This window comes from Rhizobium vallis (genome assembly GCF_003985155.1).
Classification (GTDB): Bacteria; Pseudomonadota; Alphaproteobacteria; order Rhizobiales; family Rhizobiaceae; genus Rhizobium; species Rhizobium vallis.
On the sequence record NZ_ML133690.1, the window covers coordinates 339,949 to 393,653 of the forward strand.

Below are 53,705 nucleotides of genomic sequence, written 5' to 3' on the forward strand. Positions count from 1 at the left end.
ATCAGCGCCGGCGTTGCGATCGCGTTGCTCGTCTATACCTACATTCGCTGGCTGCAAGGCGAGACGGTCACCGGCTGGTCGTCGATCATGGTCGCCGTGAGCGTCTTCAGCGCCATCCAGCTGATCTGCATCGGCATCATCGGCGAATATCTCGGCCGTCTTGTACAGGAGAGCAAGAAGCGGCCGATGTTCATGATCGAGACGATCCTGCGCGGCAGCCAAAGGGCCGAGCTGCCGACCGCCTTTTCGGAGATGAGCGCCGGCGACAAGCGCGCCGCGCTGGATGCGGTCCTGACATCCGGTGAGCCGCCGCAAAAGAACAGCCGGATCGGATAATGGACCGGATCGCCACACCTGATGTGGTCGCAGCCGCGCCCGATGCATCGACCGCGAGGCAGGATTCAACGATTGCGATCGCCGTTTTCGTTGCGTTTGCCGCGGCCTTGGTCGTGCTGTTTCGCTTCCCGCCTGTTCTGGACTATGCCAATCACTACGCTCGTATCTGGCTGCTTTCGGGCGGCATCGGCGAGCAGCCGTTTCCTGAGATCTATGCGATCGATTGGAACCGCACCTTCACCAATGTCGGGATCGACCTGCTAGCCACCTGGCTCGGGCCGTTCATCGGCGCCGACAGGCTGGCGCGGGCTCTGCTTTTCCTGGCGATCGTGCTGCCGCCGCTCGGCGCGATTGCCCTGCACCGCGCACTGTTCGGCGGCCGGCACTACTGGCAGATCGCAATTCTGTCGCTTGGCTGGTGCGCCACCATGACCGGCGGCTTCATCAATTTTCAGATCGGTCTCGGCATGGCCTTGTTCTTCGCCTGCGCCGATCTGCGGCTGCAGCGCGGCAACCGCACCATGCTTTTTGCCTGGCGGCTTGCTGCTGGCCTGCTGCTGACGGTCATGCACATCTTCTCGCTCGGTTTCTACATGGCGATCGTCTGCGGCCTCGAATTTTCCTGGCGCTTCGACATATTGCGGTCGAGGGCTGGGATCACGAGCCTCGCCGGCCGGTTGGCGCTGGCGATCGGGGCCTGCGTCCTGCCGCCGCTCGCACTCTATCTTCGCACGGCCGCGTTGCCGAGCGACGGCGGGAGCGGCCTTGGCCTCGTCTGGAACGACGGCGTCGTCCTGATCGTCTTGAACTTGCTCTCGGCCGTCAGCACCTATGTCCCGGCGGTGGATGTCGTGCTGGTTTTGCCGCTGATCCTCATCAGCACCCGGGCTGCGCGGGCGGGCGACATCCGCATTCATGCCGGGCTTGCCGTCGCCGCTTGCGGGTTGCTGCTGCTCTCCTGTGTTTCGCCGCGCCACATGCTCGGCACTGGATGGATCAGCTGGCGCTTTCCGATCATGACGGCGCTCGTCGCCATGGCGATGGTGTGCCCCTTTGCCAACCTGACACGCCGGCAGGCGCTGTTGCTGGCGCTCGTCGTCAATCTCGCGGTCTTCGGCCGAACCGGCTGGATCGGCTGGAACTGGTGGCTGGCGCAGAAGGACGTCGCTGCCGTCGAGACCGTGCTGAAAAAAGTGCCGGCCGGCGCAGCCGTCCTGCCTCTCGGGCACGAACCCGTGGCGATCAGCGACCTCGCACATTCCAGCCGGCATTTTGCCTGGGGACTGGATACATTCCGGCATCTGCCGACGCTTGCCGTGCCCTTGTCGCATGCTTTCGTGCCGACGCTCTTCACGGCCAAAGGCAAGCAGCCACTCTCCGTCCTGCCGCCATGGTCCGAGATCGCGGTTCCCGAAGGCAACCTGCCGCCGATCGGCGTGCTTTCATGCCCTTCGATGATGCGGGAGTACAGAAACTACGCGCCTTATCTGTCGGATTGGCGCAGGCGGTTCGATTTTGTCCTGGTCGCGAATGCCGATGTTCCCGATTACTATGTCGGCAACATCATGCCAGCGGGCCTGACGCTCATCGAGGATGCCGGTTTCGCGAAGCTATACGCGATCGACAAGACGATGCAGGAAGATCCTCCGCCGATCGGCGCCGGCTGTGCTCCGGCGTCGTAAGCTGTCCGCCCTCTGTCTTTCGATTCATGCTCCGGTCAGCCGGGAAATTTCAGCGCCTTGTCGGCACGGCATTTGGTGAGCTTCAGCTGGCGGAAGGAGAGGATTTTCGTGATGCGGTCCTTGCCGTCGGTTTCGACGCTCATGCAGGCGCAGGCATAGCCGTAATTGCCGTTGGTGCTGACGTAGTCGTGCTCGGAGATGTCAGGGATCAGGTCCATGCCTTCCACAGCATCGGCATCTTCGCCCTGGGTCATGATCGTCCAGGTGTTCTCCGCATCCTCCAGCCACCAGTTGGCCGGCGTCGGGTTCTCGATCCAGCCGCAACGCGTCTCGGCGGCCTGCGCGTTCGCGGCGATGGTGAGGGCCGCGGTGAGGATTGCGGCGGCGATCCGGTATTTCATTGGCTGTTCCCCGTCGCCTGAAGTCAATTGTTGATCGAGATGATCGCCCAATGGCTGTCTTGGCAGGCGTTGTCCTCGCAGACGGCGCCCATCCAGACGGCGCCGTTGGCAAGCATGACGCCGTCGCTGTTGACGAAGAGATCCTGGTATTGCTGGCGCCCGACGGCGCGGCGGGTCTCCGGCGTCACCAGATCGTCGAAATTTTCGACGAAATCCTCGGCGTTCTCGACCTCGTAGGTCTCGCCGTTTGCCTTGACGGTCAGCGGGTATTCGGCAAGGCCGGCGATGGCCTCTGCGTCGCCCGAGCGCATTGCCCGGACGAGCTGGCGCAGCGGTCGGTCAAAGCCCGCGGCATCGCCGTGCAGTTCCTCGATCCTGTTGTAGACTTCGTTTTCCGACTGCGCGAATGCACCAGAGGCGAGCGGTGTCGTTGCCAGGAGCAGCGTTCCGGCGAGGAGAAGGGCGGCAGGCAGGCGCGGCATGGAAGGCTCCCGGCAAATGGCGTGGCGCGACATTATGCGATTCCCCGGCCGGCGCGCCTACGCAATTCTGGCATTTCCCGGCGATATCGGTCATAAAAAATCCGCCGGGGCTTCTTGACGGCCCGATCGGTTTGCATCATAAAGCTCACGAACCGTACCGTACGGTACTTATCTGGGAGCCAAGACCGTGTCCGTCGATACCGCAGAGCCGAGCGAATTTTCGCCGCGCCAGAACGCCGTTCTGGAGCAGGCGCTGCGGTTGCTCGTCGATGGCGGCGAGAAGGCGCTGACGACCTCGGGCGTCGCGCGCGCCGCCAATTGCTCCAAGGAAAGCCTCTACAAGTGGTTCGGCGACCGCGATGGTCTGCTGTCTGCGATGATCGCCTATCAGGCGAGCAAGGTGCGCACGTTCGAGCGTAACGGCGAGCGGCTGACGGCGGCAAGCCTGCACGACCATGTCGTCATCTTCGCGCGCGACCTCTTGGAGGTTCTGGCCGGCGACGTCTCGCTGGCGCTGAACCGGCTGGCCATCGGCCAGTCCAACCGCGACGGCTCCAAGCTCGGCAAGCTTCTGCTCGAACGCGGCCGCCGCCAGATCGACCGGCGCGCCATGGCGCTGATCGATGCCGGAAAGAGGGCAGGGCTCCTGCGCTTTTCCGATGCCGACGAAGCCTATCACACGCTTTACGGCCTCGTCGTTTCCGATCTGCATGTGCGCATGCTGCTCGGTGAACCCGGCCTCAAGGATACCGCGCGCCAGGCGGAGAGGGCGGTAACCGCCTTCCTCCGGCTCTACGGCACGGAAAAGGTTCTGGCGGAGATGCCGGCTCTCGGCTGATTTCGCTTTTATTGACAGTCAACAAGACAAGCACAAGGGAAGGAACTTCAAATGCGCGTCTATTACGATCGTGATGCCGATCTCAACCTCATCAAGGCCAAGAAGGTCGCTATCATCGGTTACGGCTCGCAGGGCCGTGCCCATGCTCTGAACCTCAAGGACAGCGGCGCCCAGAACGTCGTCATCGCGCTTAAGGCCGGTTCGCCCACGGTCAAGAAGGCCGAGGCCGACGGCTTCAAGGTCATGACGGTTGCAGAAGCTGCCGGCTGGGCCGACCTGATGATGATGGCAACGCCGGACGAACTGCAGGCTGACATCTACAAGGCCGACATCGCTGGCAACATCCGTGACGGCGCTGCGATCGCCTTCGCTCACGGCCTCAACGTGCATTTCGGCCTGATCGAGCCGAAGGCTTCCGTCGACGTCGTCATGATCGCGCCGAAGGGCCCGGGCCACACGGTTCGCGGCGAATACCAGAAGGGCGGCGGCGTTCCCTGCCTCGTTGCCGTTCACCAGAACGCTTCCGGCAATGCGCTTGAACTCGCTCTCTCCTACGCCTGCGGCGTCGGCGGCGGCCGTTCCGGCATCATCGAAACCAACTTCCGCGAAGAGTGCGAAACCGACCTCTTCGGCGAACAGGTCGTTCTCTGCGGCGGTCTCGTCGAGCTGATCCGCGCCGGTTTCGAAACGCTCACCGAAGCCGGTTATGCTCCCGAAATGGCCTATTTCGAGTGCCTGCACGAAGTGAAGCTGATCGTCGACCTGATCTATGAAGGCGGCATCGCCAACATGAACTACTCGATCTCCAACACGGCCGAGTGGGGCGAATATGTCTCCGGTCCGCGCATCATCACCGCCGAAACCAAGGCCGAGATGAAGCGTGTTCTCAAGGACATCCAGACCGGCAAGTTCACCTCCGACTGGATGCAGGAATACCGCGCCGGCGGCGCCCGCTTCAAGGGCATCCGCCGTCTGAACGACAGCCACCAGATCGAGGAAGTCGGCACGAAGCTCCGCGCCATGATGCCTTGGATCGGCAAGAACAAGCTGGTCGACAAGAGCGTGAACTAAGCGATTTCCGAAGCGCGCCGCATCGAACCTGGTTCATGCGGCGCGCTTTGGTTTTATCCTGATATTTGTGGTTAGGCCGTCCTGATCCTGCGGATGCGCGTCGAGCACCACCGCCATGCAGGCGCCACGGCAAAGCTGACGGCCGGGATCGCCGCCAAGCCGATGACGATGCCGATGAGGCCGGAGCCTGCGGCCTGAACCAGCCAGGAAACCAATCCGCCAAAGGCGGGGATCGCATGGGCAGCACTCTCTCCGGCATCATGGAGAAGGTGGCTCGGCCAGCCGAACCCGAACTGCTCGGCGCCGTGCACGATGATGCCGCCGCCGACCCATATCATCGCCGCCGTCCCGACCGCACCCAGCACTTTCAACAGATAAGGCATGCCCTGCACGAGGCCTCGTCCGAACATGCGCGGAAGCGCGCCCGCATGGGACGAAGGCGAGCGCTGGGCGAGCCAGAGCCCGACATCATCCGCCTTGACGATCAAGGCGACGACGCCGTAAACGCCGGCGGTGATCGCAATGCCGACGATGGCAAGCACCAGTGCCTGCATTGCCAGGCTCGCTTCGGGAACGGAACCTAGCGTGATCGCCATGATCTCCGCCGACAGGATGAAGTCGGTCCGGACGGCGCCCGCCACTTTTTCATCCTCGAAGGCCTTCGGATCGACGCTGCCCGCACCGTGCTCGGCCTCTTCGGCGTGCGCGGCATGGGGAAAGACAAGCTCGTAGACTTTTTCGGCGCCCTCGTAGCAGAGGTAAAGCCCGCCGAGCATCAGCAGCGGCGTGATGGCCTGAGGCAGGACAAGGCTCAGGATCAGTGCTGCCGGCAGGAGAAACAGGATCTTGTTCTTGAGCGAGCCGATCGTAATTTTTGCAATGATCGGCAGTTCGCGCGCCGGCGAAAAGCCGGTGACATAACGCGGCGTGACGGCGGTGTCGTCGATCACGACGCCTGCGGCCTTTGCGCCGGCCCTGCCGGCCTGGGCGACCACATCATCGAGAGAAGCGGCCGCCGCTTTGGCAATCGCTGCGACATCATCAAGAAGGGCAATCAGGCCGACACTCACAGGAAACCTCTCGTTTGGGCGTTAGCGACGTGAAACTATACAGCCAGGCGGCGACCGGGAAGGGGCGATAGCGCAATGATTGCGGCTAGATCGCCTATTCTGCAGCGGGCACTGCCGCCTTCACTGGCCGCTATCAGGCATTGCCGCTGGAGACGGCTTCCTCTACCGCAAGCTCGGCCATGGCGAGTGCGGCCTCGCGGGTCCTGGCGGCGGCGATGAAGCGGCCGTTGTGGCAGAAGCTTGCACCGCTCACGCCGCAGGCAGCCTCGAGCTCGCCATTGGTGAGGCCCGCCCAGGCGGCAGGCAGGTCAGCCCTCAGCTCGAAACCGTCGTCGGCACGACGGATGCCGGTCACGCACCAATCCTTTTCGCGCGGGTGGACGACGAAGAGCAGGTGGTCGGCACCGGCCTTCACGATCGCAGGGCGGAAGGGCATTCCCATCGGCAGTTCAAGAACGCGCCGCTCGCCGGTATCGAGGATTGCCTGATGCACGAGCGCTTCGGCCCGCAATTTCGCGGCACTCTGGGCGATCTTTGCCTCGACAAAGCTGCGGGCGACGGCCAGCGCCGCATGGAACGCGCGATCGTCGGCCTCGGGACCGCGATCGTCGAAAACCGGCTTCAGCGTTTCCAGCAGCGCGGGCAGGGTGAGGCCCGCCAGCGGTCCGGAGGGGCTGAGCGCGCCATTGTCCGTCAGGTCGATCGGCAGCACAAAGCTCCGATCGAAGGAGGCATGCACCGCCTCGATATGCTCTTCCGGAAGACCTGCGGCTGCCAGATAATCACGGCCATAATGCTTCCAGATCAGCCCGAACGAGCTGTAGGGCTGGCCGTCGTCCCGCAGCGGCGCGCCGCGCTGATGGTGATCGAAAATCCCGGCTTCGGCGTCATAAGCGCCGCCGACATCGTAGATAACACGGTCTGCCCCCGGCGTGATCCATTCCGGCGCCCGGCTGCGGACGATGCGCGCCTGCGGGAAAAGCCGGGTCAGGATGACGCTCGACAGCAATTCGTCGGCATGGAAGCCACCGGAATGGGTGACGAGGAAATCTGGGATCATAAAGCTATGGCCTTGTCTTTTGCGGAGGACCCGCTTGAGGTTTGCCTGAGATAGCCGTTGCCGGACGCTATCTCAACCCGTCATTCCAGTATTGAACCTTCGCGGGATGTCGGTCCCGTGAAACAAACCCCGTGAGCTGGAGTGCAGGCCCCGGTCTCTTTTGCTATTGGTGTGTCCCGTTGTCGAAGCTGCCATATTGGATTTGATGTGTTTGAAGCGATCATGCGGTTGGCAAGGCAAGATCTGGAAGACAGCCTTCTAACTCTCTATCCCGCGTTTTCTGAATATCCATTCCCATCTTCGCTGGACGGTTCGCCGTTGCGCGACACCGAGAAAATCCTGGCCGCGCTCAAATCGGCGCCTTTGCGGGAGATACATGCCACGGAGCTTGGCCAGTACGCCGCAAGCGCCATTACGACAGTCGGCTCGGTTGACGATTTCCGGCACTTCTTGCCCCGTATTCTCCATTGCGCCGTCCTTAGCGCTTCGGCGTACGGTTTCGAACCACCGATCATCGCTTCCAAGCTTTTATTGGGAGATTGGCAGCGATGGCCGATCGGTGAACAGACTGCGGTCGCCAATTTTTTCTATTCGGCCTGGGCTTATAAGAGGCTGCTGGATTCCGATGTCGATGCATCGGCCTGGGACTGGATCCTTGCCATGGCAAAGCTCGGCCTTCAGTTTGAGTCGTGCCTTGATTTATGGCTGAAGCAGCCGACGCCGAATGCCTTCATCCAGCTTGCCAGCGCCGACATTAAAAGCCTCCGTCGGGGCACTGGCTTTTGGCAGGACATCCTGCCGGAGAAGCGCCGCTTCGTCCTGGAATGGTTCAGCAGCGATATCATCGAGAATGCATTCATTGGGCTGATCGATGCGATACCGCCTCAACGGCAGTGGATTGTCGATAGCTTCCTCGACGAAATCGGAGAATTACGACGGCAACCTTCTACCGCCGGATTGCCGGAATAAGATGATGTGACAAGTCGCGCTGTCTCGGCAAGAGAGGTGCGCGCCTTACGAAATTGTATAGTTCGGGCGAAGTCCCCGTGAGTTTTCGGGTGCAGGTTTGGGTGCAATCGTAACTACCCAAGTCGAGGCCAGTTCTCATGAATATGCGTGCCACAGCTGCCGATGTCGTTTCGGCCGTTCATCCGGTCAGCCTGCGGATCAACACCTACCTTATCAATCTCGACAGGGCGGAGCTTCGCCGGTTTCGCATGGAGCGCCTGCTCACCGAGATGGGTATGGAATTCGAGCGCGTGGCGGCTGTCGATGGCGTCGGCATCGCCCTGCCGTGCCGCGATTTCGATGCACGATCCTATCAGCGTCGGCACGGCCGCAGGCCGAATCATTTCGAGATCGGCTGCTATCTCAGCCATGTCGAGTGCGCGAAGAAGTTCCTTGCCAGCAACGGCGAACTGGCTCTCATTCTCGAAGACGACCTCGACTTCGATGAGGATTTCATCGACGTACTCGTTGCGGCCCTCGATCGCCGGGATTCCTGGGATATCCTGCGTCTTTCCACCGTGAACAGGGGGCGAAAGCATAGAGTGGAGCCGCTCACGGCATCCCGCTCGCTGGCGATCGCGCTCACCCGCGAGAAGGGATCGGGCGCCTATCTCATCAATCGCAAGGCTGCCGGCTGGATTGCGGAAATATTGCTTCCCATGCGGCTGCCCTATGATCTCGCGTTGGATATGGAGTTCGACGAGGGGCTGAGGGCCTGCTTCGTCGATCCGGTTCCGGTCAGCCAGCGGGCGGATGCGCATTCCCAGATCCAGGCGGGCCTCTCGACCTACCGGCTTGGCCGCCGTCGGCCGTGGAGCGTTCTGCCGTATCGCACGGCAGCTGAAGTGCGTCGGTTTGCGGCCCGCTTCGTCAGGCTCGCGGCGTGGAAGATCCGAGGCCGGCAAGATCGGCCGGCAGCAGCGGGAAGCCTATCGAAGCGATGAGGCCGGGATGGTTTTCCCCCATGGCGATCTCGGCCGAGTGCAGGTCGGCAATCGCCTTGACGAGGCTGAGCCCAAGACCGCTTCCTGTCGTCGTCCTGCTCTTGTCGAGGCGATAAAGGCGCCGGAAGACCTTGTCTCGTTCTCCAGCGGGAATGCCCGGGCCGTTATCGGCGACCGCCAAGATGGCGCGATTGTCCTGGTGTCGAAGGGAAAGCGTAATGATCGTTCCGGCCGGGCAGTGATTGATGGCGTTCTCCACCAGATTGGCGAGCATCTGGGTCAGCAGATCGCGGTCGCCCCAGACGACCGCCTGATGGTGCTCGGAGATTACAAGGGACTGGCCGGCGTCTTCCGCGACGTCGGCATAGACTTCCGATATGACGGCAAGCACGTCGTCGATATCGGTCGCCTGGAAGCGCTCCCGGCGGGCGCCAGCCTCGATCTGCGAGATGCGCAGAAGCGCCTCGAAAGTCGCATTGATCCGGTCGCTCTCGTTTCTCGCTTCGTCGAGAAGCGTTGAAACGTCGAGCTGCCGGTCGTTTTGCGCCACCGCGGCATCCAGCGTCAGACGCAGTCTGTTGAGTGGTGTCTTGAGATCGTGGGCGATATCGGCGCTCACCTGTCGCATGCTCTCGACCAAGGTCTGGAGCCGCTCCAGCGCCGCGTTGATCTGGATTGCCACCGTGTCGAGATCGTCGCCGTTTCCGCTGACCGGAATGCGGGCCTGAAGCTCGCCGTGTGAGACGTCGTTCATGGTGCGGGCGACCCTGTCCAGTCTCGCCTGGGCGCGAATGGCGAGAAAGACGCCGCCGCCGATGGCGGTCGCCACGACGATCGCGGCGGCCCATTCGAAGCTCACCAGCACGATCCTCAGCATTTCGTCGACGTCGTTGAAGTTTTCGGCGACGACAAGCGTATAGGGGCCAATCCTGGAGACCTGCATCCGATAGCGTTCGTGCCCCTTCAGTCCAACGTCCCTCGATGTGACGGTATAGACGCCGTTCGGGATGGTGGGGGCGGCGAAATTGCCGGCAAGTTTGTGGCCGCCGGCATCCGTCAGCGAGTAAAGCCCGTCGGAGGTCGACTGGAAGCTCGCATAGTTGTTCAGCGTGTTGACGAGGTCCTCGGTGTCGTGTGCCTCGTAGGCCGAGGTGATCAGCGAGTTCATCTCGTGCAGCGATTGTTCCAGGTCGCGCTCGAGGCCGGCGCGCAGCATATGGTACATGATCGCGCCGCTGAAGATGAAGGTGACGACGAAGAGGACGCCGAAGGTGACGGCAAGCCGGAACGGCGTGCTCCTGCGCAGCTTAGCGAGGCGCATGCAGGCTGTATCCGGTATTGCGCACCGTATGGAGAAGCTGCGTCTGGAACGGCTTGTCGACCTTGGCCCTCAGCCGGCTGATATGGGTCTCGACGACGCTGGTCTTCGGGTCGAAGTGGAAATCCCAGACCCGCTCCAGCAGCATGGTCTTGGTGATGACCCGGCCTTCGCCGCGCATCAGCACTTCGAGCAGCGTAAACTCGCGCGGCTGCAGCTCGATGACCTGCCCGGCGCGGCGGGCTTCCCGCCGGATGAGGTCAAGCTCGAGATCGGCAACCTTCAGGACGGTCTTCTGCTCCTGCACCGGCGGCCGGCGGCCGAGCGCGTTCACACGGGCGAGAAGCTCGGAGAAGGCAAAGGGTTTGACGAGATAATCGTCACCGCCTGCTTCCAGCCCCTCGACGCGGTCGTCCACGCCGCCGATCGACGTCAGAAACAGCGCCGGCGTGCCGATCCTGGCGGCGCGAAGAGAACGGACGACGGCAAGCCCATCGAGGCCCGGAAGCATGCGATCGACGACGATCACGTCATAGGCTTCCCGCTGCGCCTGAAAAAGACTGTCGCGACCATCGGCAAAGACGTCACAGACATGCCCTGCCTCGGAAAAGCCCTTGGCGACATAATCCGACGTCTTCGTATCGTCCTCGATAAGCAGGATTTTCATCGGCCGAGTCGTTCATGCGGTCAGTGGAAGGGGAATCTAGCGGATTGAGGGCACTGGCTGCAACATACGGATTGGTAAGGTACAGGGCGGATGAGAACGCGATCGCGGGCCGGTGATCAGGAAAGGAGCCGCGAACAACGGCGTCGTGGACAACGCGCATGATAATGACTGGCGCGCCGTGTGGCCCCCTCATCCGACCCTACGGGCCACCTTCTCCCCGCCGGGGAGAAGAGGGAGCAAGGCGTTCGTGCAATGCCCAGCGATCCGTCTGTTTAAAGGCACGCCATCAAATGGGATCGTGGCGAAGCGGCATTCTCCCTCTTCTCCCCAGCGGGGAGAAGGTGGCCCGTAGGGTCGGATGAGGGGGCCGCACGGCAGGGCGTCAACGGCCGCTTGCTGCCACGCCTCACTTCGCCGGCGTCGCCGCACTCGCCTGCTGGGCTCGGATCGCCTGGGCGGCCGCGGCTGCGCCGCCGTCCTTGTCGTCGCCTCCGACCTGCACGGTCGGCTGGGCGAAGGCGATGCCGTTTGACAGGAAGACTTCGCGGATCTTGGCGTAGGCCTTGCGGCGGACATAGGTCTGCATGCCGGGAACCGTGGTCATGGCAAAACTCAGCACGATCCCGTAGTCGGCGAATTCCTCGACGCCTTTCATCTTCAAAGGCTCGATGAAGAGCTTGCCGAGTTCGGCATCCTCCTGAAGTTCGGCGCCGACTTTCTTGGTCAGCTTGCGCGCCTTCTCGATATCGGTGTTGAAGCCGACCGTGATCCTGAACTTGTCGATGACCCAGTCGCGGCTCATGTTCTCGACGGCGCCGAGTTCGCCGAAGGGCACGGTGAAGACGGGGCCGCGATGGTGGCGCAGCCGGACCGAGCGGAGGCTGAAGCCTTCCACGGTTCCCTTGTAGTCCTTGGCCTGGATGTATTCGCCGACGCGGAAGGCGTCATCCAGCATGTAGAACACACCGCTGATCACATCCTTGACGAGGGTTTGCGAGCCGAAGCCGATGGCGACGCCGAAGATGCCGGCGCCGGCGATCAGCGGTCCGATCTGCACGCCGAGCTGCGCCAGCACGATCAGTCCCGCCATAACAGCGACGAGGACGGCGAGCGCATTGCGGAAGATCGGAAGAAGCGTGCGGAACCGCGCTCGCCTCGCGGCGTCCGCCGGCGCGAGAGAGGTCGTGTCGGTCGCCACGCGCAGCGTTCGATCGATCCAGCCTTTTACCAGCTGCCAGAGAAGATCGGCGCAGACGAGGATCAGGACGCTCTTCAGCCCGCCGTAGAACAATGCGACGACGAAGGGATCGCGCTGGCCGAGCGTATCCGGATTGAGCTGCCAGACGAGCGCGAGCCACCCCACGGCGAGCGCGATGACCGCAGCGCGTGCGCCTCTGACGATCAGGATGCCGCGAAGGCTGGCAGGGTCGCTGATGAAAGAGCCTGCGATGCGCCCCGTCGTATTGAGGATCGACGGCAGGACAAGCGCATAGATGCCGATCCAGAAAAGGCCTCTCATGTTGACGCACCAGATCAGCCACAGCACGACGAGGAATGCGGCCACGGCGGCTTTCCACGCCCGGGATCGCTGCGAGGTCGCCCACACGGCCTCGATTGCGAGGATGAGCCCGATGACGGAGAAACAGTAGCTGATTGCACCGGTGACAACAGGCGGAACGCCAAGGGGGTTGCCGACGGCCGCCGTCGCAGCGGCCAGAGAGACGACAGCGAAGATGATCGTGAGCCTCACGCGCAAGGGTGCGGCGATATCGGCTGCCGACAAACATACGATTGCCAGGCGAAACAGAATGAAGGCGGAGAGATAGGCGAGCAGCGTGACGCGGGCGAGAGGCGGCCATTCCACCGCGAAGAAGACGATCGCCATGGCACCTGCGAAGATGCCGACCGGGGCCAGGCGTCCAAGGAGCGTCTCGCGGCGCGCGACCAGCCGGCCGTAGAGTGCCTCGGCGAGAAGACCGAGAGCGACCAGTCCGCCGAAAATGACGAAGACCGGTGCGTAGCCCCGGCTCGTGGCATCCTGCCGCGCCCTGAGGGCGGCAGCCGTTACTTCGGCGGGTATCGCCGGTATCGCAGCGATGATCTCATGAACGCGCGTCCGTGCCGCGGTCTCCCAGTCGGCCAGATTGGAGGTGCCTGCCGGCGAAGCCGGGCTTGTCGACGAAGCGGGGCTCGCCGCAGGTGCGCCGGCCTCCTTCCGGCTGTTCAGCCAGGCCTGCACATCAGGGTCTTGAAGAAGGCGGACGAGTTCGTCGATCTTCTGTTGCGGCGCGGCGGGCGCCTGCGCCATAGCGTTGAATGCGAGGAAAAGCCCGGCGATGAGAGACAGAATCCGTTTCATGCCGGTCCTCCCTATTGCGTCAGCGGCTGCGGCTTCAGATCGCCGCCAAGCGTATCGCTGGCCTGCTGCTGCTTTCTCCTTTGCGTCAGCGGCTGCTCGATGATCGTGGCCGGAACCGCGACGGCGGTGGCCGCCACCGTGCCGATGTTCGTAACGGTCCCGCCGACCACGGCCGTGATGCCCTGGCCGAGCGTGACGTTTGAATCGGTCAGCGTCTGGCCGGTCATCAGGCGCTGACCGATGAGTTGGACGATCTCGGGGCTTTCGGCGAACTTGCCGTGATTGAGCCCATCGCCTGACTTCACCTTGGTCAGATCGATTGCGGTGATGCCGGCTTTCTCAAGCTTGGAGCGATAGGGTTCTTCCGCCGGATTGATCGCGCCGAGACGGGAGACCCGGCCGGTGATGAAGCTTGAAATCGCAAGAGCCTTGTCATCCTGGGACACGAAGATCGTGAATTTCGGATGCGGAACGCCCATTTCGACGAACTGCTTGGCGAAGACCTGGATGTCGATATCGGGAGAAGCGAGGATGACGTTGTGGATCTTCGCATTCACATGGCCGTCGCGTATCCCCATCTGCCGCAGCGATTCCATGGCGAGCCAGGTTCCCATCGAATGCGCCAGGATGGTGATATCCTTGACATCGGGGTCGGCGGCCAGCGTGCGCAGAGCCTGCTCCAGTCCGGTGCGGGAATAATTCGTGCTTTCCTTGTCGTATTGGTATGCCGTGATCGCAGCACGCGACGGCCAGGTGAACAGCACCGGCGTCGCCTGCATCTTGCTGTCATGCACGATCTGCGCCAGCCGGAAGACGGAATCCTCGTAGGTGTTGTTGAAGCCGTGGATGAACACCAGCGCGTGGCCGCCAACCACATGCTGCCCGAACCATTTTCTCCCCTCGGCGATCGTGTCGATCTGCCGGACATTCGTCACGGCGAAATCCGTTGCCGGATTGGGCGGAAGGCGCTTGGGCCACTGCACCGTGCCCGGCTCGCGCTTTGGCGGGATCGAGACCGTGATCTGCGTCAGATGCGGCTTGGAGGCGCGCTCGCCGTTGAACAGCGTAGCCGGGTCGCCCGATGGTTCGCGCGTGGTCGCCACCAGCATCGCCACCTGGGACGTCGGGGGAGCGGAAGCCGAAAGCGGAACCGGCGTCATGACGCCATCGGGATGTCCACAACTTGTCAGAAGAAGGAGAAGGAGAGGGACACTACGTTTTACCATGTACGCGTTCCAGCTATCACCTGGGGAGCATGCGCATCTCAAGAGCAGATGCTAGCAGCCGGCGTGTAGCGAAGCCTGTAGCATCACGTAATATCTATGCGGATGAACCCGCCATGATGCTAAATTGCCACGTCTGCCAAAGGACGGCAATAGGCCTGTCCCGACGCCCGCCAGGTCGTGCCTTCGGAGCCAAAAGCGCCTGTTTTCACCGTCTTGCACTCACCACTAGCCAGCGGGTCGGTTTGCCGTCGTAGCCGCCGCCATCGTGCTCGGCGATGGCAAGGTTGCGCCAGCCGCCTTTCGTCAGAAGCTCCGACAGCCATTCGGCGGAGGGGTAGTTGTAGTAGCGCCCGAGGCCGTCATGGCCCTCGGCTTTCCCGGCTTTGAAGCTCGCGTGGAGGAGGCCGCCTGGTTTCAGGGCGCGGCGGATGCGGGCGAAGACGTCGGGCAGTTCGGGCCGGGGGGCATGGAGCAGGCTCGCATGCGCCCAGACGCCGTCATAGGCGCTTTCAGCGTCGAGCTCCTGGAACAGCATGACCTTCACGGGTCGGCCGAGCCGTGCCTCTGCCTGCCTTGCAAGTTCGGCCGAGCCGTCGGTCGGCGTCACGTCGAAGCCTTGCGACAGCATGTAGGCGCTGTCCTGCCCGCCGCCGCAGCCGAGTTCCAGGATCGCGGTACCAGGCGAAAGCCGGGCCAGGAAGGCATCGAGCTGATGTTTCGGCAGGTTGCGCGCCCGGTTGGCATATGCCGTTGCGTTTTCCCGGTAAAAGGCGGCGGTGCTGTCATTGGGCATGCGGGTCGGCCGGGCGGGATCGTCGGCTGGATTGAAGGTGCCGTTCGGGAAGCCGGTCGGCGCCGATGATGTCGAGGACGAGGATGCCATCGGGTATTTCGCGATAGAAGGCGACATGGCGCATGTGGAGGAGGCGGCGAAGGCCGGCGCCGAGCTCTTCGCATTCGTCTCCCATGGAAGGCACGCGCGAAAGAAGCACGAAGATCCTGTCCCAATCGAGAAGGTAGGCATCGGCCTGGGCCTCGCCGAAATGCAGGCTGGCATATTCGTCGATGCCTGAGAGCACGGCGTCCGCTGTTCGGGTCAGGCTATAGGTAGCTGTCACGCAGTTTCGCCTTCGTTTCCAACAGGATATCGGGGATGCGCCGGTCGCTGACGCCGCTCTCCTCGGCCAGCCTCAGAATGTCACGCAGTTCGTCGTCGTCGAGCTTGCGGTGGTCCTGATCCTTCAGGACGAGCTCCGCCAGGAATGCGTCGGCACTGTCGTATCTGCCGCTTGCGACACGGCGCGCGACGTAGTCCGCCAGATGATCCGGAAGCGAGATCGTCATTTTCGCCATTGAATTCGGTGCCGTCCGTGCATGCCGGCTTTCAGCTGTCCCTGATGCCAGATTACCATTCCCCCGACTGTGATAGAAGCGTTAACCGCCGCCGTCGAGCACTTGGGTCACATGCAGGTCAGTCTTTTTTGTCGATGTAGAGGACGCGCTCGAGCCCCTTGAAATGGGCATCGCATGTCAGGATATCGGCATTGTGGCGCTCGGCCGCCGCATAGATGATCGCGTTGGCGGTGGCGAGCTTCAAGGCTGCGGATATTTCGGCGGCGCGGCGAGCGAGCACCGTGTCGAGGGGCACCACAATGCATCTGGCAGTATAGGCGATGAAGCTATCGACGGCTCGCGCTTTAGAAGCGGTCGTTACGGTCGCGATAGTTTTCCTTGTCCGCCCCCTCGGCGATACCGCGAAGGTCGCCAAGTGTGAGAACCGGCATCAGCAGAACACCTTTGCCCTTGGGAATGAACACGAATTCTTGCCCCGCCGACCAATTCTGCTGTTCGCGCACTTCCTTGGGAATGGAAATCTGGAATCTTGTGGAGAGAGTCGCGGTCGCCATCTTACCTTTCCGCTGTCGGTTAGTGGATGCCAAGAATTCACTTGGCATCGGTCAATGGCGAGCCGTTTTTGGCTTAGCGCTATTTCGGTCGCCAAATGGGAAGTTGGCGATGGTTTTTCCCGGTTGACTCGGCCCCGTCGTCTTTTGCGGCAAGGCGGAAAGCGGCGCCCACCATGTCGGTGTCGACGCCGCCGTTCGCGTGGAAGGTCCGGAGTTCAGGCCGTGATGAGGCGCGTCCAGCCGTGCTCGTCGTTTGTTACGCCCTTCTGCAGGCTGACGAGCTGCTGGCGCAGTTCTGTGGTCAGCTTGCCGGTCTGTCCGTCTCCGACCAGAAACTCGCCGCCGGCATGCCGAACCAGGCCGATGCCCGCCAGGACCGCGGCGGTGCCGCAAGCGAAGGCTTCGACCAGCTTGCCGCTGGCAGCGTCGGCCTGCCATTCCGCGAAGGAGTAGGGACGCTGCTCGACGCGCAAGCCCTTTTCTCCAGCGAGCGTGATCACCGAGGCCCGGGTGATGCCCGGCAGGATCGTGCCGCCAAGGGGCGGGGTCACGATCGATCCATCATTCATCACGAAGAAGACGTTCATGCCGCCGAGTTCTTCGACCCAGCGATGCTCCGCGGCATCCAGGAAGACGACTTGGTCGCAGCCCTTCTTGGCGGCTTCCGCTTGCGCCACGAGGCTGGCTGCGTAGTTTCCGCCGCATTTAGCAGCGCCGGTGCCGCCGCTGGCTGCACGGGTGTATTCGGTCTCGACCCAAAGGGAGACGGCCTTCGCGCCGCCCTTGAAGTAGGCGCCGACCGGAGAGGCGATGATGCAGAAGACATATTCCTGAGCCGGACGAACGCCGAGAAACGCCTCATTGGCGAACATGAACGGGCGCAGATAGAGGCTGGCGTCGCCCGAGGGTATCCAGTTCTTATCGACTCGGACCAGCTCTTCGACGGCCTTCAGAAAAAGTTCTTCCGGTACCTCCGGCATTGCCATGCGGGCTGCCGACTGCGCGAAGCGGCGGGCGTTTTCTTCCGGCCGGAAGAGCAGGATGCGGCCGTCGTCGGCCTTGTAGGCCTTCATGCCTTCGAAGATTTCCTGCGCGTAGTGCAGCACGGCGCTGGCCGGATCGAGTTCCAGCGGCCGGCGCGGCGTCACCTTCGCATCGTGCCAGCCCTTGTCGGCCGTCCAGCGCGCCAGGACCATGTGATCCGTGAAGACCTTGCCGAAGCCGGGCGTCTCCAGGGCCTTGATGCGGTCTGCGTCGGGGACGGGAGACTTGTGGAATTCGATTGTGATTTCAGGAGAGGTCGACGTCGCGGTCATGCTGGCACCTTGATAGTCCATTGAATAATGGGCGGCACACTACTGCCCCCGAGCCGGTTTTGGAAAGGACTGAATCGGCCGGTTTCGGCTTTTTGACCAGAGGAATAGTCGCTCGAAGCGGCAAATTTCACGCAACGGGCCAGGGCATTTGCGGGAAACCTCCAATGTCCGTCCGATTGGCCCGGGCTCTCGAAGGCTGGGCCTTCCAACTTTGTCACAGTGACAAGAAAATAGGTCAGTATTGTTGACATAAATTTCCCCACGTGATCAGCTGCGGATATTAGAAAATAAGAGGAAACCCCCATGCTGAACTGGGATACCATGTTTGCGTCGCGCTCGTCGCGCATGCGCGCATCCGAGATCCGCGAGCTGCTGAAGCTTCTCGACCGGCCCGACATCATTTCCTTTGCCGGCGGCATTCCGGACCCGGCGCTGTTTCCGGATCAGGAATTCAAGCAGGCCTATGCCGATATCTTCTCAGGCGCCGCCGTCAATTCGGCGCTGCAATATTCGGTCAGCGAGGGCTACAAGCCGCTGCGCGAATGGCTGGTCGGGCAGATGGCCGCGCTCGGCATCCCTTGCGATCTCGACAACGTCTTCATCGTCTCCGGCTCGCAGCAGGGGCTGGATTATCTCGGCAAGCTCTTCCTCTCGCCTGATGATACCGCACTCGTGACCTGGCCGACCTATCTCGGCGCGCTGCAGGCCTTCAACGCCTATGAGCCGGCCTATGACCAGCTGACGCCGAGCGGCAACCGGACGCCCGACTCCTATCGCGCAGCCGCAGCCGCTGCCGGCGGCAAGGTGAAGTTCGCCTATCTCTCCGCCGATTTCTCCAATCCCACCGGTGAAACGGTCGATCTTGCCGGCCGCAAGAAGGTGCTGGCGCTTGCCGAAGAGCTCGATATCGCCGTCATCGAGGATGCGGCCTACCAGTCGCTGCGCTACGACGGCGATCCGATCCCGCCGATCCTGGCGCTTGAAATCGCCGAGAAGGGCCATATCAACGATACGCGCACGATCTATTGCGGCAGCTTTTCCAAGACGCTGGCGCCAGGCCTTCGCGTCGGCTTCATCGTCGCCAATGCGCCCGTCATCCGCAAACTGGTGCTGATGAAGCAGGCGGCAGACCTGCATTCCTCGACGATCAACCAGATGGCGATTTCAGATGTCGCCGAGCGCGGCTTCGACGCACAGGTCGCCAAGATCAAGGCCGTTTATGGCAGACGGCGCGACTGCATGCTGGCTGCGCTTCAGAAATACATGCCCGATGGCACCAGCTGGACGAAGCCGGAAGGTGGCATGTTCATCTGGATCACGCTGCCGGAAGGCATGGACGGCGCCAAGCTGCTCGCCAAATCGCTCGAAACCGCCAAGGTCGCCTTCGTGCCCGGCAAGGCCTTCTTCGCCGACGGCTCCGGCGCCAACACCTTCCGCGTCAGCTTCTCCTGCGCCAATGAGAAGATGATCGAGGATGGTATCAGCCGGCTCGGCAAGCTGATTGCGGCGGAGATTGGTGGCTGAGTGAGAGGTTGAGGGGCGGCAGGCTATTGAAGCGAAGGTTGATGAGAGCCGTTGCCGCCCGCTGTCACGTCTCCGGCAGGCCGGCCTTTCGGAAGCCGTCCACAAAGTGGTCTCGTACCGATGCATCGCGCAGCGGCTGGGAGCTGAGCCAATGGCCGATCGTGAAATGAGGGTGGGCGATCAGGAACAATTCTGCTTCTCGCCGCGCCTCCTCATGATGGCCCAACTGCGCAAGCGTAGCCGCCAGGAATTTGCGTGAGTTCGTACGATACGTTTCTTCCCTGCGGAGTGTCGCTTTCGCCGCCTCATAGTCACGCGCGGCATATTGCGCCTGCCCGAGATGACAAAGATACCAGCACGCTGGATAGGGATTAAGCCGCAGAGCTTTTTCGATCTGCGCCAGTCCGTCGGCAACCCTGCCATCCAGCACTGATATGTCCGACATGGCGGCCCAGGTGTCAGCGTGGTTGGGGTCCAGCTCCAGGGCCTTGGCGAAGGCGGCCTCCGATTCCTCCCATCGCCGCTCATAAGCCAAAATGGTCCCCAGAACGTAACGGCACCCGGCATCGTTGGGATCGAGGTCGACCGCCTTCTGCGCAGATGTCGTCGCCATGCGACGGTTCGGGTCTTCGGGCTCGCCGAAATGAGTCCAGGCAAGCCAACGGTTATAGGCGAGCAGACCGAGCGCCTCGGCATATGATGGCTCGAGCTTAACCGCGCGTTGGAGCAGCATATGGGCCTCACGCTCAGTTTGCGGCGACTCTTCCGTCAGAAGGCGGGCGCGCACACACAGATCGTAGGCCTCAAAGTTTTTCGGCCGATTGCGTGGCGTCGGGATGGTCAGCCGGCCGACGAGGGCTTCAACAATCTTGGCGTTAACCTCGTCCTGTAATTCGAAAACATCTTCCACCGTCCTGTCAAACCGCTCGGCCCACAAGTGCCCGCCGCCAAGCGCGTCGACCAATTGGGCATTGATGCGGACACGGCCCATTGCGCGTCTGGCGCTCCCCTCCAGGACGTAGCGGACGCCGAGTTCCTGGGCGACCAGCCGTACGTTGACCGGCTTGTCCTTGTAGGCGTACACGGAATTGCGCGCGATGACGAACAGGCCAGCCGTACGGGAAAGGTCGGTGATCAGGTCTTCGGTCAAGCCGTCGACGAAGGGCGCGTCTGCTTCATCCCCACTCATATTCGTGAACGGCAGTACAGCGATCGAGGGAATTTCGGGCAGCGGCAATATGCTCTGCAGCGCATCCGGCCAATGCCACACGTGGACCGGGCGAGTGAGGTTCTTCAGGTAGCGCTCGCCTGCATCAAAGAAGAGGTCGTCGATCTTGCCGACGATCTCGCCCTGAACGCTGGCTGAAATGCAGATACCTCCCGGCGCGGCCTGCGTCTCCAAGCGCGCCGCGACATTGACTCCGTCGCCGAGGACGTCTGAACCGTCGTCAATGACATCTCCCAGATTGACGCCTACACGTAAAAGCAGGTGCCGGTCTCCGGAAGCCTCAACAGCAGTGGTGGCCCGTTGTATTTCCAACGCTGCTGCGACCGCTTCTACCGCGCTACCGAATTCGATCAGGAAGCCGTCGCCCACGACCTTGAAGATGCGACCATTGTGACGCATCACAGCCGGCTCGATAATGCCAGAACGGAGTTCCCTGAGGTTCGCCAGCGTTGCGACTTCATCTGCCTCCATCAGGCGTGAATATCCCACCACATCGGCAACGACGATGGCGGCAAGGCGACGCTGGAGAGATTGACCCGTCATGTGAGGACAAGCCTAATGACCGACTTCACAAATTACTGTTCAACCGCGGGTGAGTCAACAAGTTCGCCCTCCAGATGCGGCCAGTCTCCTTCCGGCCGAAAGCGGTCCTTGGTGGCATTTGCAACATAATTTCGAACAGACTCGATCGAGGACGTCGCCTCACACTCCTTCTCGCCAACCAGGCAGAACCCCAATCAAAAGATCGTCGTCCAGCCTTCGTTCGCCGTCTCGCTCTTGCCGTAGCCGACGCGGTCGGCCACGGCGTCTTCGCGGTTGCGCAGAATGATATCGCCGCCCTTGTTGGCGAGCTGCGGGCCGCCGGCTGCGGCGTTGAGCGCTATGGTGCGCAGTTCGCCGGCGGCAATCGTTCCCGACAGCGTCTGGGTTCGGCCGTTATCGTCCTCCAGCTTCCAGCCGTCGAGCGATACCGATATGTCGGAGCGGTTGATGAGCGTCACCGTCTCGGCTTCCACGCCGCCTGCACCGTTCACCGGGTTGATCAGCGCGGCGATGATGCGCAGTGAGGAGGCGACGACCGGCTGCGGCCGGCGGGTGCCTTCGCCGCGGCCCTGGCCGCCGCTACTATCGGAAACAGGATGGCCGGTTGCGGCGTTGGTGTTCCAGCTCTGCGACTGGAAGCAGAGGAAGATCGCCGCCCATTCGTTGGTATCGTTGAAATGGACGAGCAGCGCGCCGTCCTGGTTCGGCGCATTGGTGGCCTTGAAGCTGCCGCCGTCGCCCTGGTTCATGTGGATATCGTGGATGCCGTTGCCGGGTTCGAAGCGGAAATATTCGTCCGGCTTGTTATTCTCAGGGCCCCAGGCCTCGCCGAAGGCGTAGAAATGCACGTCGGTATCGGCAATGCCTTCCTGGACGATCGGCTCGATGAAATCGCGCAGATCGTTCTTCGGACCGGAGAGCTGGAAGGGCGCGACATTCATGTCCTCGCGCTCGATCAGCCCGCCGCGGACATAGTCGATCGCCAGCTCCGGATGATCGTTGCGGATGTCGGTCAGGCCCATCGGCAGGGCTTCGAGCGCCTCGGTCAGCGCTCCATGCTTGAAATCGACGATGTTGGCATAGAGCAGCTCGTGCGGCGATTCCTTGGAGCGGACGTTGAGCGCGATGCGGTAGCTGACGCCGTTCGCCTCAATGCGGATCTCGATATGGGGATCGTTGTCGTCATCGAGGGCGAGCGCGCTGGCGGTGCCCTTCAGGACCTTGTAATTCTTCAGCATGGCGAGCCTCCCTGGCGATGCGGGATCTCACGATAGCACGGTGAAAGTGCATCTTTTGTGACGCATCACTTTCACCGTGCAATGCCGTAACTGCTTTATTGCTTGATATGCGGGCCGAAAAGCTCGAGATCGGCTTCACCAAACCTGTCGCTCGCCGTGTTCAGCTGGTGCCAGTAGGGATAGATCACCGGCGGCAGGCTGACGGCGTCGAGGCGCTTGCGCTCCTCATCCGTGAGCTTCAGTTCGGCGGCGGCGATGTTGTCGCGGAACTGGGCTTCGGTGCGCCCGCCGATGATAACAGAGGTGACCGCCTTGCGGCCGATCAGCCAGGCGAGCGCAACTTGAGCGGCCGAAACGCCGCGCTCCTCACCGATCGCGACCAGCGTCTCGACGATGTTCCAGAGGCGGTTCTCGTCGCGGATCGGCGGCTCGGTCCAGCCGGCGAACTGGCGCGTGCCTTCGGGCGCCGCCTGGTTGCGGCGGTGCTTGCCGGAAAGCAGGCCGCCGGCGAGCGGGCTCCAGACCAGCACGCCGAGGCCCTGGTCGATCGAAATCGGCAGCAGCTCGTATTCGGCGTCGCGGGCTTCGAGCGTATAGTGGATCTGCTGGCTGACGAAGCGTTGGTAGCGATGCTCGTTGGCGATTCCGAGCGCTTTCATGAGGTGCCAGCCGGAATAGTTCGAGCAGCCGACGTAACGCACCTTGCCCTGCCGGATCAGGGTGTCTAGCGCTTCCATCGTCTCTTCGAGCGGCGTCTGGCCGTCCCATTCATGCACCTGGTAGAGGTCGATGACATCGGTCTTCAGGCGCTTCAGGCTCGCCTCGCATTCGCGGATCAGGTGGTAGCGCGAGAGCCCGCTGTCGTTCGGGCCTTCGCCCATGCCGAAGCGGGCTTTGGTCGCGAGCAGCACGCCTTGCGGCCGCTTGCCGCCGAGAACTTCGCCGATGATGTTTTCGGATTCGCCCGATGAATAAACATTGGCGGTGTCGATGAGGTTGATGCCGGCATCGATGCACATGTCGATCATCTTCTTGGCCTCGGCGGTGCCGAGATCGCCGACCATCTTTGCCCAGCCGACGCCGCCGAAGGTCATCGTGCCCATGGTCAAAGTCGAAATCTTCAGGCCGGAACGGCCGAGCAGACGATATTCCATTGAAATTCCTCCCTCATGGAAAACACAGGATTGACGTACCTCAGCGCGGCGAAATGGCAATGGCGGCGTGTTCACGCCTACGTGAGGTTAGGCAAGATTGTGGGCGTCGGCATCGTCCGGCCGTGTGACGTGCCGGGTGTCGCCCCGCGTCAGGTCTCTTCGCTGTTCTTCTTGTGAATGTTGTCGCGGATGGACGCAATCGTTTCGCGGATCTTATCGACCGTTGCAGCGTCGAGACCGACGGCCTTTCCGATGCAGTCGAACACAGGGGCGGTACGGCTCTTCAAGGCGTGCCCCTCCTTCGTCAGGCGCAAGAGGACCTGGCGCTCATCGGCGGGATTTCGGTTGCGGGTGACGAGGCCGCCATTCTCCAGCCGCTTCAAGAGCGGGGTGAGGGTGCTCGAGTCGAGAAACAGGGTCTCGCCCAGGTCTTTCACCGTGCGGTCGTCACGCGCCCATAATGTGGTCATTACCAGGAATTGCGGATAGGTGAGATCCAACTCGTCGAGCAGCGGGCGGTAAAGCTGGTTAAACGCATGGCCTGCCGAATAGATTGAAAAGCAGAGCATTTCATCTACTTGTGGCACGCTGGTGAGATCATCTGGTGTGGCGTCTTTCATGACCTTCTCCTCAGGGTCAATATAATTTGTGCGCGATCTATTTGCAAGCTATTGACGTCTCCGCCTCGCTGACTTATTTAGATCGCGCACAAGGAAATCGCCTACAAGACATATAGGGGAATGCGGACGGACTGCCGCGTCAGGAGATGCGGAAACGAGTGATCGCCTTCCCGTACGAAATCTTAGTCAAACCCAACCGTTGAAAGGAAATGACCAATGTTCAAATTTGCTGCTGTCGTCGCCCTGGCGGGCGCGCTTCTTTCCGGTACTGCCGTTGCCGAGACGGCCAAGCCGACCGTCGTCCTCGTCCACGGCGCCTTTGCCGATTCCTCCAGCTGGAACGGCGTCGTCGAAATCCTGCGCAAGGACGGCTTCCCGGTCGTGGCTGCAGCCAACCCGCTGCGCAGCGTTTCCAATGACGCCGCCTATGTGTCCGACGTGGTCGCCAGCATCGCCGGTCCGGTCGTTCTCGTCGGCCATTCTTATGGCGGGCAGGTGATCTCGACTGCCGCAAACGGCCACGACAACGTCAAGTCCCTGGTCTATGTCGCGGCCTTCGCGCCTGATGCAGGGGAATCGGTTGCCGATCTTGCCGGCAAGTTTCCGGGCGGCACACTCGGCGCAGCGCTTGCTGCTCCGGTGAAGCTGAGCGGAGGCGGCGTCGATCTCTATATCGACCAGGCGAAGTTCCATGACCAGTTCGCCAGCGACGTGCCGGCTGAACAGGCTGCCCTGATGGCGGCGGCGCAACGGCCGGTCACTGACACAGCTCTCAACGAAAAGTCGGGCGAACCCGCCTGGAAGAAGCTGCCGTCGTGGTTCGTCTATGGCACCGGCGATAAGAACATTCCGGCCGCAGCCCTCGCCTTCATGGCCGAGCGGGCAAAGTCGAAGCACACCGTCGTGGTCGAGGGCGCTTCCCACGTCGTGATGGTTTCGCAGCCGCAGAAGGTGGCGGACCTCATCGAAGAGGCCGCGAAGTAACGGTCGATCAGGGCCACGGCGCGCAAGTGCCGTGGCCGGGTTTTTGACAAGCATGAGCCTGCATGCGGGGCAGCGATCGACTGGGGTTTGCACTGATGGCTTGCCGGCGTCCAGCGGCCGCGGCGCCTGTCACATCCCTGTCAACGGCCCCGAATAAGGGGAGGGGTGACCGCAATGAGGATCTCTCCCATGAAAACGATCGTTTCCGCCGCTGCACTTCTTGCCGCGAGCCTTCTCGCCATTCCGGCGTCTGCCGCAAACCTGGTTCTCTATACCAGCCAGCCGAACGAAGACGCGCAGGCGACGGTCGATGGGTTCATGGCCGCCAATCCCGACATCAAGGTTGATTGGGTGCGTGACGGCACGCCGAAGATCATCGCCAAGCTGCAGGCCGAGATCCAGGCCGGCAACCCCGTTGCCGACGTTCTCCTCATTGCAGACGTGGTGACGCTGGAGCGCCTCAAGGAAGACGGCAAGCTGCTTGCCTACAAGTCGCCTGAGGCAGCGCAGTATGACGCGGCACTCTATGATGCCGACGGCTATTATTACTCGACCAAGCTGATCACCACGGGCATCATGTACAACACTTCGGCCACGATGAAGCCTGCGAGCTGGAAGGACCTGACCAAGCCTGAGGCCAAGGGCCTCGTCACCATGCCGAGCCCGCTCGCTTCGGGTGCCGCTCTCATCCACGCCCAGACGCTCGCCGCCGTTCCCAGCCTCGGCTGGGATTTCTACAAGTCGCTGCAGGCCAACGGTGCGATCGCTGCCGGCGGCAACGGCGCCGTGCTGAAGTCGGTCGCCTCTGGCGAAAAGGCCTATGGCGTGGTCGTCGATTACCTACCGATCCGCGAGAAGGCCAAGGGCGCTCCGGTCGAGTTCGTCTTCCCGAGCGAAGGCGTGTCCGCCGTTACCGAGCCGGTCGGCATCCTGGCGAGCAGCAAGAACGCCGACGCCGCCGAGAAGTTCGTCGATTACGTGCTCTCGGAAAAGGGCCAGGAAGGTTTCCTCAAGCTCGGCTATATCCCGGCCCGCAACGGCATGAAGGTTCCGGAAGGTTTCCCGGCGCGCGACACGATCAAGGTCCTGCCGATCAAGGCGGCTGAAGCATTGAAGAATACCGATCAGGATCTGAAGACCTTCTCGGGCATTTACGGCTCGAACTGATCCTTCCATGCAAGGATATGTCAAAACAGGAAACAGCCAGCCCGTCTGGCTGTTTCCTTTTGTCGTTGCGGTCGTACTGATCCTCAGCGTGCTGCCGCTCGCGCGCCTTGCCATGGTCGGGATCGCGGCCTTCGCCAATGGCGGCGTGATCGATGTGCTGAGCGCGCCGTCGCTCTGGTCGGCGACCTATTACACTGTTCTCACATCGGTTCTCGGCACAATCATCTCGCTCGTGATCGGCTGCCTCTTCGCCTTCCTGCTGACGCTGACCGACATTCGCGGCAAGGGGCCGCTCAGCTTCTTCTTCGTACTGCCGATGATGATCCCGCCGCAGGTGACGGCGCTTGCCTGGGTGCAGATGTCAGGCCCCTCCAGCCCGCTGCTGAAGGCGCTTGATATCGCCCCGCCGCTCGGCTCGCCGCAGCCGCTCTATTCGGTGGGCGGCATCGCACTGCTCTATGGCGTGCAGCATGCGCCGCTGGTCTACCTCGCGCTCAGGGCCGGGCTGATGACGCTGCCGCGCGACGGCGTCGAGGCGGCGCGGCTTTCCGGCGCCTCCAGCCTGCGGGTCTTCCGCGATATCATCGTGCCTCTGTCGCTGCCTGGCATCATCGCGGGGGCGGCGATCTCCTTCGTTTCCTGCACCGGCAATTTCGGCATACCCGCCATTCTCGGCATTCCCGCCTCGATCTTCACGCTGCCGACGTTGATCTTCACCAAATTCTCCGCCTTCACCAGCCGCACTTTCGGCGATGTCGCCGTGCTCTCGGCGATCATTGCAATGATTTCGGTCGCGGGACTGATGATCCAGGACCGGGCGCTCAGAGGCCGCGATTACCGCGTCATCGGCCTGTCGGGTGCGAGTGCCGCTTTCGAGCTCGGCGCCTGGCGCCTACTGTTCACGCCCTTGCTCTGGGCGATCCTGTTCTTCATGCTGGCAGCACCCTTCTTCGCGCTGGTTGCCGGCGCGCTGGTGCCGGCCTATGGCGTGCCGCTCACCTTCAAGACCATGTCGCTGCATGCCTTTCAGGAGATCCTGTTCCGGCAGGCGGTGACGCGCACCGCTTTCATCAACTCGCTGTCGCTTGCGAGCGCCACCGCAGTTGGTCTTCTCGTGGTGACGGTGCTTGCCGCCGATACGCTGACGCGGCGCAGGGATGCGGTGTCCCGCATCGTCTCCAGCTTGATCGAGATACCCTATTCGCTGCCCGGCATCGTCATGGCGGTGTCCTTCATCCTCGTCTTTGCCGCGCCGATCCCGCTCCTGCATGTCTCGCTCTACGGCACGATCTGGATCATCCTGATCGCCTATTTCTCCTCCTTCTTCGCCGTCAGCCTGAAACCTGTCGTCAGCGCTTTCCATCAGCTCGATCCGGCATTGGAAGAAGCGGCGCGGCTTTCCGGTGCTGGTTTCTTTCGCCGGCTCTGCGATATCATCGTGCCGCTGATTGCGCCCGCCGCCGGCGCCTCGGTCATCCTCGTCTTCCTGATCGCCTGCAACGAGCTGACGATTTCGGCGCTGCTCTGGTCGGCCGGCACCCAAACGCTGGGTGTCGCCATCTACAATCTCGACGACAGCGGCAGCTCGGACCTTGCCTCGGCGCTTTCGGTGCTCGTCGTTCTCATGGTCGTCGCCATGATGGTGCTGCTCGAACTTTTGGCCAAACGCCTGCCGAAAGGGGTGGTCCCATGGCGCAACTGATCCTCAACCGGGTGGCCAAGGATTTCGGCACCGGGCGGGCTGCCGTCAGAGATTTTTCGCTCGATGTGCGCGAGGGCGGCTTCCTGGCGCTGCTCGGCCCTTCCGGCTGCGGCAAGACGACGGTGCTGCGGATGATCGCCGGTTTCGAGACGCCCTCGGACGGTTCGATCCATCTCGGCGAACGGCTGCTGGCAGATGCCGCGCAGTCTCTGCCGCCTGAGAAGCGCAACATGGCGATGGTCTTCCAGTCCTATGCGCTCTGGCCGCATATGAGCGTGGCGGAGAACGTCGGTTATCCCCTGAAAGTGCGAGGCATATCAGGCGAGGCCTACCGGGCGAAAGTGCGCGATGCGCTCGGCACCGTCCGGCTTGCCGACTACGCCGAGCGGCGGCCGGCCGATCTCTCCGGCGGCCAGCGCCAGCGCGTGGCGCTTGCACGCTGCCTGATGACCTCGCCCGACGTCGTGCTGCTCGACGAGCCGCTCGCCAATCTCGACCGGCACCTGAAGCAGGAGATGGAGGAGACGTTCCGCGAGTTCCACCAGCGCTCGGGCGCGACGATGATCTATGTCACCCACGACCAGAGCGAGGCGATGGCGCTCGCAACCGACGTCGCCGTCATGTCCGAGGGCCGGCTGCTGCAGGTGGCCGCACCGGCCGAAATCTATGCCCGGCCGGAAGGGCGCATCGTCGGCGAGCTGATCGGACGCGGCGCGATCCTGACCCTGCCGGTCATGGGCGGCGAACGCCGGCTGGAATGGGACGAGCTTGAGGATGCGCTGCATGCCGCCAATACCGATGGCGCCGATATCCTGGTACGGCCGGAGGATGTGGTGATCGGCGGAGAGGGCGCGCGGGCTATCGTCGAATCCGTGCTCTTCGAGGGCGAGCGTTATGCCGTCAAGCTGACACTCGGCAACGGCCAGACGCTGCGCGCCTTCAGCCGGGTGGCTGTGGTGTCCGGTGAGGTGGTACGCGTCATCATCCGCGCCGGCTGGCGGCTTTGAGCAAGGCGTGCCTGAAAATTACAGCGACAGCTCAAAAGCTAAAGCCCGATGAATCGTCGAGAAGAAGCATTCCCTTGTTGGTCCAACGGCCACCTAGGGGCGCTGGCTCAACCAGCCCGTAAGCGGTGAGAACCTCGACCGCCAGTTCGCCGGCATGCATCGCCTTGTGATTCAGATAGCCGTTGCCTTCGCTTATGTATTGTTCACACATCCACGCCAGCGCTTTCAGTATCTCTTTCTCTTCGAGGGTCATGACTTAAGGGGCTCCAGCACGCCTAAAATTCATAAATGAAATCAGAGGTCACATCACCTCACCGATCGCCGCCACCGTTCCTTGGCGCCATGGCTGTCGGCAACCTAGCCGGGCTTATTCGCCGCCCGAACACTGCCAGCGAATGACGCGGCAGCTGCCGGTCTGCCTGCTGCAACTGCCGATCGCCTGGCGCTGCGCCTCGCGGCGGTCGTAACCCCAGCCGGAGCCCCAGCCGCCGCGGCTGCCGACCGCCACCGCGCCGCAGCCGTTGCGGAACCAGATAGCGATGCGGCAGTCATTTGTGCTGTCGTCACAATTGCGGCGGGCGACGGTTTCGGCGGCACCGCGGCTTCCATAGGCATAGGACCAGCCGGTGGCGCCTGATGACGGCGAATAGGCGATAGCGCCATAGGTGTCGGCGAGCGCCGGGCCGGCGCCGGCAAGGAGTGTCAGAACTGCAAGCGATGCCAGAATTCGTTTCATGAAATGCCCCCGCGTGCGAATCGGCGATTGCCGTCCGCGGCAAACTATCAGAGGCCGGTGGCGGAATGTCAGCAGCCTAAGTCACAGCTGGACGCTTCCGGCTCCAAAAGCCTCGGCTGTCCGCATTTTTCTTGGCCGTGCCATCTTTTCCTGCCGCTTCTGCTGGTTAAGGTAGCGCCTGCAACCGGACTCATTCCATGTCGCTTCGCCTCGCCACTTTCAATGTCGAAAATCTGCTGACCCGTTTCGATTTCACCGGCTTCCGCAACCAGCTGCGCCAGGACCGCGTCATCAAGCTTTTCGAGGTGTCGAGCGAGGGCGTCTATCAGCAGCTCGAGCAGGCGCGGGTGATCGCCGCGACCGACGACACCAGGCAGATGACGGCGCTTGCGATTGCCGATGCGGATGCCGATATCCTCTGCCTGCAGGAAATCGACAATATGGCCGCGCTTCAGGCCTTCGAATACGGCTATCTCTTCCGCATGGTCGGAAACGGCTACCGGCAGAAGTTCCTTGTCGAGGGCAATGACAGCCGCGGCATTGATGTCGCCGTGCTGATGCGCGAGGAAACCCGAGACGGCCAGAAGATCGAGGTCAAGGACATCAGAAGCCACGCGATGACGACCTATCGCGATTTCGATCTCTTCGATGAGGAGCTGGCGCTTACCAACCGCATCGACGACAAGATCTTCAAGCGCGATTGCCTGGAACTCGATCTTCTGATCGGCGGCCGGCCGTTTTCGCTCTATGTCGTGCATTTCAAATCGATGGGTAATCCGCGCGAGGGGCTCGACGGGCGCCAGTCGACCATGCCGCTCCGCCGCGCCGAGGCGCGCGCCGTGCGCCGCATCATCGAGGAGCGCTTCGGCGCCGGCCATACGGATAAGAAGAGCTTCGCCATCTGCGGCGACATGAACGATTACCAGGAGCGCGTCGACGTCATCGGCCGGCGCGGCGCCGGCTATCATTTCGAGCATCAGGACGAGGCCGAAAGCGCGCTCGACGTCTTCAGCCATGACGGCTTTGCCGAAAACGTCGTGCGCCGCCGCGATGTGCTCGACCGCTGGACGCTCTATCATTCCCGTGGGCCGCAGGAGCAGTGGCTCTGCCAGCTCGACTATCTCTGGCTCTCGCCCGCACTCGCTGCCCACAATGCCGGCCGCCTGCCCGAAATCATCCGCAACGGCCAGCCCTATCGCACCATCTTCCCGCCGGGGCAGGAGGTGGAGCGTTACCCGCGCACCGGCTGGGACCGGCCGAAAGCCTCCGATCACTGCCCCGTCGTCATGACACTGGATCTTCCCTGAGAACGAACATGAAAACCAATTTGAACGTGAATTTTCAGAACACCGATTTTTCCGATGATTTCGCTGGCTGGCCGCCGGAGGCCACGGTCTTCCCGATCGCCGGCGTCGACCTCAAAGTCCTGCCCGGCACCCATCCCTTCGTCATCGCCGAGGAAGCGGCGATCCGCGAGAATTGGACGAGGGAGACCGCCGCCAACCCTGCGCTCTTCGACGGGCGCCTCGTCTTCCAGCGGCAGCTGTCGTTTGGGGAGGATGGGATCTCGGGCGAGGGCTACGTCACTCCCTTTTCCGCCTTCATGTGGTGGCGCCGCCAGCCGGAGCGCCAGGGCGGCATTCACGTCTTCGCCTATCCGGTGCTCGAAAGCGCCGATGGCGCGCTGGTGGCGATCCGCATGGGCGCCCATACCGCCAATCCCGGCCAGGTCTATTTCGCCGCCGGCTCGCTGGAGGCGGAAGATATCGTCGATAACAGATGCGACATCGAGGCAAACATGCGCCGCGAGGTCCACGAGGAGACCGGGCTCGACCTCGCCCAATCCGTGGCGGGGCAGGGGCTCTTCGCCAGCCACAACCGGCGCACGGTGACGCTCATCCGGCTCTTCCGATTCGACATGACGGCTGAGGAGATGGTGAAGCGGATCGAAACTCACATGCTGGTGGCCGAGGACAAGGAAATCGCCGGCGCCGTGGCAATCCGCTCGGCCGATCACGCGGCTCACCCCTACAACGTCGCCATGCTGCCTGTCATCGACTGGTATTTCGGCAAGGCGCGCGTGTAAGAGATAAGGGCCAAGATACCATAGGGTGAGGCTTCTCGGATGCACCATGCCTGGGTTCCTCGGCGCCGGCGTGCCGTGTTGCACCCCCCTCTGCCCTGCCGGGCATCTCCCCCACAGGTGGGGAGATCGGCTGGGCGGACCCGCTCGTTCCAACATTGATTGTTTGGGGAGATTCCATCTCCGATTCGATCTCCCCCCTTGTGGGGGAGATGCCCGGCAGGGCAGAGGGGGGTGCAACACGGCATACCCTCTCTCGATTCCTGTGACAGCTGCCCGTTCGGACACGCCCCTAACACCGCTCCCCAAAAATCGAGATATAGTTTTCATTAACAATCACGCATAAAACCAAGAGTGTCGGCGCCTCCTGCCAGAGATGCGTTGTTCTTAGCGGACTTACCGCCTTGCACTCGATCGTCTGGTCGGGCAGGTTGACGGCGCGATGACCGATTCAAGGAGGCCGATGTGGCGCGAAGCTACAGCGTCTATGACGTGTTCACCGATCGAAAGCTTGCGGGCAACCCGCTGGCGGTGATCTTCGACGGCGACGATCTCAGCGACGAGGCGATGCAGGCGATCACCCGGGAGATCAATCTCTCCGAGACGGTGTTCGTGCAGCCCGCGACCAATCCCGCCTATGCGGCGAAACTGAGGATATTCACGCCGGGCCGCGAACTGCCGTTTGCCGGTCATCCGACGGTCGGTACGGCGGTGGCGCTCGCCGAATGGACGCACGGCGCCACGACCCGCGATCTCGTCACGGTGCTCGAAGAAAATGTCGGGCCGGTGCGCTGCGCGGTGCGGCTACGGGAAGGCGAGGCGAGCTTTGCCGAATTCGACCTACCGCGCAAATCGCAGCAGGCCGTCATGCCGCTCGACAAGCTCGGCATCGCCGATGCGCTGTCGCTGAAGATCAGCGAGATCGGCTTTGAAAATCACACGCCCGCGATCTGGAGCGCCGGCGTTCCCTTCCTGCTCATTCCGGTCCACGATGTCGGCGCCGCGCAGCGGGTGGAGTTCGATCCGCAGCTCTGGGAAAAGATTGTGCCCTTCGTCGACGGCGCGCTCGCCTCGGCCTATGTCTATTGCCGCGGCGGCGTCAACCATGTGGCGAAGTTCCATGCACGCATGTTCGCAAGCGGCATGGGTATCGTGGAGGACCCGGCGACCGGCTCGGCGGCGGCCGCCCTTTCGGGCGCGATCCATTATTTCGACCGGCTGACGGACGGGCACCACCCGATCCTGATCGAGCAGGGCGTGGAGATGGGCCGGCCCTCCTTCATCCACCTGCATATCGACGTCGACGGCGGGACGATCTCCAATGCCCGGATCGGCGGCCAGGCGGTGCGGCTGGCGAGCGGCACGCTCGACCTTTGATCGCTAGAGCGCCCAAAGGACGCTCTATCACTTTGAATCGGCGCATAATCCTCTCCGAAAATCGATTCCGATTTTCGGAGTTGTGCGCTGCATTTCAGCCATGCGCAAAAATCTTCGACATTAACCAAAGAATTTTTGCAGATGCGCTGGACAAGCCTGCCGATCCTGTTTATACGCCCCGTCACACCGCGCAGCCAAGCGCGGACGGGTGATTAGCTCAGTTGGTAGAGCAGCTGACTCTTAATCAGCGGGTCGTAGGTTCGAGCCCTACATCACCCACCATTCTTCTTGAAATCATTGATGAATATGGCGCAGTCCGGAATCTCCGGAGGCTGATTTCCAATCAAAGGGAAACGGCTTTGCGATCATGCGCGCAACATGGCACTGCTGTTCGACGAGATCGTAACTTACGGGCTTTTCAGGACCGAAGTTTCGACCCACGGATTCAAGAGACGTTGTTGCGCGCTGACATCTGCTGTCCCCCCGTTGATATCTGCCAGCACCACCGTCATCCAGGTGTTCGGCCCTTCTATCAAAAGGGCCGTGCCGCTTTGCCTACGCTCTTTCGTTATCGTACCCAACGAGGCGGCGGACAGCGCAGTTTCGAAGGCGTCAATCTCAGCGTTCGAACAACGCAATCCTCGCGAATCATCCTTTGCCAAGGCTGGCAAAAGTTCGATCGAGCAGGTGGTGGAAAGGAAGCTTTGGAATTCTCGGTAAACCATGGCGAACCGCAGTCCGCTCGGCATTGTGTAAACCTCACTGCCGGTCCGAGGCTCGGAGGGAGGGCGGACTGGGGAAGAAATCGCTTCAACCTTCCACTCGCCTCGATCAACCCCGCTATGCAGGGCATCCAGGCTTCGACCATTCAACACGCAGAGCTTCAAGGTATCGTTGAGGGGACACGCAGCCGCCTCCTGCTGGCCCAACACCACTGCAATCATCAAAGCTGCAAAGAAACGCACTCGACCACCCCAAGACCAAATCCATCTGCACCGTAGCCTGGATGCTGGAGAAAGCAAGGCAGGTACGCATGCGCCACTGGCCGCACCGAACCGCTTGCCCTATCTTGCTCTCATAAACTGGAGGGGGCCATGAAAAGCGTCATCTTCGCTGTCGCCTTGTCTCTGCCGCTGCCGGCTTTTGCCGCCGGGGTAATGCAGGTCAAGGCGGCGGATCACAGCTGCGGTGAGATTGCGCAGATCATCCGTCAGAACAAGAAGGTCTTTGTCCGCGTCGGTTTAGGCGGGCGCAGTTTTCGTTATCCGCCGGCGCAATGCAGCCTGGGCGACAAGCGCAGCACGGCCAGTTTCCGCGACGGCGGGGGAAAGCAATGCGTTCTCGATTATGCCTGCGTCTACGACCCCGCATCGTCCTATAATTTCCCGTGATATCAGAACAGCAGGATTGAGAAGCGTCTCAGTCGCGGCCGGTCGGCTTTATGCCGAGGAGCCAGAGGCCGCCGAGGATGAAAATCACCAGCGCCGCCATCGCCGCCATGGGCGGTCCGTATTCCGAGAAAGAGTAGGAGGTGTCGAGGGCGGCAAAGTATATGGCCGCAATGGCAAGCTTTGCTGCGATCAGAAGGGCAAGCGCACCGTTTCTGGCGTATCGCCCGATCCTGCGCCAGTCGTAAGACACATCCTTCGTCGGAACCGGAGCGGTCTCGATCCACTTTCGTTCAGATAATGCCGGGCGCCTGCGTCCAAACGTGGGTTTCATGACCGGCAGGATAGATGAAACATCTTAACCGATCGGAGTGCTCGGCTCCGGGTCCCTCCGCAGCGCCCCTCAGCACTTCGCGTTGAGGCGACGCTCTATTGAATCCTGTGGTTGAAAATTTCTCGTTAGACGTCTTGACTCCTGCGGAGATCGGAACAAAATAAGAACAAGTTCTTCGAGCAGCTTAGTAAAAGCGCGTCGGGTGATAGAGCAAAGGGTTGACGACCAGTGTTATCGGGTCATTCCGGACTGGCCGGATGAAGCTCACACTCTAACTTTATTCGCTCACATCAGGAGTTGATATGAAAAGCGTCGTTCTGGCCGTTGCGTTGCTGCTTCCGTCCGCGGTCCTTGCGGCCGAGGCGGTGGAGGTCAACGCCAGGGATCACAGCTGCGGTGAGCTTGCGCAGATCATCCGCCAGGACAAGAAGGTTTTCGTGCGCATGGGCTTCGGCGGCCGCAGTTTTCGCTATCCGCCGGCCAGATGCAATCTGGGGGACAAGTACGACACTGCGACGGTGAGGGATGCCAACGGCAAACTCTGCGTCCTCGACTACGAATGCGTTTACGACCCGCAGTCCTTCTATAACAGAATTCCCAAGTAGTTCCGGCCAGCCATCGCCCCAACCATCGCTAAGCCAATCGCGCCTGAGAAGGCGCGAATGGGATCGGCTTGCCCGATCGCGTGGGTGGCGGGGCTGCCGGAAGGACCGGGAGGCAATGAATGAGATCAGAGATCTAGGCAAAGGTTGAATCCTTCAACCTTCATTTTGGGAGACGTATCATGCGTAAATTCGTTTTTCTGGCAGCGCTGCTGATGTCAGGCGAGGCCTTTGCCGGCTGCGAGCTTATCTCGGGACCGTGCTGGACGCAGGGCCGCGATACCTACACGATGGAGCGAAATTCCGGCGGCAGCTACAACACCTATCGCAACGGCGATCTCTATTCGCAAACCCAGCAGACTCTGGGCGGGACTTATCGCGAAACCGTCAATGGGGGCGGTTCGCGCACCTATAATTACGACCCGTACAAGGGCTACGACAGCAAGAAAAACGGCAATCGCTGGTAGCCGCCAGGTCCGCTCATTCGGCAGTGACCAGGACAAGAAAAAAGGCCGGGCGAAATTCGCACCGACCTTCCCCGATCTGTCTCAACGGCGGCTGCCAGTACATCCGTGGTCAGCCGTCGGAGACAAATTGTATGAGTGGTATGTAATGTTTGCCTGAAGAGGTTCAAGGGCCACGCAATAAAATAGATGCCCAGGCCGGCGCATGACCCTGGGAAGGGAGATCGGCTTCCCAATGCGCCAAATGCTGAACCGTCCCTGGCGTGTCGTATCCGACACGCCAGGGACGCATCCGTTCCATGGGCCGAGCAGCGTTACTGCGCGGCAGGGGCAGCCGGCGGCGTGGCCGGAGCCGGAGTTGCTGGCGCAGGTGCCGGCGTTGCGCTGTTGTCGGCCGGAGCGATCGGCTTGACCGGGACCGGCTCGGATTGGGTCGTGGAGGCCGTCGTATCCGGAGACGTGCCGGGCGGTGTGCTGCTCCACTGCGAATAGGCGAATGCAGCAACAGCGATCACGGCCAATGCAGCGACCCAGACCACCCACGAATTGCCGACGCGCGCAGTCGGCGTCGTGCGCAGGTCGAGATTCGGATTCAGCGGGCGGTTCGGATCGTTAGGACTATTGGGGTCGTACGTCATGGTACTTTCTCCTCTTGCGGTGAGAGAGAAATGGACGAGCGGGCTTTTTGTTCCATTCTGGGGCCGGAGGGCCTGTGTTGACTGGGCTTTGGGCCGTGGCCGGCTTACGGGAGAGTTTCATCATGAAGGCGGGGATGCGTCGCGCGGGGCCGGATGGATGCAAGGAGCAGCGCTGCGGCGCGTCCTTCGAGGCTCCGGCCTCTGGCCTGCGCGCCGCAACAACACGGTTGCTGAGGTGCCCCGCAGGGGCCTCGAAGGGCGAGGCGGGTGCGCCGACGCCAGCATCCCCTTGACATAACGAGGGCAGTTTGCGCATGCTTTTGCCATGGGGTCGCGATCACCCCACGAGGCGTCATGCTGAAGAATCGCGTCCAGCAAACCGATCAACGGAGGACGCGTCATGCCGTCATTTCTTGAAATTTCTCCCGACAAGCTCAACCGCCTCATCGGAACGCCGGGTGCGCCCTGCATCATCGACGTCCGCACGGAGGAGGATTTCGCGCTCGATCCGCGTCTGGTGCCGGGCTCGCTCCGGCGCAGCCATGAAGAGGTTGCGTCCTGGGCGCACAGCATCGATGCCGATGCCGTCGTCGTGGTCTGCCAGAGGGGCGCCAAGCTGAGCCATGGCGTGGCCGCCTATCTCAGACATGCCGGCATCGAGGCGGAAAGCCTCGAAGGCGGCTTCGAAGCTTGGATTGCGGCGGGACCTGTCGTGCCCGAGGCCAAGCTGCCGCGCCGTGATGCCGAAGGGCGCACCGTCTGGGTGACGCGGGCGCGCCCGAAGATCGACCGCATCGCCTGTCCCTGGCTAATCCGCCGCTTCGTCGATCCGGATGCCGTCTTCCTGTTCGTGCCGACGTCAGAGGTCATCGCCGTCGGCGAGCGCTTCGGGGCTGTGCCCTTCGATATCGAAGATGTGTTCTGGAGCCATCGCGGCGAGCTCTGCACCTTCGACGTGATGGTCGAGGAGTTCGGGCTGACATCGGAGCCGCTCCTGCATCTCGCGCGGATCGTCCGGGCGGCCGATACGGCAAGGCTCGATCTCGCGCCGGAGGCATCCGGTCTGCTGGCCGCTTCGCTCGGCCTGTCACGCATGTATTCCGACGATCTGGAGCAGCTCGAGGCCGGCATGCTGCTCTACGATGCCTTTTACCGCTGGTGCCGCGACGCGACCGAGGAAACCCACAACTGGCCCGCGCCGAAGAAGAGGCCATGAGATGGCCGAGATGACAGGCAATGCGCCCGCCGAGCAGGCGGGGGAGAAAGATGCGGGCGAGGGGCATCATCACGGCGTCTCGTTCGGGGAGGCCTTCCGGGTGTGGCTGCGCGTTTCGGCCCTGAGCTTCGGCGGCCCGGCCGGCCAGATCGCCGTAATGCACCGGATCATCGTCGACGAGAAGCGATGGATCGGCGAGCACCGTTTCCTGCATGCGCTGAATTATTGCATGCTGCTTCCCGGACCCGAGGCGCAACAGCTCGCGATCTATATAGGCTGGCTGATGCACCGCACGGCGGGCGGTCTGGTCGCCGGGGTTCTCTTCGTACTGCCGGGCTTCCTGTCGATCCTCTGCCTCAGCTATATCTACGCGGCTTACGGCAGCGTCGGTCTCGTCGCCGGCCTGTTCTTCGGGCTGAAGGCGGCCGTGCTTGCCGTCGTCGTGCAGGCCGTCATCCGCATCGGCGGCCGGGCGCTGAGGAACCGCACCATGCTGGCGATAGCGGCCGCGGCCTTTATCGCCATCTTCTTTCTCCACGTGCCGTTCCCGCTGATCGTGCTCACCGCCGGTCTTGCCGGTTTCCTCGGCGGCCGGTTGGGGCTTGCCGCCTTCAGGCCGGGCGGCGGGCACAAGGCGGGAAGCGGACCGGTGCTCTCGGATGCCGACTCCGCGCTCGGCGAAGGCATACCGGCGCATGCGCGCCCTGATCTCGGCTGGTCGCTGCGCATCTCGGCAGCATTGCTCGCGCTCTGGCTGGTGCCCGTTGCTGCCCTCTACGCAGCCTTCGGGGCGCATGACGTCCTCACCGAGATCGGGCTGTTCTTCAGCAAAATGGCCGTCGTCACCTTCGGCGGGGCCTATGCCGTGCTCGCCTATGTCGCCCAGGAGGCCGTGCAGCATTTCGGCTGGCTGAGGCCCGGCGAGATGCTCGACGGTCTCGGCATGGCCGAGACGACGCCGGGGCCGCTGATCATGGTCGTCGAGTTCGTCGGTTTCATGGGCGCCTACCGCAATCCCGGATCGCTCGATCCGATGCTCGCCGCCACGCTTGCCGCGATCCTGACGACCTGGGTGACCTTCGTGCCCTGTTTCCTCTGGATCTTCCTCGGCGCGCCCTTCATCGAAAAACTGCGCGGCAACGCGGCACTCGCGGGCGCGATGTCGGCGATCACGGCCGCCGTGGTCGGCGTCATCCTCAACCTCGCCGTCTGGTTCGGCGTGCACACGCTGTTTGCCGAAGTCGCGTCGGTCCAGTTCGGCAGCTTGCGGCTCGATATTCCCGTGCTGCAATCGGCCGTGCCGGCGGCAATGGCGCTGTCAGCCGCCGCGGCCATCGCGATCTTCCGGTTCAAGACCTCAGTCATCGCGACATTGCTTGCTTGCGCGGCGGCAGGGGTGCTCTGGACGCTGGCCGTTGGTTAGGAAAGGCTCTAAGCGTCCGCCCCATCCGGGATGCGTGCCGCGAGGATCTTGTCGATGCGCATGCCGTCCATGTCGATCACCTCGAAGCGCCAGCCTTCGAAGTGGAAGGTTTCTCCGGTTTCGGGGATGTGCTGCAGCTGATGCAGGGCAAAGCCCGCCAGCGTGTGGAAATCGGCATCCGGGCGCTCCCTGAGGCCCAGCCGTTCGAAGGCGTCGAAGGCCGGCATCATCGCATCGATCAGCAGCGAGCCGTCCTCGCGGATAACGATGTCGGGCTCTTCGTCGGCTCCGGGCAGGTCACCGGCGATCGCTTCGAGCAGGTCGGTCTGGGTGACGATGCCTTCGAGGCTGCCATATTCGTCGATGATGATCGCAAGGCGCACGGGCGAGGCCTTGAAACTGTCGATCACGCGCACGACCGAGGTGCCCTCGTGCAGCACCAGCGGCTGCTTGATCACCTCCATCGGGCGGACCTTGCCGCCGTCGAGCACCTGGTCGAGAAGGTCCTTCTTCAGCACCATGCCGATCGGCTCGTCGATCGAGCCGCGGGCGACCAGCAACTGCTCGTGGCTGCATTCGCGGATCGTCTTCAGGATATCGGCCTCGCTGTCGTCGGCATCGAACCAATCGATGTCGAGACGCGGGGTCATGATATCGGAGATCGGCCTGTCGCCGATGTTGAACACTCGCTCGACGAGTTGCTGCTGCACCTGGTTCAACAGACCGGCCTCGTGGCTCTCGGCGACGAGAAGCTTCAGCTCCTGCGGCGAATGGAACGAGGATTCTCCGGTTCCGGCGCGAAGCCCGACGCCCCGGAGCACGAGATTACCAAGGCCGTTCAGGACAGTTATCGCCGGCTTGAACAGCACCAGGAACAGCCCGAGCGGGCGCACGACGGCAAGCGAGGTGGCCTCGCTGCGCTGCAGCGCCAGGCTCTTCGGCGCCAGTTCGCCAAGCACGATGTGCAGCGCGGTGATGATGACGAAGGCGATGACGATGGCGATGGTATGAGCGCCGGTCGTCGCCCATTCCCCGGGCAGCCACCACAACAGAGGCTCGATCAGGTGGGCGAGTGCGGGTTCGCCGACCCAGCCGAGCGCCAGCGAGGAAATGGTGATGCCGAGCTGGGTGGCCGCGAGATTGGAGTCGAGATTGTCGACGGCGCGCTGGAGGGCGGAGGCGTTCATGCGGCCCGCCGCGGCGAGTTCGGCGACGCGGCTGCGCCTGACCGACACCAGGGCGAATTCGGCGGCAACGAAGAAGCCATTGGCGGCGACGAGAAGAAACACGGCTAGTATCCCGAAATAATCGGAGAGCCCGCCGGCGGAGTCGGACATGTTTTCCCTGCCTTTACATCGATGGGAATCCGAAACTACACGCTCGCGCACCAGTGGCAAGGCGCGGCCGACATTCTTGCGGTGAGCGATGTCGATGCCGGCCCGTCTCCGTGGGGATGACGCATATCGGGCCGGATGGCGGATGCCTTCACTTCTTCGGTGCTTCGAAGAGCTCGATCGGGTTTCCGGCCGGGTCCTCGAGCAGGATCTGCTTGCCGCCGACGCCCTGCACGATCTCGTTTCGAAAATGCGCGCCGGCCTTGCGCAGCGTGGCGACTTCGGCCTCCAGATCCGCAACTTCGATATGGATGCGGTTCCATCCGCCGGGTTCCGGCTTTCGCCCGTCGGGCATGGCCTGGGATGCGCCGCCCGGTCCCGTCATGCCGCTGAGGAGGAGGCGAAAGCCATCTCTGGTCAGGATGGCGAAGCTGGGAGCGGGATGAAGCGCGACCGAGAAGCCGAGATGTCTCGTATAGAATTCCACCGCGGCGTCGACGTCGTCGACGATATAGCGCATGCTGATGCCGGGCATGGTTTCCTCCATCGTGGTTTCCCTGCGCGACAGCACCACGTGTGTCCGACGGGACGCGCTAGCAAGGCTCGATGATCTCGAATCTGCGCCCGATCCTTGCTAAAATCCAATCCGATTTGCGGACTAGGCACCGATTGCGCTGCGGAGCGCTGAACCTGCGGCCAGCAGCAGGACGATGGTCCAGGGCGGCGCCTTCCAGACGGTGAGCAGCAGGAAGCCGGCGAGCGCCAGCGCGAAATCCGGCGGTGAAAGCACTGCGCTCGTCCAGACCGGGCTGTAAAGCGCTGCACCGAGAATGCCGACGACGGCGGCGTTGGCGCCGCGCATGGTGGCCTGCATGGCCGGGCGCGAGCGCAGCCCATCCCAGAAGGGCAGCATGCCGTAGACGAGAAGCAGGCCGGGTAGGAAGATGGCGACAAGCGCGATGGCGGCGCCCGCCAATCCGTTCGGCGCCGGCTCCATGACAGCGCCAAGATAGGCCGCGAACGTGAAGAGCGGCCCGGGGACCGCCTGCGTCAGGCCATAACCGGCGAGGAAGGATTCGTTCGCCACCCAGCCCGGCGCCACGACCTCCGCCTGGAGCAGCGGCAGCACGACGTGGCCGCCGCCGAAGACAAGCGCGCCCGAACGGTAGAAGGCATCGAAAAGCGCGATGGCCTGATGGCCGGTCGCACTGGCGAGGAACGGCGGGACGAGGAAGAGGGCAGCAAAGAGGGCGAGTGCGATCACGCCGGCACGGCGCGACACGGGAAAGCCGAGACGGCCAGCCAGCGCCGGTGCATCGGCGCGGCAGAGAAACAGCCCGGCGGCGGCCCCAAGGGCGATTGCGCCGATCTGGCCGAAGGATCCGCCGATGAAGACCGCGATGGCGACCGCCGCGAGCGCAATGCCGGCGCGCTGGCGATCCGGCGTGAGGCTCTTCGCCATGCCCCAGATCGCCTGCGCGACGACGGCGACGGCAATGAGTTTCAGGCCGTGGAGGAGACCTTCCGCCACCGGACCGGTGAAGGCGGAGGCGCTGAGCGCGAAGACAAGGAGGATGAGTGCCGACGGCAGTGTGAAGCCGCACCAGGCGGCAAGCCCGCCGGCAAGGCCGTTGCCCCTCAGCACGCCAAGCGAGAAGCCGACCTGGCTGGAGGCCGGGCCCGGCAGGAACTGGCAGAGCGCGACCAGATCGGCATAATCGGCCTCGTCGATCCATTTGCGCCGCACCACCAGCTCGTCCCTGAAATAGCCGAGATGGGCGATCGGCCCGCCGAAGGAGGTGAGGCCGAGCTTCAGGAAAACGCGGAGAACTTCGAGCGGCGAGCCCTCGGCAGGGCCGGCGACGGGCAGGGCATCGTCATGGGCGCTCATCGCCACCTCCGATACCGGAGTGCCGGTTCTGCTGCTCGTCCATATCTCTTCGTCATCCCGGCTCACGTCTTCAAAAATCGATATTGAGGGGCGACTGTATGGATAATCTGCCTGAGGTCAACGGTGTGCCCACCAGGCGATATGTGGGATGTGTAAGTCTTATCTAAAATATGAGAATGTGGCCGCAGCTATCAGATTTAATTACGGAAGTTTAATTTTAATTTCAGTTTCGGTTCATCTTTCCGGCCCTAGTTTTCTCCCGTGCCCAACACGAGGAACCGCACATGAAAAAGATCTTCGCAGCCCTTCTTTCCGCGTCCATCCTGCTCTCGCCGATTGTCGCCTCTCAGGCGAGCGCGGATGATTTTCGTCGTCCGCCTGTTGTCGTCGAGAAGAAGGTGATCGTCGAAAGAACGGTCGTCCGGCCGCATTGGAAGAAGGGATACCGCGTCACCGCCGGCGAACGCCGTGGGTTTTCCGACGTGCACGACTACCGCCGCTACCGTCTGGCGCCTCCGCCGCGCGGCTATCGCTGGGTCCGCGCCGACCACGACTTCCTGCTGATCGGCGTCACCAGCGGCGTCATCTCCAGCATCATTTCCGGGCGTTGATTGAATGGATGAGGGCGGCTTCGGCCGCCCTTTCCGGTTTTCGGGAGGGCCGGGAGGGAGGATAGGGCATGCTGTGTGGCACCCCCCTCTGGCCTGCCGGCCATCTCCCCCACAGGTGGGGAGATCGGCTGGGCGCAATGGTTTCCCCAAATAATCGACGTTGCAGCATGGCGCAACGGTAGATGGGTAGGAAGGCCGAGCCACCTGTGATCTCCCTCCTTGTGGGGGAGATGGCCGGCAGGCCAGAGGGGGGTGCCACACGGCACGACGGCAGAGGAAGGGAAATTATGATGTACTTCCTGGGCATCGCATCCGACCGTTCCGGGTCACCATCTGCCCTATCAATCCTGCCGCCGTGATGGCATCACCCGCTCAGCAATGACGCCGAGCAATCCCTTGGCCTTGTGCGGCGTCTCATCCACAGTCTCATGTGTCAGCGGATGCAAGCCCTCGATCGGCGGCAAGGGATCGCACTCCGCGCAGACACAGCGGTAAGACTTGATCGCCGGCGCCTTCATGCCGCCTGCCTGTTCCAGCTCACGAAAGGATCGGGCAAATTGCGCCAGCGCTCCGGCGTAAACGCATCGCTTTCCACCAGGCATGCGTCGAGTTCCTTCCTGATCCAGGCCTCGTCCATCGGGTCGGCGCCAATGAAGACGATTTCCTGGCGGCGGTCGCCCCAGACGGGATCGAGATAGGGGCTAAGCGCGCTGAGGAAGCCGGGCTCTTGCGGCCATTGCTCGCGCGGCACGGCCGCCCACCACAGGCCCATCTTGCCGGTGCGCACGATCGCGCCGGCATGGCTGATCTCGCCGACATGGTGCGGGCGGGTCGCCAGCCAGAAGAAGCCTTTGGCGCGCACCACGCCCGGCCAGCTTCTGTCGAGAAAGGCCTGCAGCCTGACCGGATGGAAGGGCCGCTTCTCGCGGTAGACGAAGGAGCGGATGCCGTATTCCTCGGTTTCCGGCACGTGGTCGCGGAAGCCGTGGAGCTCCTTGTACCAGAGCGGATGGGTCTCGGCCTTTGATATATCGAAACGGCCAGTGCCGAGCACTTCCTTCAGCGCCACCTTGCCGAAATTCGACTCGATCAACCTGGCATCCGGATTGAGGCCGACGATGATTTTCCGCGCTGCGTCGCGCTGTTCATCACTTGCCGTGCCGATCTTGTTCAGCACCACGACATCGGAAAATTCGATCTGCTCGACCAGCAGGTCCACTATTGTCCTGTTGTCGCCGTCGCCCGCCGTTTCGCCGCGATCGGCGAGGAAATCGGCCGAGGCGTAATCGGCAAGCAGGTTGGCGGCGTCGACGACCGTCACCATGGTGTCGAGCCTTGCGACGTCGGAAAGGCTTTGACCGTTCTCATCGCGGAATTCGAAGGTGGTGGCGACGGGCAGGGGCTCGGCGATGCCGGTGGATTCGATCAGCAGGTAGTCGAAGCGACCCTGATCGGCGAGCTGGCGGACCTCCTTCAACAGGTCATCGCGCAACGTGCAGCAGATGCAGCCATTGGTCATCTCCACCAGTTGCTCCTCGGTGCGGGAGAGATTGGCGCCGCCGTCGCGCACCAGGCTGGCGTCGATATTCACCTCGCTCATGTCGTTCACGATGACGGCGACGCGCAGACCCTCGCGATTGGCGAGCACATGGTTGAGCAGGGTCGTCTTGCCGGCGCCGAGAAAGCCTGAAAGCACCGTGACCGGAAGTCTGTTGTCTTTCTGCCTGATATTCATCGATTACCTCTCTTAATGTTATATCATTACTTCAATGGAAACGAAAAAAGGCGGAACGGGGGTGTCGCCGCCTTCTTCCGCCTCGGCTCTCCCAAGCTCTGCGCGTCCGGTCGGACGCACACAGCCGGCGTGAGGGGTCACGCGTTGGAGAGGCAATCCTTCATGCTGTCGGCGATGCCGCGCATGAGGGTGAAGTAGAGATCGGGACCGGCCTTCAGCGTCGCCGCTTCCGGATCCAGCACGCCTGATTTGGCGCGGGTGCCTTCGATGACAACATCGATCAGGCGCGGCTCGAATTGAGGCTCGGCAAAGACGCAAGTGGCGCCGAGTTCGCCGACCTTGCGGTGGATTTGCGAAACGCGCTCGGCGCCGGGAATGGTTTCCGGGCTGACGGTGATGGAGCCGGCGACGCGGATGGCGTAGCGGTGCTCGAAATACTGGTAGGCATCGTGGAAGACGATGAAGGGCTTGTCCTTGACCGGGGCGACGGCGGCGGCGATCTCCTTGTCCAGCGCATCCAGCTTGTCATCCAGCGCCTTGGCATTGCCCTGATAGGTCAGCGCATTGGCGGGGTCGGCGGCAACCAGCGTCGTGGTGATCATCGCGGCCATGGCTTTCGCATTCATCGGGTCGAGCCAGAGATGCGTGTCGAAGCCACCGTGCTCGTGGTCGTGATCAGCCCCGGCGCCATGGGCGGCGTCAGCCTCCTCGTGCTCGTCTCCGTCGTCATGCGGCTCGAAAGCGCCGCCTTCGCGGAAGGGCAGCTTGACGAGGCCCGGCGCATTGTCGAGCTCGGCGATGCTGGCATTTGTGCCCAGCGCCTCAAGCGGCTTTTGGAGAAAGGCTTCGAGGCCGGGGCCGACCCAGAAGACGACCTTGGCCTGCTGCAGGGCCCGCGCGTTCGAAGGCTTCATATTGTAGGTGTGCGGAGAGGCAGCGCCATCGACGATAAGCTCTGGTTCGCCGACGCCCTGCATGATCGCCGAGACCAGCGAATGGATCGGCTTGATCGAGGTGACGACGACGGGCGCGTCTGCCGCCCGCATGGTGCCGGCAAAGAGGAGGGCGGGGATGGTAAGGGCCGGCATGGCGAGAACGGCCGGAATTCGAAGGGCCAGGGTTTTCAGGGCAGGCCCCAGGGCGCGTTTCATCATAGGCTCCGCTTGAATTGCAAACGTTATGTTATTACATCAATTGCGTTATGCTATAACGTGTGCGATAGCAGGACGCAACAGCACTTTCGGAAAATTTGATGCTCTCTCCCGCAAATGCCACCGCTGGTATCAGGGCCGAACCGCTGGTTTCGCTCGAGAATGTCGGCGTTCTCCGCAATGGCCGCTGGCTGGTGCGCGGCGTCGAATTTTCCGTCTCGCGCGGCGAGATCGTCACGCTGATCGGGCCGAACGGCTCCGGCAAATCGACGAGTGCCAAGGCGGCGATCGGTGTGCTGAAGCCCGACGAGGGCAGGGTGGAGCGCAAGACGGGCCTCAAGGTCGGCTATGTCCCCCAGAAGCTTTCGATCGACTGGACGCTGCCGCTGACGGTGCGCCGGCTGATGACGCTGACCGGCCCGCTGCCGGAGCGCGATATGCAGGAGGCACTCGAAGCCGCCGGCATCGCCCATATGATCGGCGCCGAGGTGCAGCATCTCTCCGGCGGCGAATTCCAGCGGGCGCTGATGGCGCGCGCCATTGCCCGCAAGCCCGACCTGCTGGTGCTCGACGAGCCGGTGCAGGGGGTGGATTTCTCCGGCGAGATCGCGCTCTACGACCTCATCAAATCGATCCGCAATTTGACCGGCTGCGGCATTCTTCTGATCTCGCACGATCTTCACGTCGTCATGGCCGAGACCGATACGGTGATCTGCCTGAACGGCCATGTCTGCTGCCGCGGCACGCCCGAAGCCGTCAGCCGCAGCCCGGAATATGTGCGCCTGTTCGGCAGCCGCGCCGCGCAGACGCTCGCCGTCTACAGCCATCACCACGATCATACGCATCTGCCGGATGGGCGCGTGCGCCACGCCGACGGCACTGTGACGGATCATTGCTATCCGGAGGACGGGCACCACGCTCATGGTGCCCATGAGCACGCGCATGCCCCGCATGAGCACGGACATGATCATGACCACGCTCACGGCGACGGTCATGCACACGACCACGCCCATGCTGATCACGATCAGCACGCGCATGATCATGCGCATGAACACGCCCATTCCCGCAGCGGGGAGGGCCGCCATGCTTGACGATTTCTTCGTGCGGGCCATCCTTGCCGGCGTCGGGCTGGCGCTGACAACAGGGCCGCTCGGCTGTTTCATCATCTGGCGGCGCATGGCTTATTTCGGCGATACGATCGCCCATTCCGCACTGCTCGGCGTTGCGCTGTCGCTGCTCTTTGAGCTCAACCTGACGCTGGCGGTCTTTGCCGTCGCCGCCCTGGTGTCGGTGCTGCTGCTCTTCCTGCAGAAGCGCCAGGCGCTGTCGGCCGATGCGCTGCTCGGCATCCTCTCGCATGCGACACTCGCGATCGGCCTCGTTATGGTCGCCTTCATGAGCTGGGTCAGGATCGATCTCATCGCCTTCCTGTTCGGCGATATCCTCGCCGTTTCCACATCTGATATCGCGCTGATCTGGGGCGGCGGGCTCTTCGTGCTCGCCGCGCTCGCCTGGCTCTGGCGGCCGCTGCTTGCGGCAACCGTCAATGCCGAGCTTGCCGAGGCCGAGGGGCTGAGACCGGAGCGGGCGCGGTTCTTCTTCATGCTGCTGATGGCCGTCGTCATCGCGATCGCCATGAAGATCGTCGGCATCATGCTGATCACCTCGCTGCTGATCATCCCGGCGGCAGCGGCGCGCCGCTTCTCGGTCACGCCGGAGATCATGGCGGTGCTTGCCTCGCTGATCGGGGCGGCGGCCGTCGTCGGCGGGCTGTTCGGCTCGCTCACCTATGATACGCCGTCAGGCCCCTCGATCGTGGTCGCAGCGCTGATCCTCTTCATTCTCAGCCTGCTTCCCAGGCGCCACCGCGCGGTTACGCAAGGACAAGGCTCATGACAACACCACAACTCACCAAGAACCAGTCGCTGGTCTTCGACGTGCTGGAAAAGGCCGAAGGCCCGCTCAGCGCCTACACCATCCTCGACAAGCTGCGCGACCATGGTTTCCGCGCGCCACTGCAGGTCTACCGGGCGCTGGAAAAGTTGCTCGAATACGGCGTCGTGCACCGGCTCGAAAGCATCAACTCCTTCGTCGCCTGCGCCCATCCCGGCGACGATTGCCACAGCCATGGCATCGTCGCCTTCGCCATTTGCGAAAGCTGCGGCCAGGTGATGGAATTCCACGACCACGAGGTCGACCACCGCCTGATGGCCTGGGTGCGCGGGCAGAAGTTCAAGCCGGAGAAGACGACGATCGAGATCCGCGGATTGTGCGAGGCCTGCGCGGCGTAAGACGCGCGGGCCGGAATGAGGTCGTTTCACCTTCCTCATTGCGATGCTTGTCGCGGGAATCCAGCCACTTATCTTCCTGAAAGTGGTGGAGTCGACGGAAACTCAACGTGACAAAAGAAGAGGCCGGAAACCGGCCTCTTCTTTGCATTCTTTCGCTGGTCGAGTTTAATCCCGGCTGGCATTAGGTCAGCCCTTGTTGCCGCCCTTGCCCTTGCCGCCGTTGTCGCCCTCGCCCTGGCCACCGCCATTGTCGCTCTTGCCTTGGCCGCCGCCGTTGTCGCTCTTGCCCTGACCGCCGCCGTTGTCGCTCTTGCCCTGACCGCCGCCGTTGTCGCTCTTGTCCTGGCCGCCGCCGTTGTCGCTCTTGTCCTGGCCGCCGCCGTTGTCGCTCTTGCCCTGGCCGCCGCCGTTGTCGCTCTTGCCCTGGCCGCCGCCGTTGTCGCTCTTGCCCTGACCGCCGCCGTTGTCACTCTTGCCCTGGCCGCCGCCGTTGTCGCTCTTGCCCTGGCCGCCGCCGTTGTCGCTCTTGCCCTGGCCGCCGCCGTTGTCGCTCTTGCCCTGGCCGCCGCCGTTGTCGCTCTTGCCCTGGCCGCCGCCGTTGTCACTCTTGCCCTGGCCGCCGCCGTTGTCACTCTTGCCCTGGCCGCCGTTGTCGCTCTTGCCGTGGTCGCCGTTGTCGCTCTTGCCGTGGTCGCCGTTGTCGCTCTTGCCGTGGCCGCCATTGTCGCCCTTGCCGTGGTCGCCATTGTCGCCCTTGCCGTGGCCGTCGTTGTCGCCCTTGCCGTGGTCGCCATTGTCGCCCTTGCCGTGGTCGCCATTGTCGCCCTTGCCGTGGTCGCCATTGTCGCCCTTGCCGTGGCCGTCGTTGTCACCCTTACCGTGGCCGTCGTTGTCACCCTTGCCGTGGCCGTCGTTGTCGCCCTTGCCGTGGCCGTCGTTGTCACCCTTGCCGTGGCCGTCGTTGTCACCCTTGCCGTGGTCGCCATTGTCGCCCTTGCCGTGGCCGTCGTTGTCGCCCTTGCCGTGGTCGCCATTGTCGCCCTTGCCGTGGCCGTCGTTGTCCCCCTTACCGTGGCCGTCGTTGTCGCCCTTGCCGGGGCCGTCATTGCCACCCTTGCCCGGGTCGTCTTTTCCGCCGTTGTCTCCAGCGTCGCTGCTATTACCGTTGCTGCCACTGGTCCCGTTGCTGGCGACCGAGCCGGTGCTGGAGGTCTTCTTGCCGCCGCCGACGTCTTCGTTGCTGCGATCCTTATCGTTCGGGCTGAACTTGCTGTCGGCCTGAATTGATCTGGTCGGCATGCACAGTCTGTATTCGAGTGTGCCGCGAACTGCGGACTTGCAATTAACGACTGCCGGGGCTGCCGTTGCCAAGCTGCTGCTTGCCAGAAGGGAAGCAACTGCGAGGCTGAATTTCGCTGCTCTGCTGATCATTTCAATCATCTCCCAAGGTTAACTAACCCTTAATGGGGAGATCTTTTATACTAATGATTTATTAACATGAAGGATAGACTATGGTTAATCTGTCTCATTCATATATTACAGTTAAATTCGCAAGTATAAAATTTTAATAAATTTTTATTCTGCCTGTGTTATCGTCCGGTAACAAATAAAGGGAATCGGCTATGAAGCGTCTCTTTTCGCTCGCTGCCTTTTTATTCATTCTCCTGCATTTTCAAGCTGTTGCGGGATCGTCGCTGCCGGTGACGCGCAGCATCGGCGCGCCGGTGGGATTCGCCGCCGCCTGTGCCAAGTACAAGTGGCTGTGCGGCAGGATGGCGGCGCAGCAGCTGAACGACCAGGCGGGAACTGCGCTTCTTCAAAAGGTCAATCGCGCTGTAAATGGACGGATCATCCCTGCGGAAGATCGCTCGTCTTCCGGAAATAGGGATGTCTGGTCTCTGCCGGTTGCGGGTCGTGGCGACTGTGAGGACTACGCGCTCCAGAAAATGAAGGACCTGATCGAAGCCGGTTTTCCGTCAAACAGGCTGGCGCTTTCCGTGGTTATCGGACCGCACGATCAGAACCATGTCGTTCTGATTGCCCGCACGGACGGCGGCGATTATGTGCTCGACAATCTGACCAATGCCGTGCGCCTCTGGCGCATGACGGGTTATACGTTTCTGGCCACTCAAGACTTCCAATCGCGAACCGGCTGGCGCGTGACGCTTGCCGGTCCCCGTGCAGGCGAATTCTCCTGAACCGAAAGCCCCGAGGCGGCCGCTCGCCGCTGGCAAGTGCAGATCCAAGCGCTATCTTCCCCGGGAATCCGAGCCAGGGACGATCGCATGACGAAGGCCGAACTCGCGGAGATATACCGCGGCTATATTGCTTGCCTGAACAGGCAGGACTGGCCCAATCTCGGGCAGTTCGTCGGCGATGATGCGGTTCACAACGGCCGGCGGGTCGGGCTTTCGGGTTATGTCGCCATGCTGGAGCGGGACTTCGATGATATTCCCGATCTTTATTTCAATGTGCTGATGCTGGTCTCCGATCCGCCTTACGTGGCTTGCCGGCTCGGCTTCGACTGCACGCCGAAAGGAAAATTCCTCGGCCTCGATGTGAACGGCAGGCGTCTTTCCTTCGCCGAGAACGTCATCTACGAATTTCGCGAGGGCAAGATCGCCGAGGTCCGGTCGGTCATCGACAAGGCGGCGATCGAAGCTCAGCTTGCGGGCGGGCGTTGACGGCTTGGACCGGGATGCCGTTTCGATCAGACGATGACGACGCGTTCGCCGAAGGGCGTGTCGTCGTCGAAATTGCGGGTGCCGATCCGCTCGCTTTCACCAGATAACGTCGGCTGCTCCGCTTCGTCGCCGGCTTCTTGGCCTTCTTCCGATCCCGCATGCCCGTGCCGCCGCTTTCGTGGATGCTCCTCCTCGTCGACGACCTGATCCGCATGCGGAATGAGACTGCCTGCGCCGTCCGTTTCTGCGGTCCGCTTCGACGCCTGCTGATCGGCCGTGATCCGGGACTGGCGGGCGGCAACCCAGGCATTGTCCGGTTCCGAGCCGATCGAGGTGCTGATGCCGGCCTTGGTGGGCTCGGACGCGGCGGTGGAGGAGATGCGGTTGACGGGGTCGACCATGTAATTCTCCTGCTGGCGTGGACGGCGGACCAGGACTTAAATATCGGGCCGAAGCCGCAAAACGCAAGGGGACATGGCCACTCCCGGAAAAGGCAAAATCACGTGCAATTGCCGTAAATTCGACGACGAATTGCATGTCCGACGCCCCACGTTCAGCGTGCAAGATGTAAGAATTGGAAACACTTTGTGACTAAGTCACTACAAAAGCTGCGTTTTTCGACTTGCGAGACAAGTAGAGATAACGGATAGTGCTTGCATGTTAAGGGCGCTGTCATGATCAGAATGATAGAAAACCCGGCCGAGCTGGCCGGCGAAGACATCACTGGCAAATATATTCTGCGCAAGCTCAACTATCATTGGTTTGCCTATGGCAAGGCGGCCATCGTGACCGCCTGCAAGGGGACGATCCTCCATCTCGACCGGGAGGAGACCGTCTATTCCGAGCGCTGGGGCCGTCGCGCCTATACCGGAACCGGCAAGCGTTATCCCGGCGGCATCTGTCCTATCTCGGCGGTCGCCTGTGTTTGCGATACGCCCGATGACGTCAACGCCGTCATTCAGCTGGATGTCGAGGCGCAGGACGAATTCTATCAGCTGATCGCCAAGACGGAGGCCAGGGTTCGCGCGCTTGCCGCGTCGTCGGGACAGAGCCAGTTTCTGGAGGCAGCCGAGTAAGGCGGCTTTCATTTGCCGCGTGACCATCGGCTTGTCGCGGTCGTTTCACATTCTAAATTCGGCGGGGGGCTGCTGGAGCATCGGTCTGAAAATCGGAAGCGATTTTCGGACCGATGTGCGTCCGCAAGGACGCAAGCCGATTCAGGGGCGGCAGCAACTAGCGGAGTCGCATCGGCGAAAGCGGAGAACGGTCATGACACAGCGGAAAACCGGACCCGGCCAAGCAGCCATGCCATCGCTCGCATCGCTTGCCATCACCTTCATCATCATGTTTGCCGCGCTGTTCTGGCCGGCCGGCACGCTCGACTGGCCGCGCGGCTGGATCTTCCTCGGCCTCTTCCTCGCGCTGAGTGTGATCGCGATCATCTGGATATGGCGGACGAATCCGGAGCTGTTTGCGGCGCGCAGCCGGTATCAGAAGGGCACCAAGCCCTGGGATGCGGTGGTCGCGACGCTGACGATCATTCTCTTCGCGGCCATTCTCCCGGTCGGCGCCTTCGACGACGGCCGGTACCACTGGGCGCCGCAGCCTGGCTGGGTCGTGCTCATCGGCTATGTCCTGTTGACCGCGGGCTTTCTCGGCCTCACCTGGGCGCAATCGGTCAACCGGCATTTCGAGCCGACGGTGCGCATCCAGACCGATCGCGACCACAAGGTGATCGACACCGGCCCCTACGCCGTCATCCGCCATCCCGGATATGCCACCGCCATCCTGCTCGGCTTCGGCATGGCCCTGTCGCTCGGCTCGCTTTACGCGTTGATCCCGGCGGGGCTGCTGGTTGTTGTGCTTTTCGGCCGGACGCTGGGGGAGGAGGCGGAGTTGCGCAAGGGGTTGGAGGGGTATGAGGCGTATATGGAGCGGGTGCGCTGGCGCTGGATTCCGGGGATTTGGTGAAGCGGCCGGAGGTGTCCACACCCACCCCCGTCCTTCGAGGCTCCGGCACTTGGCCTGCGCATCCCGGGATAAGGCTCTCTTGAGCGAGATACTTTCTTCTTTCCTTTACAGGCGTGCCGTGTGGCACCCCCCTCTGCCCTGCCGGGCATCTCCCCCACAGGTGGGGAGATCGGCTAGTTGCAATGGCTTCGCCAAACAATCAGCCTACAGTACGGTGAAACGGTAGATGGGCAGGAAGGTCAGGCCGCATCCGATCTCCCTCCTTGTGGGGGAGATGCCCGGCAGGGCAGAGGGGGGTGTCCCACGGCCCAAGATCCACTTAATCACCCAATCACGCTGAGATCCCTAGCAAACCGCTGCCAGTTCGCCACATAATTTTCCGCCGAACGGCGGATGCCCTCAACAGCCTTCTCATCCAGCACCCGCACCACACGCGCCGGCGCGCCGACGATCAGGGAATTGTCGGGGAATTCCTTGCCCTCCGTCACCAGCGCGTTGGCGCCGACCAGGCAGTTGTTGCCGATCTTGGCGCCGTTCAGGATTGTGGCGCCCATGCCGATCAGCACGTTGTCGCCGAGCGTGCAGCCGTGGAGGATGGCGTGGTGGCCGATGGTGCAGCCTTTGCCCGTCGTCAGCGGAAAGCCCATGTCGGTATGGGCCATCACGCCTTCCTGGATGTTGGTGCCGGCGCCGATGGTGATCCTCTCGTTATCGCCGCGCAGCACCGAACCGAACCAGATGCCGACATTCTCGCCGAGTTCGATATCGCCGATCACGTGGGCATCAGGCGCGATCCAGTGGAGGCCGGGGGCGGGCAGTTTCGGCGTCAGGCCGGCAAGCGCATAGACGGGCATGGCTCTCTCCTCAGGCGACGTCGACCGACAGCGTGGCGATGCCGTCGATGCCGCAGGTGATGCGATCGCC

The 53,705-nt window shown here is 62.5% G+C and carries 59 protein-coding genes, 1 tRNA gene and 1 pseudogene (2 of these 61 only partly in view); 28 read left to right on the forward strand and 33 right to left on the reverse strand.

Translation table 11 applies throughout. The annotated features are described in order from the left end of the window. A protein-coding gene (locus EFQ99_RS17155; RefSeq protein ID WP_126922194.1) for a glycosyltransferase family 2 protein crosses the window boundary here: on the forward strand, positions 1-336 show its final stretch. 717 nt of this gene lie to the left of the window's left edge; 336 of the gene's 1,053 nt are visible here — the last part of the coding sequence; its start codon lies beyond the left edge, outside the window; the stop codon is at positions 334-336. Further along, on the forward strand, positions 336-2,018 hold the full coding sequence (locus EFQ99_RS17160) for a hypothetical protein (RefSeq protein WP_126922195.1): 1,683 nt from the start codon (positions 336-338) through the stop codon (positions 2,016-2,018). Before EFQ99_RS17155 ends, EFQ99_RS17160 begins: the two co-directional genes overlap by 1 nt. Before the next feature lie 35 nt (positions 2,019-2,053). Here EFQ99_RS17160 and EFQ99_RS17165 read toward each other — a convergent pair whose 3' ends face one another. Next, positions 2,054-2,419 carry a DUF4087 domain-containing protein gene (locus EFQ99_RS17165; protein ID WP_126922196.1) on the reverse strand — a complete coding sequence of 122 codons (366 nt, stop codon included), beginning with the start codon at positions 2,417-2,419 and terminating at the stop codon, positions 2,054-2,056. Between the two features lie 23 nt (positions 2,420-2,442). After that, positions 2,443-2,901 (reverse strand): hypothetical protein, encoded by a 459-nt coding sequence (locus EFQ99_RS17170; protein ID WP_126922197.1) that lies wholly within the window; start codon positions 2,899-2,901, stop codon positions 2,443-2,445. A gap of 172 nt (positions 2,902-3,073) precedes the next feature. Between EFQ99_RS17170 and EFQ99_RS17175 the strand changes: the two genes are divergently transcribed. Continuing rightward, entirely contained in the window at positions 3,074-3,739 is a 666-nt protein-coding gene (locus tag EFQ99_RS17175; RefSeq protein ID WP_208722782.1) for a TetR/AcrR family transcriptional regulator, read from the forward strand. Positions 3,740-3,790: 51 nt separating this feature from the next. Next, complete coding sequence (ilvC, locus tag EFQ99_RS17180) at positions 3,791-4,810, forward strand: ketol-acid reductoisomerase (RefSeq protein WP_126922199.1); 1,020 nt, start codon at positions 3,791-3,793, stop codon at positions 4,808-4,810. A 71-nt stretch (positions 4,811-4,881) separates the two neighbouring features. Here ilvC and EFQ99_RS17185 read toward each other — a convergent pair whose 3' ends face one another. After that, positions 4,882-5,880: a DUF808 domain-containing protein gene (locus EFQ99_RS17185; protein ID WP_126922200.1), complete on the reverse strand. Its 999-nt coding sequence runs from the start codon at positions 5,878-5,880 to the stop codon at positions 4,882-4,884. A 133-nt stretch (positions 5,881-6,013) separates the two neighbouring features. Then, the gene (locus EFQ99_RS17190; RefSeq protein ID WP_126922201.1) at positions 6,014-6,940 is read right to left on the reverse strand and encodes an MYG1 family protein; all 927 of its coding nucleotides are present in this window, start codon (positions 6,938-6,940) and stop codon (positions 6,014-6,016) included. Positions 6,941-7,147: 207 nt separating this feature from the next. Between EFQ99_RS17190 and EFQ99_RS17195 the strand changes: the two genes are divergently transcribed. Beyond that, positions 7,148-7,909 (forward strand): hypothetical protein, encoded by a 762-nt coding sequence (locus EFQ99_RS17195; protein ID WP_126922202.1) that lies wholly within the window; start codon positions 7,148-7,150, stop codon positions 7,907-7,909. A 137-nt stretch (positions 7,910-8,046) separates the two neighbouring features. After that, a complete protein-coding gene (locus EFQ99_RS17200; RefSeq protein ID WP_126922203.1) occupies positions 8,047-8,892 on the forward strand; it encodes a glycosyltransferase family 25 protein in 846 nt (281 codons plus the stop codon). Here EFQ99_RS17200 and EFQ99_RS17205 read toward each other — a convergent pair. The 10 genes and pseudogenes from EFQ99_RS17205 to EFQ99_RS17250 form a co-directional block, all read right to left on the reverse strand. Then, a complete protein-coding gene (locus EFQ99_RS17205; RefSeq protein WP_126922204.1) occupies positions 8,819-10,213 on the reverse strand; it encodes a sensor histidine kinase in 1,395 nt (464 codons plus the stop codon). The two genes, EFQ99_RS17200 and EFQ99_RS17205, sit on opposite strands and share 74 nt — an antisense overlap. Further along, entirely contained in the window at positions 10,200-10,877 is a 678-nt protein-coding gene (locus EFQ99_RS17210) for a winged helix-turn-helix domain-containing protein (protein WP_126922205.1), read from the reverse strand. Before EFQ99_RS17210 ends, EFQ99_RS17205 begins: the two co-directional genes overlap by 14 nt. A gap of 406 nt (positions 10,878-11,283) precedes the next feature. Then, a complete protein-coding gene (locus EFQ99_RS17215; RefSeq protein WP_126922206.1) occupies positions 11,284-13,236 on the reverse strand; it encodes a mechanosensitive ion channel family protein in 1,953 nt (650 codons plus the stop codon). A gap of 11 nt (positions 13,237-13,247) precedes the next feature. Next, positions 13,248-14,462 carry an alpha/beta hydrolase gene (locus EFQ99_RS17220; protein WP_126922207.1) on the reverse strand — a complete coding sequence of 405 codons (1,215 nt, stop codon included), beginning with the start codon at positions 14,460-14,462 and terminating at the stop codon, positions 13,248-13,250. A gap of 205 nt (positions 14,463-14,667) precedes the next feature. Further along, the gene (locus EFQ99_RS17225; RefSeq protein ID WP_126922208.1) at positions 14,668-15,255 is read right to left on the reverse strand and encodes a class I SAM-dependent methyltransferase; all 588 of its coding nucleotides are present in this window, start codon (positions 15,253-15,255) and stop codon (positions 14,668-14,670) included. Continuing rightward, positions 15,245-15,580, reverse strand: a complete 336-nt coding sequence (locus EFQ99_RS17230) for a type II toxin-antitoxin system RelE/ParE family toxin (RefSeq protein ID WP_126922209.1) — start codon at positions 15,578-15,580, stop codon at positions 15,245-15,247. The genes EFQ99_RS17225 and EFQ99_RS17230 overlap by 11 nt, the downstream gene beginning before the upstream one ends. Then, a complete protein-coding gene (locus EFQ99_RS17235; protein WP_126922210.1) occupies positions 15,564-15,815 on the reverse strand; it encodes a ribbon-helix-helix domain-containing protein in 252 nt (83 codons plus the stop codon). The genes EFQ99_RS17230 and EFQ99_RS17235 overlap by 17 nt, the downstream gene beginning before the upstream one ends. A gap of 118 nt (positions 15,816-15,933) precedes the next feature. Further along, positions 15,934-16,152 (reverse strand): annotated as a pseudogene (locus EFQ99_RS17240) (PIN domain-containing protein); the annotation flags it as partial. 7 nt (positions 16,153-16,159) lie between these two features. Next, a complete protein-coding gene (locus tag EFQ99_RS17245) occupies positions 16,160-16,369 on the reverse strand; it encodes an AbrB/MazE/SpoVT family DNA-binding domain-containing protein (RefSeq protein WP_126922211.1) in 210 nt (69 codons plus the stop codon). A 215-nt stretch (positions 16,370-16,584) separates the two neighbouring features. Beyond that, positions 16,585-17,685, reverse strand: a complete 1,101-nt coding sequence (locus EFQ99_RS17250) for a branched-chain amino acid aminotransferase (RefSeq protein ID WP_126922212.1) — start codon at positions 17,683-17,685, stop codon at positions 16,585-16,587. A gap of 303 nt (positions 17,686-17,988) precedes the next feature. Between EFQ99_RS17250 and EFQ99_RS17255 the strand changes: the two genes are divergently transcribed. Beyond that, positions 17,989-19,209: an aminotransferase-like domain-containing protein gene (locus EFQ99_RS17255; protein WP_126922213.1), complete on the forward strand. Its 1,221-nt coding sequence runs from the start codon at positions 17,989-17,991 to the stop codon at positions 19,207-19,209. Between the two features lie 64 nt (positions 19,210-19,273). On the opposite strand, the gene EFQ99_RS17260 is transcribed toward EFQ99_RS17255, so the two are convergent. The 4 genes from EFQ99_RS17260 to EFQ99_RS17275 form a co-directional block, all read right to left on the reverse strand. After that, positions 19,274-20,980, reverse strand: coding sequence for an adenylate/guanylate cyclase domain-containing protein (locus EFQ99_RS17260; protein WP_126922214.1), 1,707 nt, complete (start codon positions 20,978-20,980; stop codon positions 19,274-19,276). A 194-nt stretch (positions 20,981-21,174) separates the two neighbouring features. Continuing rightward, positions 21,175-22,218, reverse strand: coding sequence for a DUF2278 family protein (locus EFQ99_RS17265; protein ID WP_126922215.1), 1,044 nt, complete (start codon positions 22,216-22,218; stop codon positions 21,175-21,177). A gap of 95 nt (positions 22,219-22,313) precedes the next feature. After that, positions 22,314-23,372 carry an aldo/keto reductase gene (locus EFQ99_RS17270; protein ID WP_126922216.1) on the reverse strand — a complete coding sequence of 353 codons (1,059 nt, stop codon included), beginning with the start codon at positions 23,370-23,372 and terminating at the stop codon, positions 22,314-22,316. Between the two features lie 149 nt (positions 23,373-23,521). Continuing rightward, a complete protein-coding gene (locus EFQ99_RS17275) occupies positions 23,522-23,992 on the reverse strand; it encodes a MarR family winged helix-turn-helix transcriptional regulator (RefSeq protein ID WP_126922217.1) in 471 nt (156 codons plus the stop codon). 216 nt (positions 23,993-24,208) lie between these two features. Here EFQ99_RS17275 and EFQ99_RS17280 point away from each other — a divergent pair, with 216 nt between their 5' ends. The 4 genes from EFQ99_RS17280 (at position 24,209) to EFQ99_RS17295 (ending at position 28,852) form a co-directional block, all read left to right on the forward strand. After that, positions 24,209-24,976, forward strand: a complete 768-nt coding sequence (locus tag EFQ99_RS17280; protein ID WP_126922218.1) for an alpha/beta fold hydrolase — start codon at positions 24,209-24,211, stop codon at positions 24,974-24,976. Positions 24,977-25,165: 189 nt separating this feature from the next. Continuing rightward, positions 25,166-26,143, forward strand: coding sequence for an ABC transporter substrate-binding protein (locus tag EFQ99_RS17285; protein ID WP_126922219.1), 978 nt, complete (start codon positions 25,166-25,168; stop codon positions 26,141-26,143). Positions 26,144-26,150: 7 nt separating this feature from the next. After that, positions 26,151-27,845: an ABC transporter permease gene (locus tag EFQ99_RS17290; RefSeq protein WP_126922220.1), complete on the forward strand. Its 1,695-nt coding sequence runs from the start codon at positions 26,151-26,153 to the stop codon at positions 27,843-27,845. Then, entirely contained in the window at positions 27,833-28,852 is a 1,020-nt protein-coding gene (locus EFQ99_RS17295; protein WP_126922221.1) for an ABC transporter ATP-binding protein, read from the forward strand. The genes EFQ99_RS17290 and EFQ99_RS17295 overlap by 13 nt, the downstream gene beginning before the upstream one ends. A gap of 31 nt (positions 28,853-28,883) precedes the next feature. Here EFQ99_RS17295 and EFQ99_RS17300 read toward each other — a convergent pair whose 3' ends face one another. Further along, positions 28,884-29,105, reverse strand: a complete 222-nt coding sequence (locus EFQ99_RS17300; RefSeq protein WP_126922222.1) for a hypothetical protein — start codon at positions 29,103-29,105, stop codon at positions 28,884-28,886. Between the two features lie 114 nt (positions 29,106-29,219). Beyond that, entirely contained in the window at positions 29,220-29,588 is a 369-nt protein-coding gene (locus EFQ99_RS17305) for a DUF4189 domain-containing protein (RefSeq protein WP_126922223.1), read from the reverse strand. Between the two features lie 197 nt (positions 29,589-29,785). On the opposite strand from EFQ99_RS17305, the gene EFQ99_RS17310 reads away from it, so the two are divergent. From EFQ99_RS17310 to EFQ99_RS17330, 4 genes are all read left to right on the forward strand, one after another. After that, on the forward strand, positions 29,786-30,895 hold the full coding sequence (locus EFQ99_RS17310) for an endonuclease/exonuclease/phosphatase family protein (protein ID WP_126922224.1): 1,110 nt from the start codon (positions 29,786-29,788) through the stop codon (positions 30,893-30,895). A gap of 8 nt (positions 30,896-30,903) precedes the next feature. Next, complete coding sequence (locus EFQ99_RS17315) at positions 30,904-31,674, forward strand: NUDIX hydrolase (RefSeq protein WP_126922225.1); 771 nt, start codon at positions 30,904-30,906, stop codon at positions 31,672-31,674. Between the two features lie 462 nt (positions 31,675-32,136). Continuing rightward, the gene (locus EFQ99_RS17325) at positions 32,137-33,048 is read left to right on the forward strand and encodes a PhzF family phenazine biosynthesis protein (RefSeq protein ID WP_126922226.1); all 912 of its coding nucleotides are present in this window, start codon (positions 32,137-32,139) and stop codon (positions 33,046-33,048) included. A gap of 206 nt (positions 33,049-33,254) precedes the next feature. Further along, positions 33,255-33,330: transfer RNA gene (locus EFQ99_RS17330), tRNA-Lys, on the forward strand. A gap of 125 nt (positions 33,331-33,455) precedes the next feature. Here the strand turns inward: EFQ99_RS17330 and EFQ99_RS35355 are convergent. Further along, a complete protein-coding gene (locus EFQ99_RS35355; protein WP_208722773.1) occupies positions 33,456-34,013 on the reverse strand; it encodes a hypothetical protein in 558 nt (185 codons plus the stop codon). A 129-nt stretch (positions 34,014-34,142) separates the two neighbouring features. Between EFQ99_RS35355 and EFQ99_RS17340 the strand changes: the two genes are divergently transcribed. Next, positions 34,143-34,439, forward strand: a complete 297-nt coding sequence (locus tag EFQ99_RS17340) for a hypothetical protein (RefSeq protein WP_126922227.1) — start codon at positions 34,143-34,145, stop codon at positions 34,437-34,439. A gap of 28 nt (positions 34,440-34,467) precedes the next feature. Here the strand turns inward: EFQ99_RS17340 and EFQ99_RS17345 are convergent, their stop codons facing one another. After that, entirely contained in the window at positions 34,468-34,689 is a 222-nt protein-coding gene (locus tag EFQ99_RS17345; protein WP_245441513.1) for a hypothetical protein, read from the reverse strand. Positions 34,690-35,072: 383 nt separating this feature from the next. Here EFQ99_RS17345 and EFQ99_RS17350 point away from each other — a divergent pair, with 383 nt between their 5' ends. Further along, a complete protein-coding gene (locus EFQ99_RS17350; RefSeq protein ID WP_126922228.1) occupies positions 35,073-35,375 on the forward strand; it encodes a hypothetical protein in 303 nt (100 codons plus the stop codon). A 179-nt stretch (positions 35,376-35,554) separates the two neighbouring features. Continuing rightward, the gene (locus EFQ99_RS17355) at positions 35,555-35,839 is read left to right on the forward strand and encodes a hypothetical protein (protein WP_126922229.1); all 285 of its coding nucleotides are present in this window, start codon (positions 35,555-35,557) and stop codon (positions 35,837-35,839) included. 311 nt (positions 35,840-36,150) lie between these two features. Here the strand turns inward: EFQ99_RS17355 and EFQ99_RS17360 are convergent, their stop codons facing one another. Next, positions 36,151-36,474 (reverse strand): hypothetical protein, encoded by a 324-nt coding sequence (locus tag EFQ99_RS17360; RefSeq protein ID WP_126922230.1) that lies wholly within the window; start codon positions 36,472-36,474, stop codon positions 36,151-36,153. Between the two features lie 400 nt (positions 36,475-36,874). Here EFQ99_RS17360 and EFQ99_RS17365 point away from each other — a divergent pair, with 400 nt between their 5' ends. Together EFQ99_RS17365 and chrA (EFQ99_RS17370) are read left to right on the forward strand one after the other, a co-directional pair. After that, a complete protein-coding gene (locus tag EFQ99_RS17365; protein WP_126922231.1) occupies positions 36,875-37,690 on the forward strand; it encodes a chromate resistance protein ChrB domain-containing protein in 816 nt (271 codons plus the stop codon). A gap of 1 nt (position 37,691) precedes the next feature. Beyond that, entirely contained in the window at positions 37,692-39,113 is a 1,422-nt protein-coding gene (gene chrA / locus EFQ99_RS17370) for a chromate efflux transporter (RefSeq protein WP_126922232.1), read from the forward strand. Between the two features lie 8 nt (positions 39,114-39,121). Here chrA (EFQ99_RS17370) and EFQ99_RS17375 read toward each other — a convergent pair whose 3' ends face one another. From EFQ99_RS17375 to chrA (EFQ99_RS17385), 3 genes are all read right to left on the reverse strand, one after another. Continuing rightward, positions 39,122-40,450: a hemolysin family protein gene (locus EFQ99_RS17375; RefSeq protein WP_126922233.1), complete on the reverse strand. Its 1,329-nt coding sequence runs from the start codon at positions 40,448-40,450 to the stop codon at positions 39,122-39,124. 148 nt (positions 40,451-40,598) lie between these two features. Beyond that, the gene (locus EFQ99_RS17380; RefSeq protein WP_126922234.1) at positions 40,599-40,982 is read right to left on the reverse strand and encodes a VOC family protein; all 384 of its coding nucleotides are present in this window, start codon (positions 40,980-40,982) and stop codon (positions 40,599-40,601) included. 123 nt (positions 40,983-41,105) lie between these two features. Further along, complete coding sequence (gene chrA, locus EFQ99_RS17385) at positions 41,106-42,338, reverse strand: chromate efflux transporter (protein WP_126922235.1); 1,233 nt, start codon at positions 42,336-42,338, stop codon at positions 41,106-41,108. A 284-nt stretch (positions 42,339-42,622) separates the two neighbouring features. On the opposite strand from chrA (EFQ99_RS17385), the gene EFQ99_RS17390 reads away from it, so the two are divergent. Continuing rightward, positions 42,623-42,949 carry an RcnB family protein gene (locus EFQ99_RS17390; RefSeq protein WP_126922236.1) on the forward strand — a complete coding sequence of 109 codons (327 nt, stop codon included), beginning with the start codon at positions 42,623-42,625 and terminating at the stop codon, positions 42,947-42,949. Between the two features lie 341 nt (positions 42,950-43,290). On the opposite strand, the gene EFQ99_RS35065 is transcribed toward EFQ99_RS17390, so the two are convergent. The 3 genes from EFQ99_RS35065 to EFQ99_RS17405 form a co-directional block, all read right to left on the reverse strand. Beyond that, positions 43,291-43,467 (reverse strand): hypothetical protein, encoded by a 177-nt coding sequence (locus EFQ99_RS35065; RefSeq protein ID WP_164736390.1) that lies wholly within the window; start codon positions 43,465-43,467, stop codon positions 43,291-43,293. Then, positions 43,464-44,684: a zinc metallochaperone GTPase ZigA gene (zigA, locus tag EFQ99_RS17400; RefSeq protein ID WP_126922237.1), complete on the reverse strand. Its 1,221-nt coding sequence runs from the start codon at positions 44,682-44,684 to the stop codon at positions 43,464-43,466. The genes EFQ99_RS35065 and zigA overlap by 4 nt, the downstream gene beginning before the upstream one ends. Before the next feature lie 137 nt (positions 44,685-44,821). Further along, the gene (locus EFQ99_RS17405) at positions 44,822-45,835 is read right to left on the reverse strand and encodes a zinc ABC transporter substrate-binding protein (RefSeq protein ID WP_126922238.1); all 1,014 of its coding nucleotides are present in this window, start codon (positions 45,833-45,835) and stop codon (positions 44,822-44,824) included. A gap of 101 nt (positions 45,836-45,936) precedes the next feature. On the opposite strand from EFQ99_RS17405, the gene znuC reads away from it, so the two are divergent. From znuC to EFQ99_RS17420, 3 genes are read left to right on the forward strand one after another with little or no spacing between them, the layout of a single operon-like run. Further along, positions 45,937-46,926 carry a zinc ABC transporter ATP-binding protein ZnuC gene (gene znuC, locus EFQ99_RS17410; protein ID WP_126922239.1) on the forward strand — a complete coding sequence of 330 codons (990 nt, stop codon included), beginning with the start codon at positions 45,937-45,939 and terminating at the stop codon, positions 46,924-46,926. Continuing rightward, positions 46,919-47,731, forward strand: a complete 813-nt coding sequence (znuB, locus tag EFQ99_RS17415) for a zinc ABC transporter permease subunit ZnuB (RefSeq protein ID WP_126922240.1) — start codon at positions 46,919-46,921, stop codon at positions 47,729-47,731. The genes znuC and znuB overlap by 8 nt, the downstream gene beginning before the upstream one ends. Then, positions 47,728-48,126, forward strand: coding sequence for a Fur family transcriptional regulator (locus tag EFQ99_RS17420; protein ID WP_085737688.1), 399 nt, complete (start codon positions 47,728-47,730; stop codon positions 48,124-48,126). The genes znuB and EFQ99_RS17420 overlap by 4 nt, the downstream gene beginning before the upstream one ends. Positions 48,127-48,312: 186 nt before the next feature. On the opposite strand, the gene EFQ99_RS17425 is transcribed toward EFQ99_RS17420, so the two are convergent. Continuing rightward, complete coding sequence (locus EFQ99_RS17425) at positions 48,313-49,557, reverse strand: serine-rich family protein (RefSeq protein WP_126922241.1); 1,245 nt, start codon at positions 49,555-49,557, stop codon at positions 48,313-48,315. A 191-nt stretch (positions 49,558-49,748) separates the two neighbouring features. Between EFQ99_RS17425 and EFQ99_RS17430 the strand changes: the two genes are divergently transcribed. Together EFQ99_RS17430 and EFQ99_RS17435 are read left to right on the forward strand one after the other, a co-directional pair. Then, a complete protein-coding gene (locus tag EFQ99_RS17430) occupies positions 49,749-50,324 on the forward strand; it encodes a transglutaminase-like cysteine peptidase (protein ID WP_126922242.1) in 576 nt (191 codons plus the stop codon). 87 nt (positions 50,325-50,411) lie between these two features. Beyond that, positions 50,412-50,810 (forward strand): ester cyclase, encoded by a 399-nt coding sequence (locus EFQ99_RS17435; RefSeq protein WP_126922243.1) that lies wholly within the window; start codon positions 50,412-50,414, stop codon positions 50,808-50,810. 26 nt (positions 50,811-50,836) lie between these two features. Here the strand turns inward: EFQ99_RS17435 and EFQ99_RS17440 are convergent, their stop codons facing one another. Continuing rightward, on the reverse strand, positions 50,837-51,211 hold the full coding sequence (locus EFQ99_RS17440) for a hypothetical protein (protein ID WP_126922244.1): 375 nt from the start codon (positions 51,209-51,211) through the stop codon (positions 50,837-50,839). Positions 51,212-51,484: 273 nt separating this feature from the next. Between EFQ99_RS17440 and EFQ99_RS17445 the strand changes: the two genes are divergently transcribed. After that, on the forward strand, positions 51,485-51,886 hold the full coding sequence (locus tag EFQ99_RS17445) for a hypothetical protein (RefSeq protein WP_126922245.1): 402 nt from the start codon (positions 51,485-51,487) through the stop codon (positions 51,884-51,886). A 193-nt stretch (positions 51,887-52,079) separates the two neighbouring features. Continuing rightward, positions 52,080-52,781: a methyltransferase family protein gene (locus tag EFQ99_RS17450; protein ID WP_126922246.1), complete on the forward strand. Its 702-nt coding sequence runs from the start codon at positions 52,080-52,082 to the stop codon at positions 52,779-52,781. Between the two features lie 323 nt (positions 52,782-53,104). Here the strand turns inward: EFQ99_RS17450 and EFQ99_RS17455 are convergent, their stop codons facing one another. Together EFQ99_RS17455 and EFQ99_RS17460 are read right to left on the reverse strand one after the other, a co-directional pair. After that, positions 53,105-53,635, reverse strand: a complete 531-nt coding sequence (locus EFQ99_RS17455) for a gamma carbonic anhydrase family protein (protein WP_126922247.1) — start codon at positions 53,633-53,635, stop codon at positions 53,105-53,107. 10 nt (positions 53,636-53,645) lie between these two features. Next, on the reverse strand, positions 53,646-53,705 hold the final stretch of the coding sequence (locus EFQ99_RS17460; protein ID WP_126922248.1) for a fumarylacetoacetate hydrolase family protein. It continues 636 nt past the right edge of the window; only the last 60 of its 696 coding nucleotides appear in the window; its start codon lies beyond the right edge, outside the window; the stop codon is at positions 53,646-53,648.

What these genes read in the sequence shown, in the direction of transcription:
- EFQ99_RS17260 (WP_126922214.1), bottom strand. Translation starts at nt 20,980, where the DNA reads ATGACGGGTCAATCTCTCCAGCGTCGCCTTGCCGCCATCGTCGTTGCC.
- zigA (WP_126922237.1), bottom strand. Translation starts at nt 44,684, where the DNA reads ATGAATATCAGGCAGAAAGACAACAGACTTCCGGTCACGGTGCTTTCA.
- EFQ99_RS17255 (WP_126922213.1), top strand. Translation starts at nt 17,989, where the DNA reads ATGCTGAACTGGGATACCATGTTTGCGTCGCGCTCGTCGCGCATGCGC.
- EFQ99_RS35065 (WP_164736390.1), bottom strand. Translation starts at nt 43,467, where the DNA reads ATGAAGGCGCCGGCGATCAAGTCTTACCGCTGTGTCTGCGCGGAGTGC.
- EFQ99_RS17315 (WP_126922225.1), top strand. Translation starts at nt 30,904, where the DNA reads ATGAAAACCAATTTGAACGTGAATTTTCAGAACACCGATTTTTCCGAT.
- EFQ99_RS17235 (WP_126922210.1), bottom strand. Translation starts at nt 15,815, where the DNA reads ATGGCGAAAATGACGATCTCGCTTCCGGATCATCTGGCGGACTACGTC.
- EFQ99_RS17165 (WP_126922196.1), bottom strand. Translation starts at nt 2,419, where the DNA reads ATGAAATACCGGATCGCCGCCGCAATCCTCACCGCGGCCCTCACCATC.
- EFQ99_RS17390 (WP_126922236.1), top strand. Translation starts at nt 42,623, where the DNA reads ATGAAAAAGATCTTCGCAGCCCTTCTTTCCGCGTCCATCCTGCTCTCG.
- EFQ99_RS17310 (WP_126922224.1), top strand. Translation starts at nt 29,786, where the DNA reads ATGTCGCTTCGCCTCGCCACTTTCAATGTCGAAAATCTGCTGACCCGT.
- EFQ99_RS17375 (WP_126922233.1), bottom strand. Translation starts at nt 40,450, where the DNA reads ATGTCCGACTCCGCCGGCGGGCTCTCCGATTATTTCGGGATACTAGCC.
- chrA (WP_126922235.1), bottom strand. Translation starts at nt 42,338, where the DNA reads ATGAGCGCCCATGACGATGCCCTGCCCGTCGCCGGCCCTGCCGAGGGC.
- EFQ99_RS17340 (WP_126922227.1), top strand. Translation starts at nt 34,143, where the DNA reads ATGAAAAGCGTCATCTTCGCTGTCGCCTTGTCTCTGCCGCTGCCGGCT.
- EFQ99_RS17430 (WP_126922242.1), top strand. Translation starts at nt 49,749, where the DNA reads ATGAAGCGTCTCTTTTCGCTCGCTGCCTTTTTATTCATTCTCCTGCAT.
- EFQ99_RS17450 (WP_126922246.1), top strand. Translation starts at nt 52,080, where the DNA reads ATGACACAGCGGAAAACCGGACCCGGCCAAGCAGCCATGCCATCGCTC.
- EFQ99_RS17265 (WP_126922215.1), bottom strand. Translation starts at nt 22,218, where the DNA reads ATGCTGAAGAATTACAAGGTCCTGAAGGGCACCGCCAGCGCGCTCGCC.
- ilvC (WP_126922199.1), top strand. Translation starts at nt 3,791, where the DNA reads ATGCGCGTCTATTACGATCGTGATGCCGATCTCAACCTCATCAAGGCC.
- EFQ99_RS17220 (WP_126922207.1), bottom strand. Translation starts at nt 14,462, where the DNA reads ATGGTAAAACGTAGTGTCCCTCTCCTTCTCCTTCTTCTGACAAGTTGT.
- EFQ99_RS17190 (WP_126922201.1), bottom strand. Translation starts at nt 6,940, where the DNA reads ATGATCCCAGATTTCCTCGTCACCCATTCCGGTGGCTTCCATGCCGAC.
- EFQ99_RS17290 (WP_126922220.1), top strand. Translation starts at nt 26,151, where the DNA reads ATGCAAGGATATGTCAAAACAGGAAACAGCCAGCCCGTCTGGCTGTTT.
- EFQ99_RS17280 (WP_126922218.1), top strand. Translation starts at nt 24,209, where the DNA reads ATGTTCAAATTTGCTGCTGTCGTCGCCCTGGCGGGCGCGCTTCTTTCC.
- EFQ99_RS17365 (WP_126922231.1), top strand. Translation starts at nt 36,875, where the DNA reads ATGCCGTCATTTCTTGAAATTTCTCCCGACAAGCTCAACCGCCTCATC.
- chrA (WP_126922232.1), top strand. Translation starts at nt 37,692, where the DNA reads ATGGCCGAGATGACAGGCAATGCGCCCGCCGAGCAGGCGGGGGAGAAA.
- EFQ99_RS17380 (WP_126922234.1), bottom strand. Translation starts at nt 40,982, where the DNA reads ATGCCCGGCATCAGCATGCGCTATATCGTCGACGACGTCGACGCCGCG.
- EFQ99_RS17305 (WP_126922223.1), bottom strand. Translation starts at nt 29,588, where the DNA reads ATGAAACGAATTCTGGCATCGCTTGCAGTTCTGACACTCCTTGCCGGC.
- EFQ99_RS17215 (WP_126922206.1), bottom strand. Translation starts at nt 13,236, where the DNA reads ATGAAACGGATTCTGTCTCTCATCGCCGGGCTTTTCCTCGCATTCAAC.
- EFQ99_RS17455 (WP_126922247.1), bottom strand. Translation starts at nt 53,635, where the DNA reads ATGCCCGTCTATGCGCTTGCCGGCCTGACGCCGAAACTGCCCGCCCCC.
- EFQ99_RS17200 (WP_126922203.1), top strand. Translation starts at nt 8,047, where the DNA reads ATGAATATGCGTGCCACAGCTGCCGATGTCGTTTCGGCCGTTCATCCG.
- EFQ99_RS17170 (WP_126922197.1), bottom strand. Translation starts at nt 2,901, where the DNA reads ATGCCGCGCCTGCCTGCCGCCCTTCTCCTCGCCGGAACGCTGCTCCTG.
- EFQ99_RS17160 (WP_126922195.1), top strand. Translation starts at nt 336, where the DNA reads ATGGACCGGATCGCCACACCTGATGTGGTCGCAGCCGCGCCCGATGCA.
- EFQ99_RS17205 (WP_126922204.1), bottom strand. Translation starts at nt 10,213, where the DNA reads ATGCGCCTCGCTAAGCTGCGCAGGAGCACGCCGTTCCGGCTTGCCGTC.
- EFQ99_RS17420 (WP_085737688.1), top strand. Translation starts at nt 47,728, where the DNA reads ATGACAACACCACAACTCACCAAGAACCAGTCGCTGGTCTTCGACGTG.
- EFQ99_RS17295 (WP_126922221.1), top strand. Translation starts at nt 27,833, where the DNA reads ATGGCGCAACTGATCCTCAACCGGGTGGCCAAGGATTTCGGCACCGGG.
- EFQ99_RS17425 (WP_126922241.1), bottom strand. Translation starts at nt 49,557, where the DNA reads ATGATCAGCAGAGCAGCGAAATTCAGCCTCGCAGTTGCTTCCCTTCTG.
- EFQ99_RS17440 (WP_126922244.1), bottom strand. Translation starts at nt 51,211, where the DNA reads ATGGTCGACCCCGTCAACCGCATCTCCTCCACCGCCGCGTCCGAGCCC.
- EFQ99_RS17405 (WP_126922238.1), bottom strand. Translation starts at nt 45,835, where the DNA reads ATGAAACGCGCCCTGGGGCCTGCCCTGAAAACCCTGGCCCTTCGAATT.
- EFQ99_RS17225 (WP_126922208.1), bottom strand. Translation starts at nt 15,255, where the DNA reads ATGCCCAATGACAGCACCGCCGCCTTTTACCGGGAAAACGCAACGGCA.
- EFQ99_RS17435 (WP_126922243.1), top strand. Translation starts at nt 50,412, where the DNA reads ATGACGAAGGCCGAACTCGCGGAGATATACCGCGGCTATATTGCTTGC.
- znuC (WP_126922239.1), top strand. Translation starts at nt 45,937, where the DNA reads ATGCTCTCTCCCGCAAATGCCACCGCTGGTATCAGGGCCGAACCGCTG.
- EFQ99_RS17210 (WP_126922205.1), bottom strand. Translation starts at nt 10,877, where the DNA reads ATGAAAATCCTGCTTATCGAGGACGATACGAAGACGTCGGATTATGTC.
- EFQ99_RS17250 (WP_126922212.1), bottom strand. Translation starts at nt 17,685, where the DNA reads ATGACCGCGACGTCGACCTCTCCTGAAATCACAATCGAATTCCACAAG.
- EFQ99_RS17275 (WP_126922217.1), bottom strand. Translation starts at nt 23,992, where the DNA reads ATGAAAGACGCCACACCAGATGATCTCACCAGCGTGCCACAAGTAGAT.
- EFQ99_RS17360 (WP_126922230.1), bottom strand. Translation starts at nt 36,474, where the DNA reads ATGACGTACGACCCCAATAGTCCTAACGATCCGAACCGCCCGCTGAAT.
- EFQ99_RS17350 (WP_126922228.1), top strand. Translation starts at nt 35,073, where the DNA reads ATGAAAAGCGTCGTTCTGGCCGTTGCGTTGCTGCTTCCGTCCGCGGTC.
- EFQ99_RS17445 (WP_126922245.1), top strand. Translation starts at nt 51,485, where the DNA reads ATGATCAGAATGATAGAAAACCCGGCCGAGCTGGCCGGCGAAGACATC.
- znuB (WP_126922240.1), top strand. Translation starts at nt 46,919, where the DNA reads ATGCTTGACGATTTCTTCGTGCGGGCCATCCTTGCCGGCGTCGGGCTG.
- EFQ99_RS17300 (WP_126922222.1), bottom strand. Translation starts at nt 29,105, where the DNA reads ATGACCCTCGAAGAGAAAGAGATACTGAAAGCGCTGGCGTGGATGTGT.
- EFQ99_RS17245 (WP_126922211.1), bottom strand. Translation starts at nt 16,369, where the DNA reads ATGGCGACCGCGACTCTCTCCACAAGATTCCAGATTTCCATTCCCAAG.
- EFQ99_RS17270 (WP_126922216.1), bottom strand. Translation starts at nt 23,372, where the DNA reads ATGGAATATCGTCTGCTCGGCCGTTCCGGCCTGAAGATTTCGACTTTG.
- EFQ99_RS17285 (WP_126922219.1), top strand. Translation starts at nt 25,166, where the DNA reads ATGAAAACGATCGTTTCCGCCGCTGCACTTCTTGCCGCGAGCCTTCTC.
- EFQ99_RS17355 (WP_126922229.1), top strand. Translation starts at nt 35,555, where the DNA reads ATGCGTAAATTCGTTTTTCTGGCAGCGCTGCTGATGTCAGGCGAGGCC.